The 56,515-nt window shown below is 66.3% G+C and carries 54 protein-coding genes (1 of these 54 cut by a window edge); 18 read left to right on the top strand and 36 right to left on the bottom strand.

Features of this window, described 5'->3' with window-relative positions; all coding sequences use genetic code 11:
- Positions 1-128 precede the first annotated feature (128 nt).
- Together trxB and IOC61_RS05315 are read right to left on the bottom strand one after the other, a co-directional pair.
- Positions 129-1,082 carry a thioredoxin-disulfide reductase gene (gene trxB / locus IOC61_RS05310; RefSeq protein ID WP_195687842.1) on the bottom strand — a complete coding sequence of 318 codons (954 nt, stop codon included), beginning with the start codon at positions 1,080-1,082 and terminating at the stop codon, positions 129-131.
- 107 nt (positions 1,083-1,189) lie between these two features.
- Positions 1,190-1,399 carry a CPXCG motif-containing cysteine-rich protein gene (locus IOC61_RS05315; RefSeq protein WP_132042877.1) on the bottom strand — a complete coding sequence of 70 codons (210 nt, stop codon included), beginning with the start codon at positions 1,397-1,399 and terminating at the stop codon, positions 1,190-1,192.
- Positions 1,400-1,614: 215 nt separating this feature from the next.
- Here IOC61_RS05315 and acnA point away from each other — a divergent pair, with 215 nt between their 5' ends.
- Entirely contained in the window at positions 1,615-4,386 is a 2,772-nt protein-coding gene (gene acnA / locus IOC61_RS05320; RefSeq protein WP_195687843.1) for an aconitate hydratase AcnA, read from the top strand.
- 264 nt (positions 4,387-4,650) lie between these two features.
- Here acnA and IOC61_RS05325 read toward each other — a convergent pair whose 3' ends face one another.
- The 10 genes from IOC61_RS05325 to radC form a co-directional block, all read right to left on the bottom strand.
- On the bottom strand, positions 4,651-6,330 hold the full coding sequence (locus IOC61_RS05325) for an NAD-dependent malic enzyme (protein ID WP_195687844.1): 1,680 nt from the start codon (positions 6,328-6,330) through the stop codon (positions 4,651-4,653).
- Positions 6,331-6,477: 147 nt separating this feature from the next.
- Positions 6,478-6,807, bottom strand: coding sequence for a hypothetical protein (locus tag IOC61_RS05330; protein ID WP_195687845.1), 330 nt, complete (start codon positions 6,805-6,807; stop codon positions 6,478-6,480).
- Between the two features lie 183 nt (positions 6,808-6,990).
- The gene (locus IOC61_RS05335) at positions 6,991-8,199 is read right to left on the bottom strand and encodes a YeeE/YedE family protein (protein ID WP_195687846.1); all 1,209 of its coding nucleotides are present in this window, start codon (positions 8,197-8,199) and stop codon (positions 6,991-6,993) included.
- A gap of 203 nt (positions 8,200-8,402) precedes the next feature.
- Positions 8,403-9,428 (bottom strand): tryptophan--tRNA ligase, encoded by a 1,026-nt coding sequence (gene trpS, locus IOC61_RS05340; RefSeq protein WP_195687847.1) that lies wholly within the window; start codon positions 9,426-9,428, stop codon positions 8,403-8,405.
- A 185-nt stretch (positions 9,429-9,613) separates the two neighbouring features.
- Positions 9,614-9,940 carry a putative signal transducing protein gene (locus IOC61_RS05345; protein ID WP_324254689.1) on the bottom strand — a complete coding sequence of 109 codons (327 nt, stop codon included), beginning with the start codon at positions 9,938-9,940 and terminating at the stop codon, positions 9,614-9,616.
- Entirely contained in the window at positions 9,933-11,126 is a 1,194-nt protein-coding gene (locus IOC61_RS05350; RefSeq protein WP_195687848.1) for a class I SAM-dependent rRNA methyltransferase, read from the bottom strand. The genes IOC61_RS05345 and IOC61_RS05350 overlap by 8 nt, the downstream gene beginning before the upstream one ends.
- Before the next feature lie 19 nt (positions 11,127-11,145).
- Complete coding sequence (gene mutM / locus IOC61_RS05355) at positions 11,146-11,976, bottom strand: bifunctional DNA-formamidopyrimidine glycosylase/DNA-(apurinic or apyrimidinic site) lyase (protein WP_195687849.1); 831 nt, start codon at positions 11,974-11,976, stop codon at positions 11,146-11,148.
- A 103-nt stretch (positions 11,977-12,079) separates the two neighbouring features.
- A complete protein-coding gene (gene rpmG / locus IOC61_RS05360) occupies positions 12,080-12,235 on the bottom strand; it encodes a 50S ribosomal protein L33 (protein WP_097790452.1) in 156 nt (51 codons plus the stop codon).
- 42 nt (positions 12,236-12,277) lie between these two features.
- A complete protein-coding gene (rpmB, locus tag IOC61_RS05365) occupies positions 12,278-12,514 on the bottom strand; it encodes a 50S ribosomal protein L28 (RefSeq protein ID WP_132042892.1) in 237 nt (78 codons plus the stop codon).
- A 461-nt stretch (positions 12,515-12,975) separates the two neighbouring features.
- Complete coding sequence (gene radC / locus IOC61_RS05370) at positions 12,976-13,650, bottom strand: RadC family protein (protein WP_195687850.1); 675 nt, start codon at positions 13,648-13,650, stop codon at positions 12,976-12,978.
- Positions 13,651-14,074: 424 nt separating this feature from the next.
- Between radC and coaBC the strand changes: the two genes are divergently transcribed.
- From coaBC to slmA, 5 genes are all read left to right on the top strand, one after another.
- Positions 14,075-15,328: a bifunctional phosphopantothenoylcysteine decarboxylase/phosphopantothenate--cysteine ligase CoaBC gene (gene coaBC, locus IOC61_RS05375; protein WP_195687851.1), complete on the top strand. Its 1,254-nt coding sequence runs from the start codon at positions 14,075-14,077 to the stop codon at positions 15,326-15,328.
- A gap of 73 nt (positions 15,329-15,401) precedes the next feature.
- A complete protein-coding gene (gene dut / locus IOC61_RS05380) occupies positions 15,402-15,899 on the top strand; it encodes a dUTP diphosphatase (protein ID WP_195687852.1) in 498 nt (165 codons plus the stop codon).
- A gap of 44 nt (positions 15,900-15,943) precedes the next feature.
- Positions 15,944-17,338 carry a phosphomannomutase/phosphoglucomutase gene (locus tag IOC61_RS05385; RefSeq protein ID WP_195687853.1) on the top strand — a complete coding sequence of 465 codons (1,395 nt, stop codon included), beginning with the start codon at positions 15,944-15,946 and terminating at the stop codon, positions 17,336-17,338.
- A gap of 20 nt (positions 17,339-17,358) precedes the next feature.
- Positions 17,359-18,258 (top strand): acetylglutamate kinase, encoded by a 900-nt coding sequence (argB, locus tag IOC61_RS05390; RefSeq protein WP_195687854.1) that lies wholly within the window; start codon positions 17,359-17,361, stop codon positions 18,256-18,258.
- 7 nt (positions 18,259-18,265) lie between these two features.
- Entirely contained in the window at positions 18,266-18,871 is a 606-nt protein-coding gene (gene slmA / locus IOC61_RS05395) for a nucleoid occlusion factor SlmA (protein WP_195687855.1), read from the top strand.
- A 101-nt stretch (positions 18,872-18,972) separates the two neighbouring features.
- On the opposite strand, the gene rpoH is transcribed toward slmA, so the two are convergent.
- From rpoH to ftsY, 4 genes are all read right to left on the bottom strand, one after another.
- Positions 18,973-19,839, bottom strand: coding sequence for an RNA polymerase sigma factor RpoH (rpoH, locus tag IOC61_RS05400; RefSeq protein ID WP_132042906.1), 867 nt, complete (start codon positions 19,837-19,839; stop codon positions 18,973-18,975).
- Between the two features lie 150 nt (positions 19,840-19,989).
- Positions 19,990-20,964, bottom strand: a complete 975-nt coding sequence (gene ftsX, locus IOC61_RS05405) for a permease-like cell division protein FtsX (protein WP_195687856.1) — start codon at positions 20,962-20,964, stop codon at positions 19,990-19,992.
- Complete coding sequence (gene ftsE / locus IOC61_RS05410) at positions 20,961-21,629, bottom strand: cell division ATP-binding protein FtsE (protein ID WP_132042909.1); 669 nt, start codon at positions 21,627-21,629, stop codon at positions 20,961-20,963. Before ftsE ends, ftsX begins: the two co-directional genes overlap by 4 nt.
- A complete protein-coding gene (ftsY, locus tag IOC61_RS05415) occupies positions 21,626-23,026 on the bottom strand; it encodes a signal recognition particle-docking protein FtsY (RefSeq protein ID WP_195687857.1) in 1,401 nt (466 codons plus the stop codon). The genes ftsE and ftsY overlap by 4 nt, the downstream gene beginning before the upstream one ends.
- An 89-nt stretch (positions 23,027-23,115) precedes the next feature.
- Here ftsY and rsmD point away from each other — a divergent pair, with 89 nt between their 5' ends.
- Both rsmD and IOC61_RS05425 read left to right on the top strand, forming a co-directional pair.
- A complete protein-coding gene (gene rsmD / locus IOC61_RS05420; RefSeq protein ID WP_195687858.1) occupies positions 23,116-23,772 on the top strand; it encodes a 16S rRNA (guanine(966)-N(2))-methyltransferase RsmD in 657 nt (218 codons plus the stop codon).
- Positions 23,773-23,869: 97 nt separating this feature from the next.
- Positions 23,870-24,064 (top strand): cell division protein ZapB, encoded by a 195-nt coding sequence (locus IOC61_RS05425; RefSeq protein WP_195687859.1) that lies wholly within the window; start codon positions 23,870-23,872, stop codon positions 24,062-24,064.
- 18 nt (positions 24,065-24,082) lie between these two features.
- On the opposite strand, the gene IOC61_RS05430 is transcribed toward IOC61_RS05425, so the two are convergent.
- From IOC61_RS05430 to prfB, 7 genes are all read right to left on the bottom strand, one after another.
- Positions 24,083-24,535, bottom strand: coding sequence for a GNAT family N-acetyltransferase (locus IOC61_RS05430; RefSeq protein WP_311429811.1), 453 nt, complete (start codon positions 24,533-24,535; stop codon positions 24,083-24,085).
- A 19-nt stretch (positions 24,536-24,554) separates the two neighbouring features.
- Entirely contained in the window at positions 24,555-25,376 is an 822-nt protein-coding gene (locus IOC61_RS05435) for a hypothetical protein (RefSeq protein ID WP_195687861.1), read from the bottom strand.
- Positions 25,373-25,681: a BolA family protein gene (locus IOC61_RS05440; RefSeq protein ID WP_161423927.1), complete on the bottom strand. Its 309-nt coding sequence runs from the start codon at positions 25,679-25,681 to the stop codon at positions 25,373-25,375. Before IOC61_RS05440 ends, IOC61_RS05435 begins: the two co-directional genes overlap by 4 nt.
- Positions 25,682-25,763: 82 nt before the next feature.
- On the bottom strand, positions 25,764-27,146 hold the full coding sequence (locus tag IOC61_RS05445) for an MFS transporter (protein WP_195687862.1): 1,383 nt from the start codon (positions 27,144-27,146) through the stop codon (positions 25,764-25,766).
- Positions 27,147-27,222: 76 nt separating this feature from the next.
- Complete coding sequence (locus IOC61_RS05450; RefSeq protein WP_132044510.1) at positions 27,223-27,609, bottom strand: hypothetical protein; 387 nt, start codon at positions 27,607-27,609, stop codon at positions 27,223-27,225.
- Between the two features lie 79 nt (positions 27,610-27,688).
- A complete protein-coding gene (gene lysS, locus IOC61_RS05455; protein WP_195687863.1) occupies positions 27,689-29,239 on the bottom strand; it encodes a lysine--tRNA ligase in 1,551 nt (516 codons plus the stop codon).
- A gap of 168 nt (positions 29,240-29,407) precedes the next feature.
- A protein-coding gene (prfB, locus tag IOC61_RS05460; protein ID WP_229332951.1) for a peptide chain release factor 2 occupies positions 29,408-30,503 on the bottom strand; the annotation gives its coding sequence in 2 pieces (ribosomal slippage) (positions 29,408-30,430 and positions 30,432-30,503; 1,095 coding nt in all).
- 243 nt (positions 30,504-30,746) lie between these two features.
- Between prfB and IOC61_RS05465 the strand changes: the two genes are divergently transcribed.
- The 4 genes from IOC61_RS05465 (at position 30,747) to IOC61_RS05480 (ending at position 35,978) form a co-directional block, all read left to right on the top strand.
- Positions 30,747-32,324 carry a peptide ABC transporter substrate-binding protein gene (locus IOC61_RS05465; protein WP_195687865.1) on the top strand — a complete coding sequence of 526 codons (1,578 nt, stop codon included), beginning with the start codon at positions 30,747-30,749 and terminating at the stop codon, positions 32,322-32,324.
- A gap of 220 nt (positions 32,325-32,544) precedes the next feature.
- Positions 32,545-33,471, top strand: coding sequence for an oligopeptide ABC transporter permease OppB (gene oppB / locus IOC61_RS05470; RefSeq protein WP_195687866.1), 927 nt, complete (start codon positions 32,545-32,547; stop codon positions 33,469-33,471).
- Positions 33,461-34,345, top strand: coding sequence for an ABC transporter permease subunit (locus IOC61_RS05475; RefSeq protein ID WP_195687867.1), 885 nt, complete (start codon positions 33,461-33,463; stop codon positions 34,343-34,345). The genes oppB and IOC61_RS05475 overlap by 11 nt, the downstream gene beginning before the upstream one ends.
- A gap of 19 nt (positions 34,346-34,364) precedes the next feature.
- Positions 34,365-35,978, top strand: coding sequence for an ABC transporter ATP-binding protein (locus IOC61_RS05480; protein ID WP_195687868.1), 1,614 nt, complete (start codon positions 34,365-34,367; stop codon positions 35,976-35,978).
- A gap of 67 nt (positions 35,979-36,045) precedes the next feature.
- Here IOC61_RS05480 and IOC61_RS05485 read toward each other — a convergent pair whose 3' ends face one another.
- Positions 36,046-37,398 carry an OmpP1/FadL family transporter gene (locus tag IOC61_RS05485; protein ID WP_195687869.1) on the bottom strand — a complete coding sequence of 451 codons (1,353 nt, stop codon included), beginning with the start codon at positions 37,396-37,398 and terminating at the stop codon, positions 36,046-36,048.
- A gap of 302 nt (positions 37,399-37,700) precedes the next feature.
- Here IOC61_RS05485 and IOC61_RS05490 point away from each other — a divergent pair, with 302 nt between their 5' ends.
- Positions 37,701-38,162: a MerR family transcriptional regulator gene (locus tag IOC61_RS05490; protein ID WP_195687870.1), complete on the top strand. Its 462-nt coding sequence runs from the start codon at positions 37,701-37,703 to the stop codon at positions 38,160-38,162.
- Positions 38,159-40,966 (top strand): heavy metal translocating P-type ATPase, encoded by a 2,808-nt coding sequence (locus IOC61_RS05495; RefSeq protein ID WP_324254690.1) that lies wholly within the window; start codon positions 38,159-38,161, stop codon positions 40,964-40,966. Before IOC61_RS05490 ends, IOC61_RS05495 begins: the two co-directional genes overlap by 4 nt.
- A gap of 92 nt (positions 40,967-41,058) precedes the next feature.
- On the opposite strand, the gene IOC61_RS05500 is transcribed toward IOC61_RS05495, so the two are convergent.
- The 10 genes from IOC61_RS05500 to ffh all read right to left on the bottom strand — a co-directional run bounded on the left by IOC61_RS05500 (position 41,059) and on the right by ffh (position 51,583).
- Positions 41,059-42,852: a single-stranded-DNA-specific exonuclease RecJ gene (locus IOC61_RS05500; RefSeq protein WP_409228554.1), complete on the bottom strand. Its 1,794-nt coding sequence runs from the start codon at positions 42,850-42,852 to the stop codon at positions 41,059-41,061.
- A gap of 209 nt (positions 42,853-43,061) precedes the next feature.
- Entirely contained in the window at positions 43,062-44,450 is a 1,389-nt protein-coding gene (gene thrC / locus IOC61_RS05505) for a threonine synthase (RefSeq protein ID WP_195687872.1), read from the bottom strand.
- A gap of 3 nt (positions 44,451-44,453) precedes the next feature.
- A complete protein-coding gene (locus tag IOC61_RS05510) occupies positions 44,454-45,770 on the bottom strand; it encodes a homoserine dehydrogenase (protein ID WP_195687873.1) in 1,317 nt (438 codons plus the stop codon).
- Between the two features lie 139 nt (positions 45,771-45,909).
- Positions 45,910-46,659 (bottom strand): DsbC family protein, encoded by a 750-nt coding sequence (locus tag IOC61_RS05515; RefSeq protein WP_229332948.1) that lies wholly within the window; start codon positions 46,657-46,659, stop codon positions 45,910-45,912.
- Between the two features lie 3 nt (positions 46,660-46,662).
- The gene (gene xerD / locus IOC61_RS05520) at positions 46,663-47,562 is read right to left on the bottom strand and encodes a site-specific tyrosine recombinase XerD (protein ID WP_195687874.1); all 900 of its coding nucleotides are present in this window, start codon (positions 47,560-47,562) and stop codon (positions 46,663-46,665) included.
- A gap of 116 nt (positions 47,563-47,678) precedes the next feature.
- Complete coding sequence (gene rplS / locus IOC61_RS05525) at positions 47,679-48,035, bottom strand: 50S ribosomal protein L19 (RefSeq protein ID WP_195687875.1); 357 nt, start codon at positions 48,033-48,035, stop codon at positions 47,679-47,681.
- 153 nt (positions 48,036-48,188) lie between these two features.
- Complete coding sequence (trmD, locus tag IOC61_RS05530) at positions 48,189-48,950, bottom strand: tRNA (guanosine(37)-N1)-methyltransferase TrmD (RefSeq protein WP_195687894.1); 762 nt, start codon at positions 48,948-48,950, stop codon at positions 48,189-48,191.
- 53 nt (positions 48,951-49,003) lie between these two features.
- On the bottom strand, positions 49,004-49,555 hold the full coding sequence (rimM, locus tag IOC61_RS05535; protein WP_195687876.1) for a ribosome maturation factor RimM: 552 nt from the start codon (positions 49,553-49,555) through the stop codon (positions 49,004-49,006).
- Positions 49,556-49,593: 38 nt separating this feature from the next.
- Entirely contained in the window at positions 49,594-49,842 is a 249-nt protein-coding gene (gene rpsP / locus IOC61_RS05540; protein ID WP_195687877.1) for a 30S ribosomal protein S16, read from the bottom strand.
- Positions 49,843-50,173: 331 nt separating this feature from the next.
- Positions 50,174-51,583 carry a signal recognition particle protein gene (gene ffh / locus IOC61_RS05545; RefSeq protein WP_195687878.1) on the bottom strand — a complete coding sequence of 470 codons (1,410 nt, stop codon included), beginning with the start codon at positions 51,581-51,583 and terminating at the stop codon, positions 50,174-50,176.
- A 187-nt stretch (positions 51,584-51,770) separates the two neighbouring features.
- Here ffh and IOC61_RS05550 point away from each other — a divergent pair, with 187 nt between their 5' ends.
- Together IOC61_RS05550 and IOC61_RS05555 are read left to right on the top strand one after the other, a co-directional pair.
- The gene (locus IOC61_RS05550) at positions 51,771-52,571 is read left to right on the top strand and encodes a cytochrome C assembly family protein (RefSeq protein WP_195687879.1); all 801 of its coding nucleotides are present in this window, start codon (positions 51,771-51,773) and stop codon (positions 52,569-52,571) included.
- A 79-nt stretch (positions 52,572-52,650) separates the two neighbouring features.
- The gene (locus IOC61_RS05555; protein ID WP_195687880.1) at positions 52,651-53,916 is read left to right on the top strand and encodes an HlyC/CorC family transporter; all 1,266 of its coding nucleotides are present in this window, start codon (positions 52,651-52,653) and stop codon (positions 53,914-53,916) included.
- A gap of 22 nt (positions 53,917-53,938) precedes the next feature.
- On the opposite strand, the gene IOC61_RS05560 is transcribed toward IOC61_RS05555, so the two are convergent.
- On the bottom strand, positions 53,939-54,601 hold the full coding sequence (locus tag IOC61_RS05560) for a 1-acyl-sn-glycerol-3-phosphate acyltransferase (protein ID WP_195687895.1): 663 nt from the start codon (positions 54,599-54,601) through the stop codon (positions 53,939-53,941).
- Between the two features lie 68 nt (positions 54,602-54,669).
- A complete protein-coding gene (locus tag IOC61_RS05565; RefSeq protein WP_195687881.1) occupies positions 54,670-55,275 on the bottom strand; it encodes a TetR/AcrR family transcriptional regulator in 606 nt (201 codons plus the stop codon).
- A 115-nt stretch (positions 55,276-55,390) separates the two neighbouring features.
- On the opposite strand from IOC61_RS05565, the gene IOC61_RS05570 reads away from it, so the two are divergent.
- Together IOC61_RS05570 and IOC61_RS05575 are read left to right on the top strand one after the other, a co-directional pair.
- Positions 55,391-56,065, top strand: a complete 675-nt coding sequence (locus tag IOC61_RS05570) for an SOS response-associated peptidase (protein WP_195687882.1) — start codon at positions 55,391-55,393, stop codon at positions 56,063-56,065.
- Positions 56,066-56,092: 27 nt separating this feature from the next.
- Positions 56,093-56,515, top strand: the 5' end (the start) of a protein-coding gene (locus IOC61_RS05575; RefSeq protein ID WP_195687883.1) for an insulinase family protein. 2,445 nt of this gene lie beyond the right edge of the window; only the first 423 of its 2,868 coding nucleotides appear in the window; the start codon lies at positions 56,093-56,095; the stop codon falls past the right edge of the window.

Raw genomic sequence — 56,515 nt, forward strand, 5'->3', positions numbered from 1 at the left:
GAAGCCGGAAGCCGGAAGCCGGAAGCCGGAAGCCGGAAGCCGGAAGCCGGAAAACAGCATGCCTCCACCAACACTGGGGTAAGCCTTTTCTTCCAGCTTCCTGGAGCGAAGCGACGCTCTTCCGGCTACTAACTTAATTCGTCGAGGTAGCGCTCGGCGTCGAGCGCCGCCATGCAGCCGCTGCCGGCGGAGGTGACCGCCTGGCGGTAGACATGGTCCATCACGTCGCCGGCGGCGAACACGCCCGGCACGCTGGTGGCGGTGGCGTTGCCCTCGAGGCCTGACTTGACCTTGATGTAACCACCATTCATCTCCAGCTGCCCCTCGAAGATGCCGGTATTGGGGCTGTGGCCGATGGCGATAAACACGCCCGGTGCCGCGAGCTCCTTGGTCTCGCCGGTCGTGGTGGAGGCCAGGCGCACACCGGTCACGCCGCTGTTGTCGCCCAGCACCTCCTCCAGGGTGTGGTTCCACTCCAGCACCACCTTGCCCTCCTCGGCCTTCTGGAACAGCTTGTCCTGAAGGATCTTCTCGGCACGCAGGCTGTCACGACGGTGCACCAGGGTAACCTTCGAGGCGATATTGGCCAGATACAGGGCCTCCTCCACGGCGGTATTGCCGCCACCGACCACGACCACCTCCTGGTTGCGGTAGAAGAAGCCATCGCAGGTAGCACAGGCCGACACGCCCTGGCCCATCAGCTTCTGCTCGGACTCCAGCCCCAGATAGCGGGCGCTGGCGCCGGTGGCGATGATCAGTGCGTCGCAGGTATAGGTGCCGTTGTCGCCCTTCAGGGCGAAGGGGCGCTCACGCAGCTCCACCTCGTGGATATGGTCGAACAGCACCTCGGTATCGAAGCGTTCGGCGTGGCGCTTCATGCGCTCCATCAGCTCGGGTCCCTGTACGCCGGCATCATCGCCGGGCCAGTTGTCCACATCGGTGGTGGTGGTCAGCTGCCCTCCCGCCTGCATGCCGGTGATCAGCAGCGGCTTGAGGTTGGCGCGGGCCGCATAGACGGCGGCGGTATACCCCGCCGGACCGGAACCGAGAATGATCAGGCGCTCATGACGCACATCGCTCATGGAAAGACCTCGTGCAGTAACGTTCGAAATAGAGTGGCGTCATTGTAACAGCCACGCCGCCTCCTAGGGTCGGTGTGCCCCGATCGAGGCAGCCCTGTCGCGCGTCGCTAGAGCACCTCGTCGTCGCGGCCCAGCACCACCGTCAGCACCTCGGGATCGCCGGGGTCGGCCTCGATGCGTACCTGGATAGGCGCACAGCAGACGTGGCAATCCTCCCAGGTGATCTGGCTGCCCTGGGAGGCATCCAGCAGCAGATCGAAGGGGGCATCGCAGTAGGGACAACGCACCCGCCGCGGGGTCAGTGCCTCTTCATGCATGGGGACTCCCCGGCCGTGCTCGGCCTGTCATGAAAGCATGGGTTAGCGCATGACTTTCCGGCGCTTGAGCAACGCTGACACAGATGAAATGAGATGGCGACACCCGGCGAACATTTCAAGCACCTCCGGGCAGCAGTTGAAAAGCCTGCCTATCATGACCATATACATTAAGGCGTACCAGGAAGGTTCGTTCACACTCCGACGGGAGGATTTCGATGAGCACCGACTCTTTTTCCGATACTCTGCAGAGCCTCGAGGCCGCAGGCCGGACCTACCACTACTACAGCCTGTCCAAGGCAGCCGAGGCGCTGGGAAGCATCGAGCGCCTGCCCAAGACCCTCAAGATCCTGTTCGAGAACCAGTTGCGCTTTGCCGATGACGAGAGCGTGTCCCGAGAGGACATGCAGGCACTGGTGGACTGGCAGCAGGAGGGACGCTCCGACCGCGAAATCGGCTACCGGCCGGCCCGTGTGTTGATGCAGGACTTCACCGGCGTGCCGGGGGTCGTAGACCTCGCCTCCATGCGTGCGGCCGTCGAGCGCCTGGGCGAGGATCCGGCACGGATCAACCCGCTCTCCCCGGTGGACCTGGTCATCGACCACTCGGTGATGGTGGACAAGTTCGGCAACCCCTCCGCGTTCAAGGACAACGTGGCCATCGAGATGGAGCGCAACCGCGAACGCTACGAATTCCTGCGCTGGGGTCAGGAGGCCTTCGACAGCTTCCGTGTGGTGCCACCGGGCACCGGCATCTGTCACCAGGTCAACCTCGAGTATCTGGGCAGAACGGTGTGGACCAGGGAACAGGACGGCAAGACCCTCGCCTACCCCGACACCCTGGTGGGTACCGACTCTCACACCACCATGATCAACGGCCTCGGCGTACTCGGCTGGGGCGTGGGGGGTATCGAGGCCGAAGCCGCCATGCTGGGTCAGCCGGTCTCGATGCTGATTCCCGAGGTGGTCGGTTTCAAGTTGACCGGCAAGCTGCGCGAGGGGATCACCGCCACCGACCTGGTGCTCACGGTGACCCAGATGCTGCGCAATCACGGCGTGGTGGGCAAGTTCGTGGAGTTCTACGGTGACGGCCTCAAGGACCTGCCACTGGCCGACCGCGCCACCATCGCCAACATGGCACCGGAGTATGGCGCCACCTGTGGCTTCTTCCCGGTAGACGACGAGACGCTGACCTATATGCGCCTCACCGGCCGCGACGATGCTCAGATCGCCCTGGTGGAGGCCTACAGCAAGGCCCAGGGTCTGTGGCGCGAGCCCGGCGAGGAGCCGGTGTTCAGCGACACCCTGGCGCTGGACATGACCGAGGTCGAAGCCAGCCTGGCCGGCCCCAAGCGCCCGCAGGATCGCGTGGCCCTCTCCGACATGAAGTCGACCTTCGAGGCGCTGCTCGAGGACGACACGGAGGCCAGAACCACCGAGCCGGGCGTCAAGCAGGCCGCATCCGTGGAGAAGGGCCGCCTGTTCTCCGAAGGCGGGCAGACCGCGGTGGGCGTGGAGCGCAGCTTCGAGCATGCCGACAGCCAGGACGTCGACCTCGACGGGGAGCAGTTCAAGCTCAACCCGGGCGATGTGGTGATCGCCGCCATCACCTCCTGTACCAACACCTCCAACCCCAGCGTGATGATGGCTGCCGGCCTGCTGGCCCGCAAGGCCCGCGAGCAGGGGCTAGCCACCAAACCCTGGGTGAAGACCTCGCTGGCGCCGGGCTCCAAGGTGGTCACCGACTACCTGGCCGCCGGTGGCGTGCAGGAGGACCTCGACGCCCTCGGCTTCAACCTGGTGGGCTATGGCTGCACCACCTGCATCGGCAACTCCGGTCCCCTGGCGGAGCCCATCGAGCAGGCCATCAATACGGCCGACCTCACCGTGGCCTCGGTCCTCTCCGGTAACCGCAACTTCGAGGGTCGCGTGCACCCGCTGGTCAAGACCAACTGGCTCGCTTCACCGCCCCTGGTCGTGGCCTATGCCCTGGCCGGCAACGTCCAGCTCGACCTGACCCGCGAGCCGCTGGGTACCGGCAAGGACGGTGAGCCGATCTATCTCAAGGATATCTGGCCCAGCCAGGCGGAAATCGCCGAAGCGGTGGAGCGGGTCAACACCGAGATGTTCCGCAAGCAGTATGCCGAGGTCTTCGACGGCGACGAGGTCTGGAAGGCCATCGAGGTGCCCCAGAGCAAGGTCTACCAGTGGTCGACGGACTCCACCTATATCCAGCACCCGCCCTTCTTCGACGGCATGCAGCGAGAACCCGATGTCGTGGAGGACGTCAAGGACGCCCGTATCCTGGCCATGCTGGGTGACTCGGTGACTACCGACCATATCTCGCCGGCCGGCGCCATCAAGCCAGACAGTCCCGCCGGTCGCTACTTGCAGGAGCACGGGGTCAAGCCGGTGGACTTCAACTCCTACGGTTCACGGCGCGGCAACCATGAAGTGATGATGCGTGGCACCTTCGCCAACGTCCGCATCCAGAACGAGATGCTCGACGGCGTGGTGGGCGGCGAGACACGCCATGTGCCCTCCGGCGAACAGATGGCGATCTATGACGCCGCCATGAAGTACCAGCAGGAGAACACTCCGCTGGTGGTGGTGGCTGGCAAGGAGTACGGCACCGGCTCCAGTCGTGACTGGGCCGCCAAGGGGACGCGCCTGCTTGGCGTCCGCGCGGTACTGGCCGAGTCCTACGAGCGTATCCACCGCTCCAACCTGATCGGCATGGGCGTGGTGCCGCTGCAGTTCCCCGAGGGCGAGAGTCGCCAGTCGCTGGGGCTCACCGGCGATGAGCAGATCTCCATCGCAGGGCTCTCCGAACTCACCCCGGGCAGCAGCGTCAAGGTGACCATCAAGAGCGACAAGGGCGAGAAGAACATCGAGGCGCTGTGCCGCATCGATACCGCCAACGAGCTGGAGTACTACCGCCATGGCGGCATCCTGCACTATGTGCTGCGCAAGATGATCGGTTCGGCCTGATAGCACTTAGGCGAGAGGCGTCGGGGACAGGCCATAGAGGGGGTCCTATGCCAGGGAGGGCATCGGTGGCGCCCAGGGACGGGTTCACAGCGCCCCCTCGACGGTCCGGCGCCCCGGGGCCTGTCGCCGAATTAGCCTTGAGCTTCCCCCAGTTGAAACAGACTTCAATAAGCCCCACCGGAATATCCGGCGGGGCTTATTGGTTTCGAGCGTCAGATGTCGAACAACCTCCTGGCTCAGAGCGCTTGATTCGGCGCTGCTGGCCTAGAAGGAGCGGCGACGATAGCGCCGATACTCCGGGCTCCAGCTGTTGCGCTCGATGGCCTCGCGCAGCTTGATGCCGTTGGTCTTCAGCGCCATGCCCTCGCCCTGGGCCTGACCGGCCACATCGAAGGCGATCGCCTTGGAGAGCTCGCGAATCGTGCTCAGCGGTGGCAGCAGCGCGCCCTTGCCCTCCTTGACGATAGGCGCCTCGCGCGCCAGCGCTCGAGAGGCGGCCATCAACATGTCGTCGGTCACTCGCCGAGCCTCGGCGGCGATCACCCCAAGGCCGATCCCCGGGAAGATATAGGCATTGTTGCACTGGGCGATGGGAATGGTGCGCCCCTCGTACTCCACCGGGGCGAAGGGACTGCCGGTCGCGACCAGCGCCGCCCCATCGGTCCAGCGAATCACATCCTCGGGCAAGGCTTCAGCCTGGGAGGTGGGGTTGGAGAGTGGCATGATGACCGGCGTCTCGCAGCTGGCGTGCATGGTACGCACCACCTCCTCGGTAAAGATGCCCGGCCGCCCGCATACCCCGATCAGCACCGTCGGCTTGACCTGTCGCACCGTCTCGACCAAGTCCTGGCCATTCCAGCCCTCGGTAAGGGCCGCACCGTGGGCCAGACGGCTCTGGAAATCGCGCAACCAGTCCTGGTCGTCGGTGACCAGCCCCTCCCGGTCGACCATGTAGATACGGTCGCGAGCCTCCCGTTCGGAGAGCCCCTCCGCCTGCATGGCCACCACCACCTGTTCGGCGATGCCGCAGCCGGCGGAGCCCGCTCCCACGAACACCACACGCTGCTGGGTGATCCCCTCACCACGGGCCTTGCAGGCCGCCATCAGGGTGCCTACCACCACCGCGGCGGTCCCCTGGACATCGTCGTTGAAGCAGCACAGCTCATCACGGTAGCGCGTCAGCAGCGGTACGGCATTGGCCTGGGCAAAGTCCTCGAACTGCAACAGCACCCCCGGCCAGCGCCGCTTCACCGCCACGATGAACGCTTCGATGAAGGCGTCATACTCCTCCTGGGAGATCCGCGGGTGGCGCCATCCCATGTACATCGGGTCATCGAGCAGCGCCTGATTGTTGGTCCCCACATCGAGCATGATCGGCAAGGTATAGGCGGGGCTGATGCCTCCACAGGCGGTATACAGCGACAGCTTGCCGATCGGAATCCCCATGCCCCCGATACCCTGATCCCCCAGGCCAAGAATGCGCTCACCATCGGTGACCACGATCACCTTGACCTTCTCCTTGGTGGCGGAGCGCAGGATGTCATCCATCCGGCCACGATCGGGATAGCTGATGAACAGCCCCCGGTGGTTGCGATAGATATTGGAGAACTCCTGACACGCCTTGCCCACCGTGGGCGTATAGATGATGGGCAGCATCTCCTCGAGGTGCTCCGAGACCAGTCGATAATAGAGGGTCTCGTTGTCATCCTGGATGGCGCGCAGGTAGATATGCTTGTCGAGATCGGTCTGGCACTGTTGGTACTGTCGGTAGGCCCGTTCCAGCTGCTCCTCGATGGTCTCCACACACTGCGGCAACAGGCCGATCAGGTTGAACTCGATGCGCTCTTCCTGACTGAAGGCGCTGCCCTTGTTGAGCAGCGGCATCTCCAGCAGCGGCGGACCGGCATAGGGAATATACAAGGGGCGCTTGGATTCGGTGGTCATCTCAGCTCTCGATCGGTTGACGGGAACAGGCCTGGGGCACCCTGTCGGCACCCCTCGAATACTCTACCATGCACGAAACGGCAGCGCCCCGGCCAAGACCGGGGCGCTCGATGCCGGATTGCTAATCCCCGGCGACCAGACTGAGCCTCAGTCGAGGTCGTCGAGGGTTACCACCAGGTCGCGACGCGATACATCGACATCCCAGAAGGTATAGGAGTCGCCGTCCGAGTCGACCAGCTTGATGTCGAAGTAGGGGCTCTTGTACCCGGTCAGCGTGACCCGACGCGAGGCGCCATCGAGCATGACCTCGTCTCCCAGCACATCCTCCTCCCAGGAGGTCGACTTCCCGGGGCTGACATAGAGGTAGTAGATGGTGTAGCCGGTGTCATTGGTGATATCGACATAGTAGTCCCGCGCCTGCGCGGTCACCGCGAACAGGATCAGGAAGAGAGCCAGTAGCCAGCGTTGAATCGACATCGTCGGTTCCTTTCATTGGAGTGGCGCGCTAGCCACGGGAGTCATTATTGTTAATTTAGAATAATCACACTCATGACAGAGTGCCAACTCCATTCGGGCCACCACACGTGATGAGAGAGGCCCACCATGACGCAACCACCGCCCCCTCCCATGGAACCCACCCCGAAAGTGCCTGCGGTGCCGTCAGCTTCCCTTGACCGACGCGATGGATGAGGCCGATGCCTTGAAGAAGAACGGCCGCAGCTTCACCCCGAACATGTTGCCGGCGAAGGCCGCCACCAGCCACACCCAGCCGTGCAGGCTGCCGGAGGCGATACCGCTGAAGTAGGCGCCGATATTGCAGCCGAAGGCCAGACGAGCACCATAGCCGAGCATGATGCCACCGATCACGGCAGCCAGCACCGAGCGCAGGGGAATGCGAAAGCTGGGGGCGAAACGGCCGGCCAGCGAGGCGGCGATCAAGGCACCGAGCGTCAGGCCGATGTTCATGACGCTGGTGATATCACGCCAGATCGTGGCCTCCAGGGCGGCGGCATTCCACGAGGACTGCCAGTAGCCCCACTGGCTGACATCTCCCCCCAGTGCCGTGAAGCCCTTGGCGCCCCACAGGGCGAAGGCGGAGGTGATGCCCCAGGGGCGGCCGGCCAGGGCCAGGGTGGCGAAGTTCAGCAGCGCCAGGGCCACGGCCCCCGCCAGCAGTGGCCAGGGACCGAGAAGCCAGCGTCGATTGCCGACATCGATCTTCGCTGCCCGCTCAAGCTGTCCGTGCCGGCGCTTCTCCATCACCACCGTAAAGGCGGCGATGGCCGCAAACAGCCCCAGGCTGATCGCCATTCCCCCCCCGGTGCCCGCGGTCTTGACCAGCGACACCGGCTGGAGTGCCGGCAGACTCTGCCACCAGTCGAAGTGGGCGGTACCGATCAGCGAGCCGATAATGAAGAACACTAGGGTGATCATCATGCGCGCATTGCCGCCCCCGGCGGTAAACAGGGTGCCGGAGGCACAGCCACCCCCCAGCTGCATGCCCACACCAAAGAGAAAGGCCCCGAACACCACCGATACGCCGATGGGTGCCACGAAGCCATAGACCGGCTGACCCAACAGGCTGCCGGCCCCCAGTGCCGGGAAGAACAGCAACACCGCGATGGCCAGCATCACCATCTGCGCGCGCAGGCCACGGCCTCGCCGCTCGGTGATAAAGACCCGCCAGGCGGCGGTAAAGCCGAAGGCCGCATGGTAGAGCACCATGCCCAGCAGGCCGCCAACCACCATCACCCCCCCAAGGCGCGCGCCGAAGACGGTGCCCACGACCAGGGCCCCCAGCAGCAGGGCCCCGGCCGCCACGGCGGGAAGGGAGAGTCGCGTAGGTCGGGTCAAGGCGAATTCACTCATGGCAGGTTCACTCGGAGGCAGAGGAGCATCACGGGGAGATGGACATCACGGGACAGGGTGCCCGCAAATCCGTCAGGATAACGGGCCCCTTAAATCGCGTAAAAGTATTTAAAAGAAAATATTGATACCAAAAAGTAATTAAAGGCTCGAACGAATGACGGGCGCCATCAGGCGCCCGTCCTATCACCGCAGCCGAGGCCGCGTCAGACGAAGCGACCCAGTCCTGCCGCCTGCCGCAGGCGGTCCATCAGAGGCGCCGCTTCGGCCCGAGCGCGCTCGGCCCCCTTCAGCAGCACCTGCTCGATATGCCCCGGATCCTCCAGCAACGCCTGGTAGCGCTCGCGAGGCTCGCGCAGATGGTCGTTGAGGTATTCGAAGACACGGTTCTTGGCCTCGCCCCAGCCGATGCCACCGGCATACTCCTCGCGCATGGCCGCCGTCTCCTCGGCCGTGGCGAACGCAGAGTAGATCTGGAACAGGGTGCAGGTATCCGGATCCTTGGGCTCGCCGGGCTCCAGCGAGTTGGTCTTGATCTTGCGCACCAGCTTCTGCAGCTTCTTCTCGGAAACGAACAGCGGAATGGTGTTGTTGTAGCTCTTGGACATCTTGCGTCCGTCCAGACCACCCAGCACCTCGACCTTCTGGTCCACCACCGCCTCGGGCAGGGTGAAGTACTGCCCCTTGTAGAGATGGTTGAAGCGACCCGCCATATCACGGGCCATCTCGATATGCTGGATCTGATCACGCCCCACCGGCACCCGGTTGGCGTTGAACATCAGGATATCGGCGGCCATCAGCACCGGATACCCGAACAGGCCCATGGTGATGCCCTTGTCGGGGTCCTGGTTGCCGGCCGCCTCGTTCTCGGCTACCGCCGCCTTGTAGGCATGGGCACGATTCATCAGCCCCTTGGCACAGACACAGGTGAGCATCCAGGTCAGCTCGGGGATCTCGGGAATGTCCGACTGCCGGTAGAAGATGGCGTTATCGGTGTCCAGACCGAGCGCCATCCAGGTGGCGGCGATCTCCAGGCGCGACTCCTGCACCCGACGCGGATCCTGACACTTGATCAATGCATGCAGGTCGGCCAGGAAGTAGTAGGACTGGACACCCGGGTCCTGGCTCGCCTCGATGGCGGGCTTGATGGCACCGACATAGTTACCCAGATGGGGGGTGCCGGTGGTGGTAATGCCGGTAAGGACGCGGATCTTCTCGGAAGCTGCACTCATGGAAAGCGGACTCTGCGGTTCGTAAATGGTCGCTATGGTAACGCGCAGGCCCCCACAAGGCGACCAGGGTCAGACGCCGCCCCTATTCCCTACCCCCTATCCCCGATGACCGATAGCCGGGAGCACGCGGCAGCGTGTGGCAAAGGGTTCGACCAGGCTCTGGGCCCGCCCTCGCACCCTCGCCCTCAGGGGCGCCCTGCTCCACACTTCCAGCAGGCCTCGAAGACCCCCTCCAGGGTCTCGCCGCAGCCCGGGCAGTGCCAGGCCGCGGCATCGCTCCTGCCCGCCAGGGCATCGCCTATCAGGGCGTCGGCACGTTCGCGATTATGCGACTTCACCCACACCTCGGGCTCGCACTCCCCGAGCGGCAGCTCACCGGCGCCGCCACCCAGGGTCATATTGCGCAACTCCGCGGGGATGTCCGCCGCTTCGAGCAGGTTATACACATGGCTGACCAGCAGCGCATTGCTGTGGACAAAGACACGCACCGACTCACCCACCCTGTCAATCACGGAAGACCCGCGCCCCCAGCGCCTTCAGGTAGCTGGTCTCGGGAATCGCCGGATGCACCGGATGATCCGGTCCCTGATGGCCCTGGAAGAGAATCTGGCCATGACGATCCTGATGACGCACCGCTCCACGCACCACGTCGACCAGCCGCTCCGGGGCCAGGTGCATGGAGCACGATGCCGAGAGCAGCAGGCCATCGCGGCCCAGCAGGCGCATCGCCTCACGATTGAGCTTGCCGTAGGCGCGCTCGCCGTTGGGGATATCCTTGCGCTTCTTGATGAAGGCGGGCGGGTCGAGGATCACCACATCGAACTGCTCGCCCTCCGCCTTGAGAGCCGCCAGAACGTCGAAGGCATCCCCCTCTCCCACCGACACCTGCTCGTGCAGGCCATTGAGCGCGGCATTGTCGGCCACCCGCTCCAGCGCCGGGGCCGAGGCATCCACGCAGAGCACCTCCCGGGCACCATGAGCCGCGGCCTGTACGCCCCAGCCGCCAACATAGCTGAACAGGTCCAGCACCCGCTTGCCGGCCACGAACTGATTGAGCCAGGCGCGGTTGACGCGGTGGTCATAGAACCAGCCGGTCTTCTGGCCATCCAGCACCGGTGCCGAGAAGCGCACGCCATTCTCCTCCAGCAGCACGGGGTCACCCACGTCGCCCTTGACCACCTCCACGGAGCGCTCGAGGCCCTCCTGACGGCGTCCCGAGGTGTCGTTGCGCAGCACCACGTTCACGGGTGAGAGCACCTTGTCCAGGGCATCGAGGAGCTCGGGCAGCACCGCCTGCATGCCGGCGGTATTGAGCTGCACCACCAGCGTATCGCCGAAGCGGTCGATCACCAGTCCAGGTAGCAGATCGCCCTCGCCGTGCACGAGGCGGTAGTAGGGGGCGGCAAACAGCTGCTGGCGAAGCGACAGGGCCTGGTTGAGGCGGTGTACCAGCAGCGAGCGGTCGAGACTCTGCTGTGGATCCCGGGAGACCAGACGCGCGCAGATCAGCGAGTTGGGGTTGACGTAGGCCACGCCCATGGCCTTGCCATTGGCCGCCTCCACCACCACCTGCTGCCCCGGCTCCAGGCCCTTGAGCGGTGTCGCCGCGGTATCGATCTCGTTGGAGTAGAGCCACAGGTGGCCGGCCTTCAGGCGGCGGTCGGCGTTCTTCTTCAGGCGAAGTGAGGACAGGGTCATGGTGGGTCTCTCCGGGAAGTCAGGTCTGGCAACGGGGGCAGTAGACACTGGCCCGCTGCCCGAGGATGATAAGGCGCAGCTCGGTGCCACAGCGCCGGCAGGGCTCGCCATGGCGGCCGTAGACATTGAGCCGCTGCTTGAAGTAGCCGGGCTCGCCGGTGCCTCCGACGAAGTCTCGCAGGGTCGTGCCCCCCTGGGTAATGGCGGCGGCCAGCACCTCCTTGGCCGCGGCGGCCAGGCGCGCATAGCGCTCGGCCGAAATCCGCCCGGCGGCGCGACGTGGGTCGATGCCGGCCATGAACAGCGCCTCGGAAGCGTAGATATTACCGACCCCCACCACCACGGCGTTGTCCATCAGGAAGGGCTTGACCGCGACACGCCGCCCTCGCGAGAGGCGGTAGAGCCGCTCACCGTCGAAGGCCTCCGAAAGTGGCTCCGGTCCCAGCCGCCTCAGGCGCGAATCCGCTTCAACGCTGCCGGCCAGCCAATCGACGAAGCCGAAGCGCCGCGGGTCGTGATAGCGCAGGATGGCACCATCATCGAGCACCAGGTCGAGGTGGTCATGCTTTCTGGGCAGCTCGCCGAGACGCACGATGCGCAGACTGCCCGACATGCCCAGATGCCATAGCAGGGTCGCCCCGGCAGAGTCTCCTCCGGCGAGGGGGAACAGCAGGTACTTGGCACGACGGGCCAGCGAGCCGATGCGAGCGCCTACCAGTCGCTCGGCCAGGTCGGCCGGTACCGGCACTCGCAGACGGGACTGGCGCACGACCACTTCACCGATCTCACGCCCCTCGACATGCGGGGCGATGCCACGGCGGGTAGTCTCGACTTCGGGGAGTTCTGGCATCGGCGACAGGCTCTACGGCTTCCTCAGAAACGCCTGAACCCGGCTGAGGGATCAGCCGGGTTCAGATCGACAGGCTTGAACACCTGCGGAAGAGGATCAAGACTTACTTGATCTTGGCTTCCTTGTACATCACGTGCTTGCGAACAACCGGATCGTACTTCTTCATCTCCAGCTTGTCCGGAGTATTCCGCTTGTTCTTGTCGGTGGTGTAGAAGTGGCCGGTACCGGCGCTGGACACCATTCTGATCTTGTCACGCATGACTACTTGCTCCCCTTGTATGGATCGCTAGAAGCGAATCGCTTAGACGGCTTCGCCGCGCTTGCGGATATCGCCCAGAACCGCGTCGATACCCTTCTTGTCGATGATACGCATGCCCTTGGAAGAGACGCGCAGCTTGACGAAACGGTTCTCGGACTCCACCCAGAAACGGTGGGAGTGCAGGTTCGGCAGGAACCGGCGGCGGGTCTTGCGCTGGGAGTGTGAAACGTTGTTACCAGTCACCGGGCGCTTGCCGGTAACCTGACATACTTTGGACATGGGAGCCTCCAACCACTGGCCAGGTGTCAATCACCTGTTGTGTTCAAAACCTGTCGGGCAAACCGGGAGATCCCGTGACATTTGACCCAAGGGAATTCAAAGGCTGCACTTTATACCAGAGACCGCCTCACCGGACAAGCCCGGAGCGCAAGGACAGATCTGTCCCGCGACGGCGAGTACGACGCGAAAGGCGACTGACGGTGGGCAGGTGCTTGGCAGGCAGCCCCCGTACTCTTCGCTCAAGTCTCTCGGGGCCATGCGCAGCCGAGGCGACATTATAGAGCAAGTCGCGCCCCGCGTCATGTCCCACTGACGCAAAGCGAGAGGCGCCGGGGACAGCCCGGAGAGGGGGTCCGAGGACCAGGGACGGCCGAGGTAGCCTACACGGAGGTATTCACAGCGCCCCTTCGAAGGTCTGTCGCCGGATCAGCCGCGAGCGAGTCTGCCAAATACGCGCAAGGCTACAACCACCCTCGCTCGGCGAAGGAGACGACCTCGCCATCCCCGACCACGAAGTGGTCCAGCACGCGGATCTCGAACAGTCCGAGCGCCTCGCGCAGACGGTCGGTGATGCGCCGGTCGGCATCGGAGGGTTCGGCCACCCCCGATGGGTGGTTATGCGCGAGGATAAGCGCCCCGGCGCCCAGCTCCAGGGCGCGCCGCGCCACCTCACGAGGATAGACGGAGGCGCTGTCCAGGGTGCCGCGGAACAGCGATTCGTAGCGGATCACGCGGTGCTGGGTATCGAGGAATAGCGCGGCAAACTCTTCATGCCCCAGGTGGCGCAGCTGGCTGGAGAGGTAGGCGCGCACCAGGGTCGGCGAGGTGAGCGCCTCGCCTCGAGCCAGCTGGCTTGCCAGGTGCCGCCGCGACAGCTCGAGGGTGGCCTGAAGCTGGACATACTTGGCATCCCCCATGCCCCGCGCCACACAGAAGCGCTCGCGCTCGGCCTCCAGCAGCTGGCGCAGGCCGCCGAACTCCAGCAGCAGGTCGCGGGCCAGGTCCACCGCCGAACGGCCCTGCACGCCGACCCGCAGAAAGATCGCCAACAGCTCGGCATCCGAGAGCACCTCGGCACCCAGCGCCAGCAGCTTCTCCCTGGGGCGTTCCCCCTCCGGCCAGTCCTTGATCGACATCGCTCGCCCCTCCCCCCTCAACCTGGCCCTCAGTGTAGTCACTCTTCCCTGCCGGACCGGCTCGGCTTGTCATATCGGCTCCAGAACTATCGCAGCTGACAGCACCGCTCAAGGCTGTTCCGGCGACAGGTCCCGGAGCGCCGGACCGTCGAGAGGGCGCTACGAGTACCTCCTTGTAGGCTACCTCGGCCCTGCGGCGCTCTCGCGTCCCGCTCCGCTTGCAGGTCCGGTGCTGGCCACCCATGGCCAGCCCGTTCGGAGCAGTGCTCCTAACCCCTGGTCCTCGGACCCCCTCTCCGACCTATCCCCGGCGCCTTTCACTACCCTCTGTCGTTACCGCGATAGCCCTGAGATCGGCTCGGCTACGCAAGGTGGGACGCCAGTGGTAAGGTAGGCGGCTGAGATACTCGCCGGGAACCTGTCCATGTCATCGCCATCCGGAACCGGACTCACAGGCCGCCGCATTCTGCTCGGCATCAGTGCCGGTATCGCCGCCTACAAGAGCGCCCTGCTCGCTCGTCTGCTCAAGCAGGCGGGCTGCGAGGTGCGCGTCGTCATGACCGAGGGGGCCCAGGCCTTTATCACGCCGCTGACCCTGCAGGCCCTGACCGGTGAGCCCGTACGCACCTCGCTGCTGGACCCCGAGGCCGAGGCCGGCATGGGGCATATCGAGCTGGCGAAGTGGGCCGACACCATTCTGATCGCTCCGGCCACCGCCGACCTGATGGCACGCCTGGCCGCGGGCATGGCCGACGACCTGCTCACCACCCTGTGCCTGGCCAGTGATGCCGAGAAGGTCATGGCGCCCGCCATGAACCAGGCCATGTGGCGCCAGCCCGCGACCCGGCGCAATGCCGCCCGTCTCGACGAGGATGGCTGGCGCCTGCTGGGGCCGGACAGCGGCGATCAGGCCTGCGGCGATACCGGCCCCGGCCGCATGCTGGAGCCCGAGACGATCCTCGGGTCACTGCTCTCATCGCAGGCCGCCGATCACGCGCCGGCCTCCGGCCTGACCGTCACCATTACCGCCGGCCCGACCCGGGAGCCCCTGGACCCGGTGCGCTACCTCTCCAACCACAGCTCCGGCAAGATGGGCTACGCCCTGGCCACGGCTGCCGCGGCCCTGGGCGCCCGGGTCAAGCTGATCAGCGGCCCGGTGACCCTGCCCTGTCCGGCCGGGGTGGAGAGAATCGCGGTGGAGACGGCGCTCGAGATGCATGAGGCGACGGCGCGACTCGCCCCGCAGAGCGATATCTTTATCGGCTGCGCCGCGGTCGCCGACTACCGCGCCGAAGCGGCCGCCGAGCACAAGATCAAGAAGGTCGAGGGCGAGGATGCCCTGACCCTACGCCTGGTCAAGAACCCCGACATCATCGCCTCGGTGGCCACACTGCCGGTGCCACAGCGTCCGCTGGTGGTCGGCTTCGCCGCCGAGACCCGGGACGTCGCGAGCTATGCCCGCGACAAACTGGCTCGCAAGGGGCTCGACATGATCGTCGCCAACGATGTCTCTCGCGAGGGGCTCGGCTTCGGCAGCGATCACAACGCCGCCCTGCTGCTCTGGCGCGGCGCCGCGGGGGAGGAGCGGGAGAATCTCGCTCCCCAGCCGAAGCGCGAGATGGCCCAGGCGATCATGCGTCGTGCCCTGGCCTGCCTGGCCGAGCGAGCCGACGACTGAGCACACGGCGGCGGCCTGCCCCCGGCTGAGCCACCAACCGATCCACGACCCCGAACCGTATCAGGAACATCCGATGTCCCAACCCGATGCCAAGCCCCGCCTGGCCGTCAAGCTGCTCGACGAACGCCTGCGCGACTACCTGCCCCACTACGCCACCCGGGGCTCTGCCGGCATGGACCTGCGCGCCCTGCTCGACGACCCCCTGACCCTGAGCCCGGGCCAGTGCGAGCTGGTACGCACGGGGCTGGCCATTCATATCGCCGACCCGGCCCTCGCCGGCCTGGTCCTGCCCCGCTCGGGGCTGGGCCACAAGCACGGCATCGTGCTCGGCAATCTGGTGGGGCTGATCGATTCGGACTACCAGGGCGAGCTGATGATCTCGGTCTGGAACCGGGGTCAGGCCGACTTCACCCTGGAGCCCTTCGAGCGCCTGGCCCAGTACGTGCTGGTGCCGGTGGTACAGGCCGAGCTCGAGCTGGTAGACGACTTCGCTACCGGCCAGAGCAGCAGCCCCCAGGACAGTAATGGCCAGCGTGGCACCGGCGGCTTCGGCAGCTCCGGCCGCCACTGACCCAGCCAGCGCCTCCAGTCACCGCTCACAGGAACGCACGCTTCATGACCCAACACAGCCAGACCGTACCCGCCTCCATCTTCCGTGCCTACGATATTCGCGGCATCGTCGACGACACCCTCACCGAGCCCGCCGTCGAGCTGATCGGCCGCGCCATCGGCAGCGAGGCCGCCGCCCGCGGCGAATCCAGCGTGGTGGTTGCCCGCGACGGCCGGCTCTCCGGCGAGCGCCTCAAGGCCGCCCTGGTGCGGGGCCTGACCGCTACCGGCCGCGACGTCATCGACATCGGCATGGTGCCCACCCCGGTCCTCTACTTCGCCACCCACGTGCTGGACGGCGCCACCTCCGGGGTGATGGTCACCGGCAGCCATAACCCGCCCGACTACAACGGCTTCAAGATCGTGCTGGGCGGCGAGACCCTCTCGGGCGAGGCGATCACCGCCCTGCACGAGCGTATCGCCACGCACGACCTGAGCGAGGGCCAGGGCAGCCTGCGTGAGGTGGACGTGCGTGACGCCTATCTGGCACGCATCCTGGCCGACGTGCGCCTGACCCGTCCGCTCAAGGCGGTGGTCGACTGCGGCAATGGCGTAGCCGGCGAGCTCGGCCCGCAGCTGGTGGAGAGACTCGGCGTCGAGACCCTGCCGCTGTTCGCCGAGATCGATGGCACCTTCCCCAACCATCACCCGGACCCGGGCAAGCCCGAGAATCTTCGCGATCTGGTTCAGGCGGTGCAGGAGAGCGGCGCCGACATCGGCCTGGCCTTCGACGGCGATGGCGACCGCCTGGGGGTGATCACGCCCTCCGGCCGACTGATCTATCCGGACCATCTGATGATGGCCTTCGCCGAGGACATGCTCGAACGCAACCCCGGCGGCAAGGTGATCTACGACGTCAAGTGCACGGGCAACCTGGCCCGGGTGGTCGATGAGGCCGGTGGCGAGCCCGAGATGTGGCGCACCGGCCATTCACTGATCAAGGCACGCATGAAGGAGACGGGCGCCCTGCTCGCCGGCGAGATGAGCGGACACATCTTCTTCAAGGAGCGCTGGTACGGCTTCGATGATGGCCTCTACGCCGCCGCCCGCCTGCTGGAGATCCTCGCTCGCCAGGAACAGGACGCGGACGCCTTCTTCGACCGCTACCCTCAGGACAAGGGCACCCCGGAGATCAATATCACCGTCACCGACGAGACCAAGTTCGATCTGGTGGCACGCCTGGCCCGGGAGGGCGACTTCGGCGAGGAGGGCGTGAAGACCACCCTGGACGGCATCCGTGTCGACTACCCCGACGGCTGGGGACTGTGCCGCGCCTCCAACACCACCCCGGTGCTGGTGCTGCGCTTCGAGGGCAAGAGTGACTCGGCGCTCGAGCGCATCAAGGCGCGCTTCGCCGACGCCCTGGCCCAGGTGGCCCCCGAGCTGGATCTGGCGCTCTAAGCATGAACAAGGAACACGCAATGACCGAACAGACCCGTGACCCGCGCCTGGTGGTGGAGGTCCTCTCCGAGGCACTCCCCTACATCCAGCGCTTCTCCGGCAAGACCGTGGTCGTCAAGTACGGCGGCAACGCCATGACCGAGGACACCCTGATCGACTCCTTCGCCCGCGATATCGTGCTGATGAAGGAGGTGGGCATCAATCCGGTGGTGGTCCACGGCGGCGGCCCGCAGATCGGCGAACTGCTCGGCAAGCTCAATATCGAGTCACGCTTCGTCAATGGCATGCGGGTCACCGACGCCGAGACCATGGATGTGGTGGAGATGGTGCTCGGCGGACTGGTCAACAAGGGCATCGTCAACCTGATCAACCAGTGCGGCGGCAAGGCGATCGGCCTGACCGGCAAGGATGGTGCCCAGATCCGTGCCCGCCAGCTCAAGGTGGAGCATCAGTCCCCCGAGATGACCGCCCCCGAGATCATCGATATCGGTCATGTAGGCGAGGTGGAGCATATCTCTACCGACCTGATCGACATGCTCGCCAACCGCGACTTCATCCCGGTCATCGCCCCCATCGGCGTGGACGAGGCGGGCCACAGCTACAACATCAACGCCGACCTGGTGGCGGGCAAGGTCGCCGAGGCACTCGGCGCCGAGAAACTGATGCTGCTGACCAATGTGGCCGGCCTGATGAACAGCGCCGGCGAGGTACTGACCGGCCTGACCACCACTCAGGTGGATGAACTGATCAGTGACGGCACCATCCATGGCGGCATGCTGCCGAAGATTCGCTGCGCCCTGGAGGCGGTGAAGGGCGGCGTGAAGAGCGCCCATATCATCGACGGCCGGGTCCCCCACGCCACCCTGCTGGAGATCTTCACCAACGCCGGGGTCGGCACCCTGATCACCGACGAAGGCTGATCACACCATGAACCAGGCACCCCCCAGTCGTCGCGATCAGATTCTCCAGGCGCTGGCCATGATGCTGGAGGAGGACAGTGGCAAGCGCATCACCGTGTCTGCCCTGGCGAAGCAGGTCGGCGTCACCGAGGCCGCCCTCTATCGCCACTTCCCCAGCAAGGCCCGCATGTTCGAGAGCCTCATCGAGTTTATCGAGGAGACCCTGTTTGCCCGCATCGGGCGTATCCTGGAAGAGGAGCACGAGGCGCTGCCCCGCTGCGCCGCCCTGCTTGCCCTGCTGCTGGGGTTCGCCGAGAAGAACCCCGGCCTCTCGCGACTGCTCGACGGCGGGGTGCTCACCGGCGAGACCGCCCGCCTGCGAGTCCGTATCCATCAGCTCTTCGAACGGCTCGAGACCCAGCTCAAGCAGATCCTGCGCGAGGCCGAACTGCGCGAGGGGCGTCGCACCACTCTGCCCGCCTCCGCCGCCGCCAACCTGCTGCTGGCCACCGCCGAGGGGCGCATCAGTCAGTACGTGAGAAGTGACTTCAAGCGCCGCCCCACCGAGCACTGGAAGGAGCAGTGGATGCTGCTCTCCAACCAGCTGCTCAGGGAAAGCCCGCAGCCGGCGTAAGCTCAGCCCCCGCCAGAAACGCCAGAGCCCCCGTCGGATACACTCCGGCGGGGGCTCTGTGCGGGACTCGGCGGCAACCTCAGGCGTGTCGCCATGGGGCGTCAGGCCACCAGGGCATCACCGATCTGCTGCTTGATCTTCTTCATGGCATTCTTCTCGAGCTGACGGATACGCTCGGCGGAGACGCCATAGATATCGGCCAGGTCATGCAGGGTGGCCTTGGGCTCGGTGAGCCAGCGACGCCGCAGGATGTCGCGCGAACGCTCGTCCAGCCCCTCCATCGCCTGCTGCAGGCGACGGGTGGAATCCCCCTCCCAGTCGCTCGCCTCGAGCTGAACGGCCGGGTCGGCGGAGGCGTCATCGAGATAGTGCACCGGCGCCTGCCAGCTGCTCTCGTCGTCCTCGCCGGGCGCCGCATCGAAACCGGCATCATGGGAGGCCAGCCGACCCTCCATCTCGCGCACCACCTCGGGCTTGACGTCGAGATCCTTGGCAATTGCCTCGACCTCATCGCTGTTGAGCCAGGCCAGGCGCTTCTTGGCGCTGCGCAGGTTGAAGAACAGCTTGCGCTGGGCCTTGGTGGTGGCGATCTTCACGATACGCCAGTTGCGCAATACGAACTCGTGAATCTCCGCCTTGATCCAGTGCACGGCGAAGGAGACCAGCCGCACCCCCTGATTGGGGTCGAAGCGCTTGACCGCCTTCATCAGGCCGACATTGCCCTCCTGAATCAGGTCCGCCTGAGGCAGGCCATAGCCGGAATAGCTGCGGGCGATGTGCACGACGAAGCGCAGGTGCGACAGCACCAGGCGGCGCGCCGCCTCCAGATCGCCCTCGTCATGCAGCTGGAAGGCCAGCTCCCTCTCTTCATCGGGGGTCAGCATCGGAATGCCGGTTACCGCCCGGATATATCCGTTGAGGTCGTGCCCCGGGGAGAGTTGGCCCACCGGAAGAAGACTGTTGCTCATGTGCAGGATGTCTCCTCAATCAGCCCATTCGTGCGTGTCTACGCATTGTACGTTATGCATGCGGCACCTAAGACACCAGAAACAGTGTAAGGTTCCGCGAAATTTCAAGCCCCGTCTACCCGACGGGTCGATCAACACGGCACCCAGGCATCAGCGCGGCTTCACCTCGGCGAGGTGGCGGCTGACCGCCATCCAGGCACCCAACCAGCCCAGTAGCATACTACACCCCACCAGGGAAGCGGAACCGCCCACCCCCAGCCTCGGCAGGCTGAAACTGGCGCCGTAGCTGGCCGCCAGGGCCGAGACCGGTGTCGCCAGCCACTCCCCTCCCAGGGTCAGCAGCCCCCAGGCCAGCAGGCCACCCCCCAGGCCATACCAGGCCCCGCTGTAGAGGAAAGGGCGGCGCACGAAGCCATGGGTGGCGCCGATCAGGGTGACCACCTCGATCTCCTTGCGACGGCTCTCCACCGCCAGGCGGATGGTATTGCCTACCACCAGCAGCACACCGCCCCCGAACAGCACCGCCAGTGCCAACGTCACGCGCTGGCCGAGCTCGGCCAGGCTGCGCAGCCGTTCGATCCAGGCCAGGTCCAGGCGTACCTCCTCCACCCCGGGGATCGCCGCCAGCGACTCGGCCAGCGCGCGGACGGTCTCCGGTGCCGGGGCCTCGGGTGTGACGACCACGCTGGCCGGCAGAGGATTGTCATCGAGGCGTTCCAGGGCATCCTCCAGCCCCAGCGCCTGCTGAAACTCCGCCATGCCCTCGGCCGCGGTGATCAACCGGGTGCGGGCCACGCCGGGCTGAGCGCCCAGGGCCTCGTCGATGCGTGCCGCCTCTCCATCGCCGCCCCCCGGCGCGAGGTAGGCGGTGAGGGTCGCGCTCTCGGTCAGTTCGGCATCGAGCAGTCGCGCGCTGTCCAGGGTCAGCCACAGCCCCGCGGGCAGGACCATGGCGATAGCGATGGCCAGCATGGTCACCAGGCTGGCGACGGGCGTTCGCAGCAGCCGCCAGGCACTGTCCAGACACATCGCCCGATGGTGGCGCAACCAGCCGCGGAGGCGGCTCGAGGAGCGTGTGTGGTGGGTGCGGGCACCCCGTGGAGAGGGCGCGGGGCGACGACTCATGCGGCCTCCCGGTCGCCCACCAGGCGACCCTCGCGCAGGCGCAGGGTGCGATGCTGCAACCGCGCGATCAGCGCCAGGTCGTGGCTGGCGATCATCACCGTGGTGCCGATGCGATTGAAGTCCTCGAACAGCGCCATGATGTCGGCAGAGAGCTGGGGGTCGAGGTTGCCGGTCGGCTCGTCGGCGAGCAGCAGCGCCGGCTTGTTGACCACCGCCCGGGCGATGCCCACACGCTGCTGCTCACCACCGGAGAGCTCGATCGGCAGTGCCTTCTCACGGTGCAGCAGCCCGACCTTGTCCAGTGCGGCGCGCACCCGGCGCGCCGATTCGCGGGGCTCGACCCCCTGGATCGTCAGGGGGAGCGCCACGTTATGGAAGATCGAGCGGTCATGGAGCAGCTGGTGGTCCTGAAAGACCACGCCGATCTGGCGGCGATAGAACGGCACCTGGCTGGGGTGGAGCCGGTCGATATCGTGGCCGGCGACCAGAATGCGCCCCCGGGTGGGGCGCTCCAGGCGCATGATCAGGCGCAACAGGGAGCTCTTGCCGGCCCCCGAGTGGCCGGTCAGGAACAGCATTTCGCCGCGATGCACGCGGAAGTCGAGGTTGGCGAGGGCCTCGAAGCGCCCACCGTAGCGCTTGCCGACGTGCTCGAAGACGATCATCCCTGGGCGTCGTTCCTCTCGCGGTCGAACAGCGCATCGACGAACTCGCCGGCCACGAAGGGGCGCAGGTCGTCCAGCGACTCGCCGACACCGATAAAGCGAATCGGGGTGCCCAGCTGCTTGGCCAGGGCGAAGATGATGCCCCCCTTGGCGGTGCCATCCAGCTTGGTCAGCGTCACCCCGGTGATCGGCACGGCCTCGTTGAAGGTGCTGGCCTGGGAGAGAGCGTTCTGCCCGGTACCGGCATCGAGCACCAGCATCACCTCATGGGGTGCGCTGGCATCGAGCTTGCCCATCACCCGGTGGACCTTCTTGAGCTCCTCCATCAGGTGCGCCTTGTTGTGCAGACGCCCGGCGGTATCGGCGATCAGCACATCGACGCCGCGCGCCTTGGCGGCCGCCACCGCATCATACACCACCGAGGCGCTGTCGGCACCGGTATGCTGGGCGATCACCGGCACCCGGTTGCGCTCGCCCCACACCTTGAGCTGTTCCACCGCGGCGGCACGGAAGGTATCGCCGGCGGCCAGCATCACGCTGCGCCCCTCGCGCTGGAAGCGCTGGGTCAGCTTGCCGATGGTGGTGGTCTTGCCCACCCCGTTGACCCCGACCACCAGAATCACGAAGGGGCCCTCCCCCTTGGGTGGCAGTTCCAGGGGCGTGCTCACCGACTCGAGCATGAGGGCCAGCTCCTCCTGGAGGGCGCGATAGAGCGCCTCGCTATCCTGGAGCTCCTTGCGCGAGACGCGCTCGGTCAGGCGGTCGATGATCGCGGTGGTGGCCTCGATCCCCACATCCGCCATCAGCAGCTGGGTCTCGAGATCCTCCATCAGATCATCATCGATCTGCTTCTTGCCCAGAAATAGATCGGCCAGACCGTCGGTCAGGTTGGCACGGGTCTTGCCGAGCCCCGAACGAATGCGCGCGAACCAGCCCTTCTTCTCGCCGGCGGCAGGCTTCTCCTGCAACACGGCGGGTTCTGGTGCTGGTTCGGGCTCGGGTTCGGGCTCGGGCTCGGGCTCGGGCTCGGGCTCGGGCTCGGGCTCGGGCTCGGGCTCGGGCTCGGGCTCGGGCTCGGGCTCGGGTGCAGGCTGCTGCCTGATGGGGTCAGGGGCAATGCTCGCCGAGGCGGCGGCCGTGTCCTCGCTCGACGCCTCTGCCACCTCGGCAGGCGACGATTCGACGGGGTGCGACTCGGGCCGTGCCTGCGTCTCGGCGACGCGCTCTCCTTCATTGGGGCGCTCTTCGTCGACGGGGCGCTCACCCTGATCGGAGCTCTCCCCCTGGCCGGAGCCCTCCTCCTCATCGGAGGGCGGAGCGACCTCGTCCTGGAGCTCCTGCTCCTCCCGGATCGCTTCTTGCTCCTGCTTCTTCTTGCGCTTGAAAAAACCGAACATGGACAGCATCAGCCTCGCGGATGAACGAATCGTCACATCCTACCACTGCCCACCATGACTGTGGACAAGCCGCCGGTTACAATCCCGTCATGACTCGACGCTCCCCACGCTCCCGCCGCTCAGGCAAGCCCACGACCGCCGGCCGCCGAAGTGCCGACCGACGCCCTGCGGGCCGCCTGCGCATCATCGGCGGCGACTACCGCCGCCGGCTGCTGCCGGTACTCGACAGCCCCGGCCTGCGTCCCACGCCAGACCGGGTGCGCGAGACGCTGTTCAACTGGCTTGCCGCCACCCTGCCCGGCGCCCGGGTGCTCGACCTCTTCGCCGGCACCGGCTCCCTCGGCCTGGAAGCGCTGTCGCGCGGCGCCCGCGAGACCATCTTCGTGGAGCGCGACGCCCGGGTGGCCGACCAGCTGGGCAGGAACCTCGACACCCTGGGGGCCGCATCGCGGGGGCGCGTCATCAACGCCGATGTCGCCCGCTTCCTGAGCGATGCGCCCTCTCCGGCCACTCTGGTCTTTCTCGACCCCCCCTTCCGCCAGGGGCTGGCCGAGCCGTGCTGTGCCGCGCTGGAATCGGGCTGGCTGACCGACGAGGCCTTCATCTACCTGGAAACCGAAGCCGGGCTCGACCCGCAGGTGCCTCCCAGCTGGCGGCTGCACCGCGAGGTTCACGCCGGCGACAGCCATGGTCGACTCTATCGACGCGACGCGACCGCCCTGTCGCCGGCCGACGACGCTTGCTGAGCCAGGGGCTCGGCGTTACGCTGCGGGACTGGAACGCCCGCTGCGGGCGCCGGCTCGGCCACCAGGACCACCCGGAACGACACCTCAGGAGAACAGGATGAGCATCGAACTCTTCAACCGGCTCGAACAGAAGGTCACCAGCGCCGTGGAGGCCCTGGAACTGCTGAAGATGGAAGCCGAAGAGCTGCGCGAGGAAAACAGCCGCCTGAAGCAGGAGCGCGAGGAGTGGGAGAGCCGTCTGTCCGCCGTGCTCGGCAAGCTGGACGAGCTGGATACCAGCAGCCAGAGCTGAGCCACCACCGCGCCGGTCTCACGCCAGCGCCAGTGACATCAGCAACGCATCTTCCCTGACCGCCCCGGCCTGCCGGGGCGGATAGTATCCGCGGCGAACGCCATCCTCCGCGAAGCCAGCCGCGCGATAGAGCGCGATGGCCGAGGCATTGCCAGCCCGTACCTCCAGCAACAGGCGCTCGCTGCCCCAGGCTCGGGCCTGCTCGACCACCTCCGCCAGGAGCCGACGCGCCACTCCGCGCCCTCGCCAGCGAGCATCCACCAGAATCGCCTGCAGATCGGCCTCGAAGGGCTGCCGCTCCAGCGCGGCATACCCCACCACGACATCATCGACCACCTGGCCAACCACCCATATCGTCGATGAGCGCAGGGTCGCCGCCAGCTGGCTCGCCGAGCCGGCGGTAGCCCACCCATGGGCGGCTTCCAGGGCCGTCAGCGATTCCAGCGCGGCCTCGTCCAGGGACGTCAGCACCGGCCGGTCGCCAGACACCTCACTGCCCACTCGGTGCTCCCCCCTGCGTCTCGCGCCATGCCTCGCCCAGGGCCAGCAACCGGGGCAGCAGGGCGCGCTTGGCGTCGGCGCCATTGGCGAGCCCGGCCAGCGAAGGCCCCTGCCAGGCGGGCAGCCCGAACAGCGGACAGCGCTCTCCCTCGAGCGACAGCACTCGCTCCAGCACCTCGTCCCGGCCGAACACCAGTAACCGCTCAGGCACCCAGCCGCGCCGGCTGGCCCCGGCGACAAAGGCCTTCAGGCCCTCCCGGGCCTCCACCAGGGGCTCCTGTACCGGAAGTCCCTCCTGCAGTGGCCAGCGAAAATCCTGAAACACCGGGGGCGGCGACTCGATACCTGCGGCCCGCAGGATATTGGCGAGCAACATCAGCTGAGGACGCCCCGGTGCCTGGTCGCCCGGCAGCACCAGCAACCAGCGCCCCTCCAGGCAGGCCACCTGAAAGGCGAAGCGCAGGGCTTCCCGGGGCGCCTCCTCGGCCAGCGCGCTCGACGCCTCGGTCTCGGCACTGACCTCCTCGGGAGGCGCCATATCGCCCAGCAGGGCCGCCCGCGCCTTGCCAGGACGCGGCACTCGCTCGCTGCGCTCCTGGGCCGGGCTCTCGGCCGGCGGGGCCGCCGGTTGCTCCCGCGCCTCATCCAGCAGCGCCTGCAGGCGCTGACCATGCCCGACCTCGGGGGGCTGCTCGGGCAGCTCCCACTCACAGGCCGGCGTGGGGTGCGCATTGGGCAGCGCATAGCGCGCCACCCAGGCGGTCAGACCCATCGCCTCCAGATACTGGAGGCGCTGTGGCTCGCTGGTCACCGGCCGCCGCCCCGGCAGTCCGGCGAGTCGGGGCGCGCCTGGCCGCTGGCCTGCCACTCCTGGGGCGTATAGAGGTGCAGAGCCAGGGCATGCACCGGCCCGGCCAGCTCATCGGCCAGCAGGGCGTAGAGCTGCTGATGGCGCTTGACCGGCATCAGACCCTCGAAGCGCTCGCTGACCAGCGTCACCTTGAAGTGGGTTTCGGAGTTGGGCGGCACGGCGTGCCGATGGCTCTCGTTCTCCACCTGCAGAAAGGCGGGCTCGAGGGCCTGGAGCTTCTCTTCGATGCTTGACTGGATGCTCATGGCGGCTTCCCAAAATGGTGAAGTGAAACGCCCATTGTACTCGCTATAGGCAAGGCTAACGATGCACCGCGACCCAGCGGCTCTATCCTCGCCGGGCGGCTGCGGCAAGCGGGATCCGCAGCAGGCTGAACAGCAGGGCGGCCAGGGTCGTCAGGGCACCGAGCCACAGCGTGGCCTGCACCGCCACGCCGGCGGCCAGGAAGGCGCCGACCAGGGCCACCCCCAGCGACTGCCCCACGGTACGCGACGTGCTCATGGCCCCGGACGCATTGGCGCTGCGCGACAGCGGCACGCTGCCGATCAGCTCGCGGTTGTTGGGCGGCTGAAAGAGCCCGAAGCCCATACCGCACAGCGCCATGGGCCACAGCACCTCGACCACCCCGGCCTCGGCATCGAGCCAGGCCAGGGCAGACAGGCCGCCCATCAGCAGCAGCAGGCCCAGCGACGCCAGCAGGGAGGGGTTCACCCGGTCGGCCAGCCGGCCCGCCAGCGGCCCCACCAGCATGATCGCCAGCGGCCAGGGGGTGAAGAGCCAGGCGGTCTCGAGGGGAGAGAACCCCATCTGCTGCTGGAACAGGAAGGAGAGCGCCACGAAGGCGAGCCCCTGCCCGATAAAGGCACTCCCCTGAGCGGCCAGCGCCAGGCTGAAGCGCCGCTCGGCAAAGATCGCCAGCGGCAGCAACGGGTGAGTGGCGCGTCGCTGGCGACGCACGAACAGCAGTGCCGCCACCAGACTGGTGCCCAGCCAGGCCGCCAGGGCCCAGGCCGCCATGCCATGGCCGAGGCCATCCATGGCGACGAAGAGGCCGCCGAGCATGGTGATCGAGAGCAGCGCCCCCTGCCAGTCGAAGCCACCGGGGCGCGCCGCTTCACGCGGCAGTGCCCTCCAGGCCAGCACCACCGCTACCGCACCCAGCGGCAGGTGCAGCGCAAACAGCCATGGCCAGTCGGCCACCGAGAGCAGGGCCCCACCGATCGCCGGGCCGGCAGCATAGCCCCCCGCCACGACCATGGCCGAGAGCCCCAGGGCGCTCCCCAGCAGCCGCGTCGGAAAGACCTGGCGATAGATCGAGGGGCCGATGGAGAGCGTCGCCGCCGCGCCCAGCCCCTGAAGGGCACGAAAGACCAGCAGGCTCTCGAGGGTGGTCGAGAGGGCGCTGCCCAGCGCCGCCAGGGTGAATACCGCCACCCCCGCCACATAGAGCCGGCGCCGGCTCAGCAGCTCGCTCAGGGCGGCGAAGACCAGCAGGAAGGCGGCCGAGCTGACCTGGAAGAGGTTGGTGACCCATACCACCCGCGACGCCGACACCTCGAGGCCGGTGGCGATGGAGGGCAGCGCGATATTGACCATGGTGGTATCCACCACCGCCATCAGGGTACCGAGGATCAGCGCCAGCACCGCCAGGCGTCGCTCGGGCCCCGGCAGGCCATCATCACCGGGGCGCGTCTCGAAGAGTCGGCTCATTCCATGTTCCGCATCAGGGTCCGTTAACGAAGAAACCGGCCGAAGCCGGTTTCTCTCGCGAATCTCCGATCAGGCGTCAGTCCTGGTCGGTCTCCAGCAGCAGGCTATCGTCGATCTCGGAGATCTCCAGCGCCGCCTCATCATCCAGGTCGATGGCGAGGTAGCTGTGCTCGAGCTGCAGGAAGCGCTGAAACAGCGGCCAGTCGAGGACCTCGGGCCACTGCCGCTGATCCTCTTCCCAGGCGCGAAGCTCGGTCTCGAGGATCTCGAGGTAGCGCTCACGCACGAAGCCCTGCAGGGCCTCCGGGGTATCCATCTCCGGGATCAGGTAGATGGTGCTCTCGTGCTCGACGTCGGCCAGCGTCAGATCCTCGTTGCCGAGGGTGGGCTCGAGCCCGTTGATCCAATCCACGAAGTGCTGGGTCGGGCGGACGCTCAGGGCAGAGCGGTTGAGCAGTTTCATGGCGGTCTCCTCGACGTCGAAACGCTGACCATTATGGGCGCTACCCGCGGCGTTTACCAATGCTTCCCGAACCGCTCCTCTACTCGACTTCCGGCCTCATGGCAGGGAACAGCAGCACATCGCGGATCGAGGCGCTATCGGTCAGCAGCATCACCAGCCGGTCGATGCCGATGCCCTCGCCGGCGGTGGGCGGCAGACCATATTCGAGAGCCCGCACATAATCGGCGTCGAAGTACATCGCCTCGTCGTCCCCGGCCTCCTTCTCGGCCACCTGCTCGCGGAAACGCTCGGCCTGATCCTCGGCGTCGTTGAGCTCGGAGAAGCCGTTGGCGATCTCGCGCCCCCCGACGAAGAACTCGAAGCGCTCGGTGACGAAGGGGTTGGCATCCTTGCGCCGCGCCAGGGGACTCACCTCGGTGGGATATTCGGTGATAAAGGTGGGCTGCTGCAGACGATGCTCCACGGTCTTCTCGAAGATCTCGATCTGGATCTTGCCCAGCCCCCAGCCATCCTTGACGTCGATATCCAGGCGTTCGGCGATCTGGCGCGCCGCGGTCTCGTCGGCCAGCGAATCGGCATGGATATCGGGGTTGAACTCGAGAATCGCGTCGAACACGCTCAGGCGACGCAGCGGCTGGCCGAAATCGTACTCGAAGGTTTCCAGCACCTCGCCATCGCGATTGCGCACGGTGTTGACCACGGTGGTGCTGCCCAGCACCTCCTGGGTCAGGGTACGCAACATCTCCTCGGTCAGATCCATCAGGTCATGGTAATCCGCATAGGCCTGATAGAACTCGATCATGGTGAACTCGGGGTTGTGGCGCGTGGAGAGCCCCTCGTTACGGAAGTTGCGGTTGATCTCGAAGACCTTCTCGAAGCCCCCCACCACCAGGCGCTTGAGGTAGAGCTCCGGCGCGATGCGCAGGTACATGTCCTGGTCCAGCGCATTGTGGTGGGTCACGAAGGGGCGTGCCGTGGCACCACCGGGGATCGCCTGCAGCATGGGGGTCTCCACCTCCATGAAGCCGCGCGCCTCGAAGAAGCGACGCATGGCACTGATGACCCCGGCACGGGTCTCGAACACCTGGCGCGAGTCGGGGTTCATGATCAGGTCCACATAGCGCTGACGGTAACGCGCCTCCATATCGGTGAGGCCGTGGAACTTGTCGGGCAGCGGCCGCAGGCTCTTGGTGAGCAGCACCGCCTCCTCCATCATCACATAGAGGTCACCCTTGCCCGACTTGTGCACCGGGCCACGCCCGGCGACGATATCGCCGATGTCCCAGCCCTTGATCTCCTCGAGCAGCTCGGCCGGCAGCCCCTTCTTGTCGACGTAGAGCTGAATCTGGCCGCTGACATCCTGGATAACGATAAAGGGACCACGCTTGCGCATGATACGGCCCGCCACGCTGGCCTGGTGGCCCAGCGCCTCGAGTTCGGCCTTGTCCTTGTCACCCAGTGCCGCCTCGAGTTCGGCGGCCTGGCTGTCGCGACGAAAATGGTTGGGGAAGGCGCTCTCGCCCTGGGCGGCGGCCCGCTCGCGGCGTGCCGCCAGCTTGGCGCGGCGCTCGGCGATCAGGCGGTTCTCTTCGTTCTGCGGGCTTTCCGCTGAGGGACTCTCGTTGGCCATATCGCTACCTGTTGGAAATCTCGAAAATCTCGAATACGAAAGCTGAGACGCATCTAGAGCCGTGCAAGCGACGCCGATACAAGCCGCCCCTCTGCGGAGAGCGGCATCGACTCGGGTCGATGGACATCTCGAGCAGAGGGGCGGGGGCGCGTCGGCGAGCGCAGCAGGCTATAGACCCTGTTTGAGGCTGGCGACGATAAACTGATCCAGATCGCCGTCCAGCACCTTGTCGCAGTTGCTGGTCTGTACACCGGTACGCAGGTCCTTGATGCGCTGATCATCCAGCACGTAGGAGCGGATCTGGCTGCCCCAGCCGATATCGGACTTGGAGTCCTCGGCCTCCTGCTTGGCAGCGTTGCGCTTCTCCATCTCATGCTCCCACAGCCTCGCCTTGAGCTGTTTCATGGCGAAGTCGCGGTTGGCATGCTGGCTACGCTGGCTCTGACAGGCCACCACGATACCGGTGGGCTCATGGGTGATGCGCACCGCCGAGTCGGTGGTGTTGACGTGCTGACCGCCGGCGCCGCTGGAGCGGTAGGTGTCGACGCGCAGGTCCGAGGGATTGATATCGACCTCGAAGCTGTCATCGATCTCCGGGGAGAGGAACACCGACGCGAACGAGGTATGGCGGCGACCGCCGGAGTCGAAGGGACTCTTGCGGACCAGGCGGTGCACGCCGGTCTCGGTGCGCAGCCAGCCGAAGGCATGATCACCCTGAATATGCAGGGTAGCCGACTTGATGCCCGCCACATCGCCGGCGGAGAGCTCGGTGATATCGGCCTTGAAGCCATGATGCTCGGCCCAGCGCAGATACATGCGCAGCAGGATGTTCGCCCAGTCCTGGGCCTCGGTCCCGCCGGAACCGGCCTGGATATCGAGATAGGCGTTGTTCTCGTCCATCTCGCCGGAGAACATCCGCCGGAACTCGAGCTTCTCGAGGCTGGCATGGAAGCCCTGGAGCTCCTTCTCCACCTCGGCGACGGTGGCCTCGTCATCCTCCATCTCGGCCAGCTCCAGCAGGTCGCGACTATCGCCCAGCCCCTGGTCCAGCTCGTCGATGGTGGCCACGATGGTCTCGAGGGAAGCGCGCTCCTTGCCCAGCTTCTGGGCATAGTCCGGATCGTTCCAGACATTGGGGTCTTCCAGCTCGCGGGTAACTTCCTCTAGCCGATCCTTCTTTTCGGCATAGTCAAAGATACCCCCTCAGGACGTCTGTCCGCTCAGACAGGTCCTTGATGAGGTAGTGAATCGGGTTGGTTTCCAGCATGGGGCGTCTCGCCTGAATCTGCAGTGGAAAGATGGCCGCCGCGGCGGCGCGGAAAAGGGGACTATTGTAGCGAACCCCGACCACAGCGACCATCCTACCCGGCCCTCGGGGCTGGACAGTATCGAATTCATGGATGAAGCCATGCGGAATTTCAAATAGACCGCGTCAGCGGGCTTGGATAGGGTCAAGTCATGGCCAAATGGCCGGAACTCCACACAACCACAAGCAACGGAGTGCACCATGATCACGCCCCGCCTTGCCGCCGGCTCGCTGCTGCTGGCCGCCACCTGCCTCGCCCTGCCCGTCAGTGCCGATACCCTGCGCCTCGCCATCATGGGCGAGCCCGCCTCCCTGGACCCCCACAAGGTCAGCGGCACCTGGGAGAACGACGTGGTCGGCGATCTCTTCGAGGGGCTGGTCACCGAGGCCGCCGACGGCTCGCGCATCCCCGGCGTCGCCGAGTCCTGGGAAGTCACCGAGGACGGCACGACCTACACCTTCAGCCTGCGCGAGGACGCCGCCTGGTCGGACGGCACCCCGGTGACCGCCGACGACTTCGTCTTCGCCTTCCGGCGCATCCTCGACCCGGCCACCGCCGCCAGCTACGCCTACCTGCTCTACCCGGTGAAGAACGCCGAGGCGGTCTTCAACGGCGACGCCGAGCCGGGCGCGCTGGGCATCGAGGCCCTGGATGCCCACACCCTCGAGATCACCCTGGAGCGCTCGACCCCCTACTTCCTCGACCAGCTGGCCCACTACACCGCCTACCCGGTGCCCCGGCACGTGGTGGAAGCGCACGGCGACGACTGGCCCAGCCCCGAGCACATGGTCTCCAACGGCGCCTTCGCCCTGCAGGAGTGGCGGTCCCAGACCCGCATCGAGGCCACCCGCAATCCGCACTTCCACGACGCCGAGAATGTCGCCCTGGACGAGGTGATCTACTTCCCCATCGAGGAGCGCAATACCGCCCTGAACCGCTTCCGCGCCGGCGAGATCGACATCGCCCGGGAGTTCCCCACCCAGCAGTACACCTGGCTTCAGGAGAACCTGCCGGAGGCGGTGCAGGTGGCCCCCTACCTGGGCATCTACTATTACGCCTTCAACACCCGGGACGACCGCGCCACCGCCGACCCCCGCGTGCGCGAGGCGCTGAGCCTGGCGGTGCGCCGCGAGGTGATCACCGACCAGATCCTGGGCACCGGTGAAGAGCCCGCCTACGGCTTCGTGCCGCCGAACGTGGCCCACTACGAGGGAGCCGAGCTCGACTTCGCCGACCTGAGCCAGGAGGAGCGCCTCACCCGCGCCCGCACGCTGATGGAAGAGGCCGGTTACGGCCCGGACAACCCTCTCGAACTGTTGCTGCGCTACAACACCAGCGAGGATCACCGCAAGGTCGCCATCGCCCTGGCCGCCATGTGGAAGCCGCTGGGCGTGGAGGTGGAGCTCTACAACGCCGAGGTGGCCGTCCACTATGCCGACATCCGCCAGGGCGACTTCGACGTGGCAAGGGCCGGCTGGATCGGCGACTACAACGACGCCCAGAACTTCCTGAGCCTGCTCGAGGGTGGCGTCGCCAACAACTATGGCGCCTACCAGAACGACGCGTTCGACGCCCTGATGGACCAGGCCGCCGAGACCCAGGACACCGATGCCCGCGCCGAGCTGATGGCCGAGGCCGAGACCCTGGCACTGGCCGACAACGCCACACTGCCGCTCTACTACTACGTCTCGCGCAACCTGGTGAGCCCGGCGCTGAGCGGCTGGCAGACCAATATCGAGGACATCCACCGCTCGCGCTGGATCGACTTCGAGGATTAAGCGCTCACTCCAAGATGTGGGCAGGATGAGCGCCGGGGACAAGGCGGAACGAGGGTCTTTTGACCATGGACGTCAAAAGTAGCGCCCAGGGAGGGGTTTACAGCGCCCTCGTGCAGGCTTGTCGCCGGAAAGCTCATCTCTTCGACCGAATGGCGAAAGCGCCTTCCCCTAATGTTGCGACCTTTCCCGGGGCCCGAGCCCCGGGAAGCGAGGCCCCATCATGCTCCGCTATACCCTGACGCGCCTGCTGCAGGCAATTCCGACGCTCTGGATCGTCATCACCCTGTCGTTCTTCCTGATGCACCTGGCCCCGGGCGGCCCCTTCGACGGCGAGCGCCAGCTGCCGCCGGAGATCGAGGCCAACCTGCTGGCCACCTATCACCTGGACGAGCCGGTGTGGCGGCAGTACCTGATCTACATGGGCAACCTGCTGCAGGGCGATCTCGGTCCCTCCTTCAAGTACAAGGACTTCACCGTCACCGAACTGGTCGCCCAGGGCTTTCCGGTAAGCCTGGAGCTCGGCCTCTGGGCCATCGGCCTGGCACTGCTGATCGGCCTGCCGCTGGGGGTGATCGCCGCGCTCCGGCGCAACTCCACAATCGACTACCTGGTGATGGGCACGGCGCTTGCCGGCGTGGCGGTGCCCAACTTCGTGATCGCCCCGCTGCTGGCGCTGGTGTTCGGCGTGTTCCTCGGCTGGCTGCCGGTGGGCGGCTGGAACGACGGCGCCTGGTCCAACCTGGTGCTGCCGGTGGTGGCGCTGTCGATCCAGCAGATCGCCTACATCGCGCGGATGATGCGCGCCAGCATGATCGAGATCCTCGGCAGCCACTTCATCCGCACCGCCCGCGCCAAGGGGCTGACGGAGACCGAGGTGATCTGGCGCCACGCCCTGCGCCCGGCAATGCTGCCGGTGGTCTCCTACCTGGGCCCCGCCATCGCCGGCATCATCACCGGCTCGGTGGTGATCGAGCAGATCTTCGGCATTCCGGGCATCGGCCGCTACTTCGTGCAGGCCGCCCTCAACCGCGACTACACCCTGGTGATGGGCACGGTGGTGTTCTATGGCGCGCTAATCGTGCTGCTCAACCTGCTCGTCGACCTGCTCTACTCGGCCCTGGACCCGCAGATTCGCTATGACGACTGATACCACCCTCTCGACCCCCGATATCGCCGGCGACAGCCTGGCCCGCGAGGCCTGGCGCCGGCTCAAGCAGAACCGCGCCGCCACCGCCAGCCTGGCGCTGCTGGCCCTGGTCACCCTGGCCTGCATCGCCGGCCCCTGGCTGACCCCCTGGACACTGGACGAGGTGGACTGGAACGCCTTTCTCGCCGCCCCGAGCCTCGAAGGCGGCCACTACGCCGGCACCGACGCCAACGGCCGCGACCTGCTGACCCGGGTGCTCCACGGCGGCCGCGTGTCGCTCTCCGTGGCGCTGGTGGCCACCTTCGTCTCGCTGGTGATCGGCGTGCTCTACGGCGCCGTCGCCGGCTACCTGGGCGGGCGCGTCGACACCCTGATGATGCGCTTCGTCGACATCATGTATTCGCTGCCCTTCATGTTCCTCGTGATCCTGTTGATGGTGGTGTTCGGCCGCAACATCCTGCTGATCTACGCCGCCATCGGCGCCGTGGAGTGGCTCGACATGTCGCGCATCGTGCGCGGCCAGGTGCTGGCGCTGAAGCGCCGCGAGTTCGTCGAGGCCGCCCAGGCACTGGGGGTACGCCGCCATACCATCGTCACCCGCCACCTGATTCCCAATGCCCTGGGCCCGGTGGTCGTCTACGTCACCCTGACCGTGCCCAAGGTGATCCTGCTGGAGAGTTTCCTCTCCTTCCTGGGGCTCGGCGTGCAGGAACCGCTGACCAGCTGGGGCGTACTGATCAGCGAGGGCAAGGACATGATGGAGACGGCCCCCTGGATGCTGCTGGTGCCCTCCGCCTTCCTGGCGACGACCCTTCTGTGTCTCAACTTCCTGGGCGACGGGCTACGCGATGCCCTAGACCCGAAAACACGATAACGACCCGCGAGGAGGCCTCATGTCACAGCCACTGCTCGAGATCGATCGCCTGCGGGTCGAGTTCGACCTGCCGGACGGCAGCGTCGCCGCCGTCAAGGATCTGAGTTTCACCGTTCACGAGGGCGAGACCCTGGCGCTGGTCGGCGAGTCCGGCTCCGGCAAGTCGGTCTCCTCCACCGCCACCCTGGGGCTGCTGCCGACGCTCGCCCGCCCCACCGGGGCCATCCGCTGGCACGGCGGGGCGGGCAGCGAGGACCTGCTGAAAGTGGCGCCGAAGCGCCTTCGCCAGATCCGCGGCAACGAGATATCGATGATCTTCCAGGAGCCCATGACCTCGCTGAACCCGCTGCATCGAGTGGGCCGCCAGATCATCGAGGTGCTCGCCAAGCACACCACGCTGCGCGGCCGTGCCGCCCGGGCCCGTGCCCTCGAGCTCCTCGAGCAGGTGGGCCTCCCCGAGCCCGAGCGGCGGCTGGCGAGCTACCCCCACGAGCTCTCCGGCGGCCAGCGCCAGCGGGTGATGATCGCCATGGCGCTGGCCTGCGAGCCGAAGCTGTTGATCGCCGACGAGCCGACCACGGCGCTGGACGTCACCGTCCAGGCGCAGATCCTCACCCTGCTCAAGGAGCTGCAGCGCCGCTACGGCATGGCGATCCTGTTTATCACCCACGATCTCGGCATCGTGCGCCACTTCGCCGACCGGGTCTGTGTGATGCGTCGCGGCGAGCGGGTGGAGAGCGGCGAGACCGCCGCCCTGTTCAAGGCCCCTCGCCACGCCTATACGCGCATGCTGATCGACGCCGAGCCCCACGGGCGCAAGGCGCCGGTACCGGCCGACTCCCCCATGCTGCTCGAGGCCCACGATCTGCGGGTGCGCTTCCCGCTCAGGAAGCGACTCTTCGGACACGATGACTACTTCGAGGCGGTGCGCGGCATCGATCTCGCCATCCGCCGGGGGCAGACGGTGGGCATCGTCGGCGAGTCCGGCTCCGGCAAGTCGACCCTGGGTCGCGCCCTGCTACGCCTGCTCGAGAGTCGGGGCGAGATCCGCTTCGGCGACACCGCCCTGGAGGGCCTCGACAGTAGTGGCATGCGCCCGCTGCGCTCACGCATGCAGGTGGTCTTCCAGGATCCCTTCGGCTCGCTGTCGCCGCGCATGACGGTAGGCGAGATCGTCGGCGAGGGCCTGCGGGTACACGCCCCGGAGCTCGGCCGGCGCGAGCGAGACGCGCGGGTGCGGGAGGCGCTCGACGATGTCGCCCTCGACCCGGCGATGCGCCACCGCTATCCCCACGAGTTCTCGGGCGGCCAGCGCCAGCGCATCGCCATCGCCCGCGCGCTGGTGCTCAAGCCCGAGTTCCTGCTGCTCGACGAGCCCACCTCGGCCCTGGACCGATCGGTGCAGGCCACGGTGATCGCGCTGCTGCGCGATCTGCAGGCGAAACACGGCCTCACCTACCTGTTTATCAGCCACGACCTGGCGGTGGTGCGGGCCCTGGCCGACAGCGTACTGGTGATGAAAGACGGTACGGTGGTCGAGCAGGGCGACACCGAGGCACTGTTCCAGGCGCCCCGCGAGCCCTACACCCGGGAGCTGATGCGGGCGGCCTTCCTGGAGGAGGCGGCCGCCTGAGCCCACCCCAGACGTCAAGACCCCGGCCAGGGCCGGGGTCTCTGTCATGCGCCTGGCGGATTATCGCTTAGAAGCGGTAGGTCAGCTGAGCGCCGAAGCCATGGGCCTCGTTCTTGTAGTCGGCGGCGTACGTGGCACCTCCAACCGGCACACCACCGGTTGCTGGACTTGCCAGGTGGTCAGCACGGGTCTGCTCAATACGAGTGGTGTGCTCGGTAAGGTAGGAATAGGCGAAGTCGATGGTCAGCGCCTCAGTCGGTGTCCAGCCGGCTCCCAGCGAGAAGATGCGGCGATCATCCGAGGGAATCCGCACGCTGCGGTGCTCATCATTGCTCGGGGTCTCATCCAGCGACAGGCCGGCCCGCAGCACCCACTGGGGATTCAGCTGGTACTCGCCCCCCACCGCGAAGGCCCAGGCATTGCTGTAGTTCTGGGTCTCATTGGTAATCTCTGGAATGGTATCACCGGTAACACGAATCTCCTGGAACTTGCTCCAGCGCGACCAGGAGGCACCGAACATCAGCTTGAGCCTGTCGGTCATCTGCTGGGTCACGGAGAAGTTGACGGTCTCAGGCGTGGTGAGATCGAGATAGGCGTTGTCGGACCTGACAACATTACCCATCGGGTCAGTGGCCTTGAAGTCACCCTCAAGCTCATATTCGACCTCAGAGCGGTAGGTCAGCCCCAGGGTGGTCTCCGGCACCGGCTGGTACATCACGCCGATATTGTATCCCCAGGCCTCGTCGTCGCCGTCGACACGTGCATCGACATCGCCCGCTGGGTCATAGCTTTGAACACTGGGGATCTGACGGCGCAGCTCGCCTTCCACCTGGTTGTAGGTGATGCCGGCGCCGATCGACCACTGCTCATTGAAGCGATAGGAGACCGTCGGTTGCGCGCTGACCACCGTGACCTCGGTGTAGTTGCCAAAGTAGCGACCCTGGAAGTCATCCTCGTAGTCGGTCTTGGAGCCGAAGGGCGCGTAGACCCCGAAGCCGAAAGCCAGCCTGTCATTGACCGGATGGGCATAGAAGGCGAAGGGAATCGCCTTGTTGCCGACCATATCGCCCTCGTTACCGCCCGGTATGGGCCCTGCCGGCACCTGAGTGCCATTCGGCATGCCACCCATGGCAACGCCAGAATCGACGTTGCGTGTGGCGGTGACATTGCTGATATCGTTATTGACGACCAGATAGGTGGCACCGGCAGAGAGCTGGGCACGATCCAGAAATGACATCCCCGCCGGGTTGCCGAAGACGATGGTGGCATCCTGAACGTTGGAGCTACGCCCGGCATGGCCATAGCCCTGGCCGCTGACGCTCTGTTCGTTAAGCTGGAAGCCACCGGCCTGGGCCTGGCTGGTGAAGGCGGCGGCCGTCACGGCGGCGGCGAGGGTCAGGCGATTGAACTTGTTCTTCATGAGATCCATCCCTTGCGGTGCTGTTGTTACGTTGGCGCTGGCATTGCCTCTCCCCGGAGGCGGGCGCGTGCCCTCCCCTTTTCGCGTATGCCAACGCTCGTTTCAACCCCAAACGACCGTTTTAATGCCGAATCCGCTAATACTTTGGTCGCACAGCTGTTTGATATTGTGAACTTTCAGTGGGTTACACAACACCTCGCGACATATGCCGCAACGACGCGTGCCCTGTACTACGACGGCTTGACCCTTGTGTTACCCAAAGGTTTTACACTGCAAGTATGCCACTCTCGAGAGATACCGTCATGAAGGTCAGTGAACTGGCGAAGGGGGCCGGCGTTACCGCCGAGACCGTGCGCCACTATGTGCGCGAGGGGCTTCTGCACCCCGAGCGCCACCCCGACAACGGCTACCAGCTATTCACCCAGGTCGACCTGGAGCGGCTGCGCTTTATTCAGCGCGCCCGCACCCTGGGCTTCGGTGTGGCCGAGATACGCGAGATCCTCGATCACGCCGATCACGGCGACTCGCCCTGCCCCATGGTGCGCGACCTGCTGGCCAGTCGCCTGCCACAGATCCATGCGCGCATCGCCGAGCTGCAGGCGCTGGCCGAGCGCATGGAGCAGGCGCTGGAGACCTGGGCCGGCATGCCCGATGGCACCCCGGACGGCCACAGCCTGTGCCGGCTGATCGAGAGCTTTCCCGAACCGCTGCGGGGCGATGCAAAGCGTCGCGCCGACGAGCACGCCCCAAAGGAGGAGCCATGAACGCTACCCTCGAACGCCAGATCCCCGGCATGAGCTGCCAGGGCTGCGTCAAGCGCATGCGCGAGGCGATTCAAGCCGAGGACCCGAGTGCCGAGGTGGTCGGTGAGCCGGATGAGCAGCGCCTCTCGGTCACCACCCGCCTCGACGATGAGCAGCTCGACCACGCCCTTCAAGCGGCCGGCTACCCTCCGGCGGACCGTCCACTGCAGCACGAGCGCCAGGTGCCCGGCATGAGCTGTCAGGGCTGCGTCAAACGCATGCGTGAGGCGATCCAGGCCGAGGACCCGGACGCCGAGGTGGTCGGTGAGCCGGCGGAGAAGCGCCTTGACGTGGTAACCCGACTGGATGGCCAGACACTGGACCGCGTGTTGAGCGAGGCCGGCTATCCGACGGGCGAGGCGGCAGCGGAGAGTGACGCGGCACCCTCTGCCGAACAGGGTGAGGCACCTGTCGACGAGGCAGCGGCCAAGCCAGAGGCGGCCGATAGTGAGCGCACCGCCACCCAGCGGTTGGCGATCAGCGGCATGACCTGCGCCAGCTGCGTCAAGAGCGTGCAGCAGGCGCTGGAAAAGACGCCGGGCGTGGCCACGGCGTCGGTCAACTTCGGCACCCACACCGCCCAGGTTCACGGCAGCGCCGACGAAGACGCGCTGATCGCCGCGATAGAGGACGTCGGCTACGGCGCCGAGCCCATCGTCGACATGCGCGAGGCCGAGGCCAGCCGCGCCGACAAGGAGCAGCGCCTGTATAGAAAGCGCCTGCACGGCAGCTTCTGGTCGCTGGCGCTGGCGGTGCCGCTGATGGCCAGCATGTTCTTCTATCACCCCGAGGCCGTTGGCGCCGGTCGCCTCTACTGGGGCGTGATCGGCCTGCTGACGCTTTTGATCATGGCCTTTCCCGGCCGGCACTTCTTCATCAACGCCTGGAAAAACGCCCGCCATCACCAGGCCAACATGGACACCCTGGTGGCCATAGGCACCGGCACCGCCTGGCTCTACTCCATGGCGGTGGTGTTTCTCGGCGGCTGGCTGCCCGAGGCCGCCCGGGGCATCTATTTCGAGGCCTCGGCCATGGTCATCGGCCTGATCCTGCTGGGCAACGCCGTGGAGCTCAAGGCCCGGGGCCGCACCAGCGATGCGCTCAAGCGCCTGCTCGACCTGCAGAGCAAGACCGCCCGGGTCATTCGCGACGGTGAGGAGCGCGAGGTCGATATCGACGACGTGCGCCAGGGCGACCATATCCGCGTGCGCCCCGGCGAGCGCCTGCCGGTGGATGGCGAGGTGACCGAGGGCCAGAGCCATATCGACGAGTCGATGCTCACCGGCGAGCCGCTGCCGGTGGCCAAGGGCCAGGGCGACGAGGTCAGCGCCGGCACCGTCAACGGTCGCGGCGGCCTGGTCTATCGCGCCACCCGGGTGGGCAGCGATACCCGCCTGGGGCAGATCACCGAGCAGGTGGCCAGCGCCCAGAACTCGCGCCCGCCGATTGGCGATCTGGTCGACAAGGTCTCCAGCGTCTTCGTGCCCGCGGTGATGATCTTCGCCGTGCTCACCGCGCTTGCCTGGTTCAACTTCGGCGCCGAGCCGCGGGTCATTCATATGCTGGTCACCGCCACCACGGTGCTGATCATCGCCTGCCCCTGCGCGATGGGGCTGGCGACGCCGATCTCCACCATGATCGGGGTGGGCAAGGCCGCCGAGCACGGCGTGCTGGTGAGAAACGGCGAGGCGCTGCAGACGGCCAGCAAGCTATCCACCCTGGTGGTGGACAAGACCGGCACCCTCACCGAGGGCAAGCCGCGGGTCACCGAGGCAGAGATTCTCTCCGGCGATGAGCAGGAGGTATTGGGGCTAGTGGCGGCGCTGGAGCGCGGCTCCGAACACCCGCTGGCGACCGCCATGCTTGCCTACGCGGAAGAGCGCGATGCGGCCGACAGCCAGGTCAGCGACTTTGACAGCATCACCGGCCGCGGTGTCACGGCCCGGTCCGTGACAACAACCGGCGACGGCGGGGGCGAGGGAAAAACCCTGCTGCTGGGCAACGCCAAGCTGATGGAAGAAAACGACGTGAACCTGGCGACGGGACGCGACTTCGCCAGCCGGCTCGAGGACGACGCCCGTACCGTGGTGTATCTGGCCGTGGCCGGCGAGCTGGCCGCCATCTTCGGCGTCAGCGACCCGCTGCGCCACGACACCGTGGCGGCGGTGAAGCGCCTGCATGACGACGGTCTGACCATCGTCATGCTGACCGGCGATAACGAGCACACCGCCCGGGCCATTGCCCGCGCCGTGGGCATCGATGAGTTCCGCGCCGGCCTGCTGCCCGAGGACAAGCACGCCGAGATCGAGCGCCTGCAGGGTGAAGGCGAGGTGGTCGGCATGGTCGGCGACGGCATCAACGACGCCCCGGCGCTGGCCCGGGCCAACGTGGGCTTCGCCATCGGCCAGGGCACCGATGTGGCCATCGAGAGCGCCGGCATCACGTTGATTCGCGGCTCGCTGCACGGCATCGCCGATGCCATCGAGATCAGCCGGGCCACGCTCACCAACATCAAGCAGAACCTGGCCGGCGCCTTCGGCTACAACATCGTCTGCATCCCGATTGCCGCCGGCGTGCTGTATCCGTTCACCGGCATGCTGCTGTCGCCGATGATCGCCGGGGCCGCCATGTCGCTGTCGTCGATCACCGTGGTCAGCAACGCCAACCGGCTGCGCCTGTTCACGGCCAGCGGCGCCGACAAGAACGCTTCCGCCGCCGAGGCTTCGCAGCCACAGGTATCAGAACAGCAGGAGGCACGCTCATGAGCACGCTCGTTACGCTGATCGTCAATCTGGCCGGGCTGGGACTGATCGGCCTGATCGTGTGGTGGTTCTGGGGCAAGGGCTGAACCGCTGTCTCAGGCCTGCTCGGCGTGCTCGACCATCAGCTGCAGGTTATCGCGGCCTCGCCAGCGATTGCGGTTGAGCTTGTAGGCACAGCGCAGCCGGTCACCGACCCCGAAGGCCGGCACCTCGCCGGGCGTCAGCGCCCGGAACCAGATCGCCCGATGGGTCACCGCCCCCAGCGATAGCTCCAGCATCAGGTGAGTGCCGTCGGCGCCCACCGGGCGGAGGCGCTCGACGACAAACTCGCCCTGAAACAGCGGCGGATCGAACTCGCGGCCGAAGGGCCCTACCGCCTGCAGCTCCTCGAGGGTCGCGAGGCTCAGCTGCTCGGGGGCCAGGTCACCATCGGTCAGGATCCTGGGATAGAGCTCGGCCTCGCCCAGCTGTTCGGCCACCGCCGTTAGAAAGGCGGCCTTGAAGGCATCGAGCCGCTCGGCGGGCACCCCGACGCCGGCCGCCCCACGATGCCCTCCGAAACGCGGCAACGCCTCGGGGGCCAGCTCGAAGGTGCGCTGCAGGGCATCGCGCAGATGCAGTCCCTCGATGGAGCGTCCCGAACCGGTCAGCATGCCGGGGGCGGCCGCCGGCGTGAGCACCAGCGCCGGGCGCCCGTAGGCCTGCACCAGCCGGGAGGCGACGATGCCCTGCACCCCCGCATGCCCATCCTCCAGAAAGACCACGACGGCCGGCTCGTCGGCGCTCAGCGCCGGCATCGCCAGCGCTCGCGCCTCCTCGTCCATGTCAGCCTCGATCGCCTTGCGCGACTGGTTGTCCTGATCCAGCGTCTCCAGATGCCGCGCCGCCGAGACATCGTCCGCCGCCAGCATGAAGTGCAAGGCGGCATAGGGGTCATCGAGGCGCGAGCGAGCGTTGATCCGCGGCCCCATCTGGAAGCCCAGGGTCTCGGCGTCGAAGGGCACGCTATCGGCGCCCAGCCGTTGCGCCATGGCGCGCCAGCAAGCCGCCTCCATGCGGTTGATCAGCGCCAGACCGTGGGTCACCACCGCGCGGTTGGCGGGGCTGCCGCCCAGGGAGACACAGTCCGCCACGGTGCCCAGCGCCACATAGGAGAGCCAGGGCGAGAGCTTGGGCGTCGCCTGGGCCAGCACACCCCACTCGATCAACACGCTGCGGGTCAGCGACATGACCAGCCAGGCCACCATGCAGCCGGCGATGGTTGGGTCGGGGTAGTCGCAGTCGTCGCGAGTCGGGTTGACCACGGCATGCGCCGAGGGTGGCGGCCCCTCCACCGGCAGCGCGTGGTGGTCGCTGACCACCACCTCGATGCCCTGGGCCGCCAGGCGTGCGATACGCGGCTCGTCGCTGCTGCCACAGTCGGCGGTAATCACCAGGCTGGGCCGCGGCTTGAGGGCCAGGGTTCGCTCCACCAGGGGCAGACTGATGCCGTAGCCGTCATGGATACGATGACCGATCAGGCTGTGCAGCTTCGCCTCCGGCACGCCGAACAGCTCGTGCAGGGTGCGCCGGATCACCACATGGGAGGTGATGCCGTCGACATCGTAGTCGGTCAGGATGCCGATATGCTCGCCGTCGACCACCGCCTGAGCGATGCGCTCGGCGGCACGCCGGCCATCGGCCAGCTTCTCGGGGTGGGCCAGGTGTCGCAGGCTGGGCGAGACCAGCGGATCAAGCTCCCCCCGATAGCCCGGCAGACGCCCGGCCAGCACCCGAGCCTGAAGCTCGCTGAGCCCTTCGCGCTGGGCGCGGGCGTAGAGCGCGGCATCCCGAGGCCGCGGCAGTATGCGCGGCCTCAGGCGCTCGTTCAGATCGTTGGGGTCGCGTATGGCGTTCAAGCCAAGCACCTCTGGTTCAAGTCTGTGACTGTAGGCCGCTGACCCAGCGAGGGGCGCCGGGGATAGGCCGAAGAGGGGGTCCTATGCCAGGGATGGCATCGGTAGCGCCCAGGGAGGGGTTCACAGCGCCCCCTCGCAGGCCTGTCGCCGGATCAGCCCCGAGCGGCATACAGGCTCGAGGCTGATAGCCACTGGTGACCTCAGCGGCGATTCTCGGCGACGAATTTCTGCACCGCAGAAAGCTCCGCCGGCAGCACGCTGAAGCGCTCCTCACGCTCCAGCAGGTCGTCCATATGCGGCGGCAGCGGCACCCCCGGGAAACCGGCCTTGACCACCGCCTCGGCGAACTTGGCCGGGTGGGCGGTGGCCAAGGTGATAATCGGTACGCTCTCGTCACCCCGTTCGCGCTCGGCGGCGCGGTAGCCGGTGGCGGTGTGCGGGTCGAGGATCTCCTGGGTGCGATGGTGCGCCTCGCGGATCACCTCCAGGATGGTGCTGTCATCGACGCTGTGGCTGGCGAAGCGCTCACGCAGGCGCGATAGCGGCGCCTCGGCCAGGGCCGTGGGCTCGGCCTGGAAGCGCTCGAGCAGGGCATCCACGGCCTTGCCGTCGCGATCATACGCCTCGAACAGCAGGCGCTCGAAGTTCGAGGAGACCACGATATCCATGGAGGGCGCGAGCGTGGCCACCAGTTCCTTCTTCGAGAAGTCGTTGGCGGCCAGGGTGCGGTGCAGGATGTCGTTGGCGTTGGTGGCGATCACGAAACGCTCGACCGGCAGGCCCATGCGATAGGCCATGTAGCCGGCGAAGACGTTGCCGAAGTTGGCCGATGGCACACAGAAGCTCACCTTGCGCCGGGGCGCCCCCAGGGCCACGGCGGAGGCCACGTAGTAGACGATCTGGGCCATGATGCGCGCCCAGTTGATGGAGTTTACCGCCACCAGCCGGGTTCCGTTCAGGAAGTTCTGGTCGGCGAAGCTCGCCTTGACCATCGCCTGGGCGTCGTCGAAGTTGCCCTCGATGGCGACGTTGAAGACGTTGTCCGCCAGCACCGTGGTCATCTGACGACGCTGCACCTCCGACACCCGGTTGTACGGATGGAGAATAAAGATATCGAGGTTGTCGCAGTGGCGGCAGCCCTCGATGGCCGCCGAGCCGGTATCGCCGGAGGTCGCCCCCATGATCACCGCCCGCTCGCCACGCTTCTTGAGGAAGTGGTCGAGGATGCGACCCAGCAGCTGCAGGGCGACATCCTTGAAGGCCAGGGTCGGGCCGTGGAACAGCTCGAGCAGAAAGTGGTTGGCGTCGAGCTGATTGAGCGGCACCACGGCATCATGGCTGAAGGTGGCATACGCCTCCTTCACGATCCCGCGGAATGTCTCGTCATCGATCTCGCCATTGACGAAGGGCTTCATCACCCGGAAGGCGATCTCGGCATAGGAGAGACCGGCCATGGCCGCCAGCTCATCCTGGGAGAGCTCGGGCACATGCTCTGGCACGTAGAGGCCACCATCGTTGGCCATGCCGGTAAGCACGACCTCCTCGAAGGAGAGTGCGGGCGCCTGCCCGCGGGTACTGATATAGCGCATGGGTTATTCCTGCTCGTCCAGGGATTCGACACGAATCCGGGTCACCGGTCCGGCGACATCGGACATGGACTCGATCTGGCGAATCGCCTCGTTCATGCTCTTCTCGGGGGTGCGGTGAGTCAGCAGAATGATCGGCACCAGTTCACCCTCGGTGGCCTCCTTCTGGATCAGCGCCTCGATGGAGATGCCCTGCTCGGAGAGAATGGTCGCCACCCGCGCCAGTACGCCGGGGCGATCCACCGCCAGCAGCCGCAGGTAGTAGGCGGTGGTGATCTCCTCCATGGGCATGATCGGCAGCTGACTGACGTCCTCGCTGATGCCACTGAAGGCCAGGTAGGGCACCCGGTAGTGATGGTCGGTGGCGATATCACGGGCCACGTCGAGCAGGTCGGCCACCACCGCGGAGGCGGTGGGCTCGGCCCCGGCACCGGCGCCGTAGTAGAGGGTCGGCCCCACGGCATCGCCCATCACGGCGATGGCATTCTTGACGCCATGCACGTTGGCCAGCAGGCGCTCCTTGGGGATCAGCGTGGGGTGCACACGCAGCTCCAGGCCCTGCTCGGTCCGCTTGGAGATCCCCAGGTGCTTGATCACGTAGCCCAGGTTGTCGGCCTGCTCCACATCCTCGGCGGTGACCCGGGAGATGCCCTCGGTATAGGCCTTCTCGAACTGCAGCGGCACCCCATAGGCGATGGAGGCGAGGATGGTCAGCTTGTGGGCGGCATCGATGCCCTCGACATCGAAGGTCGGATCGGCTTCCGCATAGCCGAGCGCCTGGGCCTCGGCGAGAACATCATCGAAGGCCCGCCCATCATCGCGCATATGGGTCAGGATATAGTTGCCGGTACCGTTGATGATCCCCGCCACCCACTCGATGCGATTGGCGCCAAGCCCCTCGCGCAGCGACTTGATCACCGGGATGCCGCCGGCCACCGCGGCCTCGAAGGCCACGATCACGCCCTTCTCGTGTGCGGCCGCGAAGATCTCGTTGCCATGCACCGCGATCAGCGCCTTGTTGGCGGTCACCACATGCTTGCCATTCTCGATGGCGGCAAGCACCAGCTCACGCGCCACGTCGTAGCCACCGATCAGCTCCACCACCACGTCGACGTTGGGGTTGCTGGCCACCTCGAAGATATCGGCGGTCGTGTCGATGCCGGTGAGATCACACTCGGGGTTGGGGGTGCGATAGGCGACCTGCTCGATGGCAATCGGTCGCCCGGCCCGCCGGGTAATATCGTCGGCGTTGCGTGTCAGCACGTTGAAGGTTCCGCCACCGACGGTCCCCAGCCCACAGATTCCTACTCTCACCGGTTTCAATGTATTACTCCTGCTCGTGTGTCCGAGTTCGTTATATAGCGTGTCGTGTCCAGATGGCTCGGCGGCCCGCCACCAGGGCGGGCCAGGGCGCTCGGCCACCAGCGCCTGGCCTGCAGGCGTGCGGACAGAGCGGGATGCCCTACTCGTCGAGACCCAGCATGGCGGCCAGACGCTCGGCGGGCACATAGCCCGGTACCAGGCGACCGTCGGGCAGCACAATGGCCGGCGTCCCCTGAACGCCAAGCTCGAGTCCCAGATGATACTGTGACTCGACCGGATTGTCGCAGTCCGCGGGGGTCGAAAGCGAATCCCCCCGCTTGGCGGCACTCATCGCCTCGGCGGAATTGTCGGCACACCACACCTGCTGCATGGTACGCGCGCCCTGGCCGCTCATGCCGCTACGCGGGAAGGCCAGGTAGTGCACCTCGATACCCAGCTTGTTGAGCCGCGGCACCTCTTCGTGAAGCTGCTGGCAGTAGGGGCAGGTGGTATCGGTGAATACCATCACCCTGGCGCGGCTCTGGGCTCCGCGGAAGATCACCCGCTCGGATTCCGGTACCTGGCTCAGACGCTCGGCACGCTCGGCGTTGCGACTCTCCTCGCTCAGGTTGACCAGCCCCTGCTCGCCATTGCGGTAGAGGTCGCCCACCAGAAAGTGTTCACCTTCGGCGTCGCTGTAGAAGCGCTCGCCGGTCTCCAGGCGCACCTCGAAGAGCCCCTCCATCGGCGCCTCGCGGACGCTACGCACCGGCATCGCCTGGCCGCTGACCGACAGCCGTTCGGCAAGTCGCTCGGCCTCACCCTGCTGGGCCTGGGCTGGCGCCGAGAGCAGCATGGCCATGGGCGCGGCGGACAGCCCGATAAGAAGGAGCCGGGAAAGGGTCGTCATGATTCATCCTCGTGGGTGGTGATCGGCATGCAGGCGCTCCAGGCGCGCCTGGGCCACATGGGTATAGATCTGGGTAGTGGAAAGGTCACTGTGACCGAGCAGCAACTGTACGACACGCAGATTGGCACCATGATTCAACAAGTGAGTGGCGAATGCATGGCGCAGGGTATGGGGCGACAGCGAACGCTCGATGCCGGCCACCCTGGCATGATGCTTGATCCGGTACCAGAAGGCCTGCCGGGTCAGCGGGCGGTCATCACGCCCCGGGAAGAGCGCCGGCCGCATGACATCATGCATCAAGGCACCACGCGCGGTGCGCAGGTAGCGCGTGACCCAGTGGACGGCCTCCTCTCCCAGAGGCACCAGGCGGTCCTTGTCCCCCTTACCGCGCACCCTGACCACTCCCTGGCGCAGATTCACGGCATCGGTGGTCAGTCCCACTAGCTCCGAGACGCGCAGCCCCGTGCCATAGAGCACTTCCAGCATGGTGCGGTCTCGAAGCCCCAGATCCGTCATCACATCCGGTGCCGCGATCAACCGCTCCACCTCGGCCTCCTCAAGGGTCTCGGGCAGACTGGGTTGCACCCGGGGCAGCCTGACCTCGGCCAGCGGGTCATGCTCGATGCGCCCCGCCTCCAGCGCCCAACGATAGAAGCGACGCAGGCTGGAGAGCAGGCGCGCATTGCTGCGCAGCCGATAGCCGGCCGCACGCCGCGCATCGAGCCAGGCCGGCAGGCTCCCGGCGCCTGGCGAGAGCAACCCCTCGCCAAGCTCGGCAAGGTGCGCCGCCCAGGCGGTCAGGTCGCGGCGGTAGGCAGCCAGCGTATGCTCGCTGCCCCCCTGCTCCAGCCACAGGGCATCGAGAAAGGTATCGATAACGGCTGTCTCGTCGGCCTCACTCATGAGACTCTCCGGCTGGGCATGCCATATAAAAGGAAACCCCGCCCCGCGAGAGCGGTGACGGGGTTTTCGATCGAGCCGGGGCAGCGCCCCGACCCGAGGGCTCGGAGGCCTTGGCCTCAGGCCAGCTTTTCCTTGATGCGTGCAGACTTGCCGCTGCGCTCACGGAGGTAGTAGAGCTTGGCCTTGCGCACGTCACCGCGACGCTTGACGCTGATGGAGTCGACCAGCGGGCTGTAGGTCTGGAAGGTACGCTCGACACCCACACCGTGGGAGATCTTGCGCACGGTGAAGGCGGAGTTCAGGCCGCGGTTACGCTTGCCGATCACCACGCCTTCGAAGGCCTGGAGACGCTCACGGCTGCCTTCCTTGACCTTGACCTGGACGATAACGGTGTCGCCGGGGGCAAAGGTCGGGATCTCCTTGCTCATCTGCTCGGCTTCGAGCGCCTGGATCACCTTGTTCTTGCTGCTCATGACAATGACTCCTTGATAACGTTGACTCATCGATCGCCTGGGTTGCCGATGAGTCGTGATCCCGGCGCTCGAATGCTCTCGAGAGCGCGGGAGATAATGGGTGACGCGGGGCTGTGAGCTCGATCGCTCAGCGCTCCCGCACCTCCGCCTGCCCTATCTGGCGGGCAGTGCGTGCTCCTCGAGGAACTCCTGCAACAGCCTGCGCTGCTCCTTGTTCAACTCCCTACCCTCGAGCAGGTCGGGGCGTCGCTGCCAGGTACGCCCAAGAGACTGCTTCAGCCGCCAGCGCCGAATGGCACCGTGATTGCCGCTGAGCAGGACCTCCGGCACCTGACGCCCGTCGATCACCTCGGGGCGAGTGTAGTGCGGGCAGTCCAGCAGTCCTTCGTTGAAGGAGTCCTCGACCGCGGAATCCTGATGACCCAGCACTCCGGGCACCAGCCTTGCCGCGGCATCGATCAGCACCATGGCCGGCAGCTCGCCGCCGCTCAACACATAATCACCGATCGACCACTCTTCATCGATGTCGCTCTCCACCACGCGCTCATCGATGCCTTCATAACGCCCCGCCACCACGACCAGTGGCGGCCCGGCCGCCAGCTCCCGAGCCCCGGCCTGATCGAGCCGTCGCCCCTGGGGCGACAGGTAGACCACCCTGGGACGCTGCCCGGTGACCTGCTCGGCCCTGGCTCTGGCCGCATGAATCGCCGCACGCAGGGTATCGACCTTCATCAGCATCCCTGGCCCGCCACCATAGGGGCGGTCATCCACGGTGCGATGTCTGTCGGTGGCGAAGTCGCGAGGATTCCAGACCTCCAGCGCAACATGCCCCTTCTCGACTGCTCGACCGGTAACGCCATAGCGGGTGATCGCCTCGAACATCTCCGGAAACAGCGAGACGACCCCGACCCACATATCGGCCACCCGTTCGGATAGCGAAGAGTCAGCCGTCATCACACCGGATTCCTTCAAAATTCGGGATCCCAGTCGACGTGCATCACGCCATCTTCGAGATCCACCTCGAGGATCACCTCGTCGGGCAGGAACGGCAGCAGCCGCTCACGGGCATCGATGGCATCCGTCTCGAGACTTCCCTTAACGACCATGACGTCATTGGCGCCGGTCTCGAAGAGATGGTCGATACGGCCCAGCACGCTGCCATCACGGGTCACGACCCGCAGGCCTTCCAGCTCGTGCCAGTAGAAATCGTCGCCGCTGAGCTCGGGCAGTTCTGCCTTGGGCAGCACGATCTCTGCGCCGGCCAGCGCTTCGGCGGCCTCGCGGGAGTCGCAGCCTTCGAGCCGGGCCACCAGACCCTTGCCGTGGCGACGCCCCTGCACCAGTCGACAACGCTTCAGCGTCTCGCCCTGACGCACCACCCACTCGGGGTAGTCGAGGATGCCCTCCATGGGGCTGGTGTACGAATACACCTTGAGCCAGCCCTTCACGCCATAGGGGCTGGTCAACTTTCCCAGCACCACATGATCGTCGGCGGGCTGAGCCTCTGCAGATTCGCTCATCGACGACCTCGGAACCGAGACAATCATCGCATCAGACCTCAGGCCTGCTTGCGAGCTTCCTTGACCAGCTCGGCAACACGGCCGGAGAGCTGGGCACCCTGGCTCTGCCAGTGGGTGATACGGTCGAGATCGACACGCAGACGCTCTTCCTGACCACGGGCAACCGGGTTGAAGAAGCCGAGACGCTCGATGAAACGGCCGTCACGGGCGTTGCGGGAATCGGTAACGGTCAGGTGGTAGAAGGGACGCTTCTTGGCGCCACCACGAGCCAGACGAATGGTAACCATGGCCTATTAAGTCCTTCGGTTGATTGGGATTCGGTCACGACGATGACCGCGACACTCGCGGTCCTGTCAGTCAAGACGCAGCATTCTACGGAAAACAGTCCCGCTTGGGAACCTTTTTCGGGCTTATCGCAGATGGCAGTCCCGCTCAAGGCTGTTCCGGCGACAGGCCGTTGAGGGGGCGCTACGAGTACTTCCTTGTGGGCTACCTCGGCCATCCCTGGCCAGCCCGTTCGGAGCAGTACTCCTCACCCCTGGTCCTCGGACCCCCTCTCCGGGTTGTCCCCTGCGCCTTTCGCTATCACCCTGTCGGTAACTGCGTAAGCCTCGGGGCTTATCGCCAGGGCTTGCCACCGGGGCCGCCCATTCCCCCCATGCCACCCATGCCGCCGGGGCCACCGCCGCCCATCATGCCGGACATGCCGCGCATCATGTTCTGCATGCCGCCCTTCTTGCCCGCCTTCTTCATCATCTTCTGCATCTGCTTGTGCTGCTTGAGCAGACGATTCAGATCGGGCACCTGCAGGCCGGCACCGGCGGCGATGCGCCGCTTGCGCGAGCCGTTGATGATCTCGGGCTTACGACGCTCCTGGGGCGTCATGGAGTTGATCAGCGCCTCGAGCTTGCCCATCTCCTTCTCGGGGCCGGGCCCCTGGGCCATCTCGGCCATCTGGCCCATACCGGGCAGCTTGCCCAGCAGGCCGCCCATGCCGCCCATCTTCTTGAGCTGCTGGAGCTGGTCGCGGAAGTCCTCGAGATCGAAGCCCTGGCCCTTCTTGACCTTCTTGGCCAGTTTCTCGGCCTTGCCCTTGTCGACGCTGCGCTCGGCCTCCTCGATCAACGACAACACGTCGCCCATACCGAGGATGCGCGACGCCACGCGATCCGGGTGGAAGGGCTCGAGGGCGTCAACCTTCTCGCCAACGCCCATGAACTTGATCGGCTTGCCGGTGATATGACGCACCGAGAGCGCCGCACCGCCACGGGCATCGCCGTCGGCCTTGGTCAGGATCACCCCGGTCAGCGGCAGCGCCTCATGGAAGGCCTTGGCGGTATTGGCGGCGTCCTGGCCGGTCATGGCGTCGACGACGAACAGCGTCTCCTGAGGCGAGACCGCCTTATGCAGCGCCTGGATCTCGGCCATCATCGCCTCGTCGATGGCCAGGCGACCGGCGGTATCCACCAGCACCACATCGTGGAACTGGATCTTGGCATGCTTGATCGCCGCCTCGGCGATAGCGACGGGCTGCTGGTCGGAGCGCGACGGGAAGAAGTCGACCTCGACCTCCTTCGCCAGGGTCTCGAGCTGGTCGATGGCCGCCGGACGGTAAACGTCGGCAGAGACCACCAGCACCTTCCTCTTCTCGCGCTCGCGCAGATAGCGCGCCAGCTTGGCCACCGAGGTGGTCTTGCCCGCCCCCTGCAGGCCGGCCATCAGCACTACCGCCGGCGAGCCCTTGAGGGTCAGCCCCTCGTTGGCCTCGCCCATGGTCGCCTCCAGCTCCTGCTGGACGATCTTGACGAACTGTTGACCGGGCGAGAGGCTCTTGGAGACTTCCTGGCCCACGGCGCGTTCGCGCACGCGGTCGATAAAGTCCTTGACCACCGGCAGGGCGACATCCGCCTCGAGCAGCGCACGGCGCACCTCGCGCAGGGTGTCCTTGACATTGTCCTCGGTCAGGCGAGCCTGACCCTTGATCGACTTGAGCGTCTGCGACAGGCGCTCGCTGAGATTCTGAAACATTGGCCTCTCCACATGTGCGATGGCCTGAAGGTTGGGGGCGATTATACGCGCTGTGGCCGCGAGTCTCCATGCACCCCGTCCTGACCCAGGCTCCAAGGCCTGTGCGCCAGCCGGGTGATTGGGTATAGTAACCGCACAGATGCCACCCTTATGCTGACCACTTCCACAGGCGCACGGATCGCAACCCATGCAGGCGCTCGCCCTGGCCGTAATGGCCTCTCTCTTCTATCTCGCCGCCGCCTCCTGGCAGGGACTTACCCTGGTTCGCCGGGTAGCGCCACAGCCGATGCTGGTACGCGGCCTGTCGCTGCTTGGCCTGCTCTGCCACCTGCCACTGGTCGTCAGCCTGTTCGGTCATGAGGCTCAGGTACTGCCGGGGCTCTACACCAGCATGGTCCTGATCAGCGCCATGGCGGTGGCGGTACTGCTGGGTGTCAGCCTGTTCAAGCCGGTACTGGGTGCCGCCGTCGGCGTCCTGCCGCTGGCGGGCTTCGCGCTGTTGCTGGCTGTCACGGTACCGGCATCCCCCCCGGCCGAGGCACTCTCTCCCGGCATCGCCCTCCACGCCATCAGCTCCCTGCTGGGATTCGCGGTGCTGGCCATCGCCGCCGTGCAGGCCATTCTGCTGGGTCTGCAGAACCGCGCCCTGCGCCACCACCATATCCGCGGGATCGTTCAGGCCCTGCCCCCGCTCACCTCCATGGAGCGGCTGCTGTTCGAGCTGATCTGGGCCGGCATGGCACTGCTGACCCTGGCGATCCTCAGCGGCTTCGTGTTTCTCGACAACATGTTTGCCCAGCACCTGGCCCACAAGACGATCCTCTCGCTGGCCGCCTGGGTAATCTTCGCCATCCTGCTGTTCAGCCACCACCGCCTGGGCTGGCGCGGCATGCGTGCCGTGCGCTGGACCCTTGGCGGCTGCGCCGTCCTGCTGGCAGCCTACTTCGGTAGCCTCTTCGTGCTGGAAGTGCTGCTCAACCGCGGCTGAGCGGCCCTCCTGACACCTTGACACCGCGCGCCCACCTCCCGTCAAATCGAGCCTGACCCGCGACCGAGGACTCTTCGACTTGAGCGACGACTTCCCATTGGGATTGCTGTTCGGCCTGCTGTTCCTGCTTGTCTGCTTGTCTGCCTTCTTCTCGAGCTCAGAGACCGGCATGATGTCGATCAACCGCTACCGCCTCAGCCACCGGGTCAGCAGCGGGGAGGCACGGGCCCAGCGTGTCGCCAGACTACTGGCTCGCCCCGACCGGCTGATCGGCGTCATCCTGATCGGCAACAACTTCGTCAACAACCTGGCGGCCTCCATCGCCACCATCATCGCCATCCATTTTCTCGGCGACGTCACCGGCCCGGCCGTCGCCACCGCCGCGCTGACCATCACCATCCTGATCTTCGCCGAGGTCACGCCCAAGACCTATGCGGCGGTGAAACCGGACCGCATCGCCTTCCCCGCCTCGCTGGTGCTCGAGCCACTGCTCAAGCTGCTCTACCCGCTGGTCTGGCTGGTCAACGTGATCTCCAATGGTCTGCTGCGGCTGATCGGGGTGCGCAGCATCGATGGGGATGGCGACAACCTGACCCGCGACGAGCTGCGCACCGTGGTTCACGAGGCGGGCACCCTCATTCCTCATCGCCACCAGGCGATGCTGCTCTCCATTCTCGATCTCGAGAACGTCACCGTGAACGACATCATGGTGCCGCGCCACGAGGTGATCGGCATCAACCTGGACGATGACCTCGATGATATCCTCACCCAGATCCGCACCAGCCAGCACACCCGGCTGCCGGTCTACAAGGGCGACATCAACAACATCATCGGTCTGCTGCACCTGCGCAATGCGGCACGCTTCCTCTCCCGGGGCGAAGTGACCAAGGCCGCCATCGTCCAGGAGGCTCGGGAGCCCTACTTCATCCCCGAGTCCAATCCGCTGCACACCCAGCTGCTCCACTTTCAGCAGCAGAAGCGGCGTATCGGCATCGTGGTGGACGAGTATGGGGACGTGGAGGGCCTGGTGACCCTGGAGGATATTCTCGAGGAGATCGTCGGCGAGTTCACCACCGGTGTGGCAGGCATGCAGGAGGATATCCGGCACCAGGAGGACGGTAGCGTGGTGATAGAGGGCACCGCCAATATCCGCGACATCAACAAGTCGCTGGGCTGGCAGCTGCCTACCGACGGCCCTAAGACGCTCAATGGCCTGATCCTCGAACACCTGGAGGGGTTTCCGGAGGGCCCCACCTCGCTACAGGTGGGCGACGTGCGCATGGAGATCCAGGCGGTGCGTGACAACCTGATCACCGCGGCACGCTGCTGGCTGGCCCCGCGGTAAGCGCGACGCCAGGCACATGCCCCTAGCGACTCTGGATCTGGTGTTCGACCGCCGGCTGGATCGAGGCATCCCCCACGCACTTGAGCTCCCGAACCCGTGCCTCCAGCTGGCAACGAGTCGCCGCCCCGGGTGAGAGCGGCTCGCCGAGCTGCAGCACCACTCGGGCGCGGAAACGCCGCGGTCGCTGACTCAGCGCACGGCCGTGGCAGTGAGAGGTCCATGAGCCCCAGAGCCCGGAGAGACTCGCCGGGATCACCGGCACCGGGTCACGGGCGAGGATCAGCTCCAGGCCGCGGCGAAACTCCTGCACCTCGCCATTCGCTGTCAGACGCCCCTCCGGAAACAGCATCACTACCTCGCCATCGCACAGCGCTCGACTCACCTCCTCCATCGCCCGGCGTAGACCACCTGGATCGCGGCGCTCCGACTCAACGGGAATCGCCCCCACCAGCCGAAACAGCCAGTTGAGCCAGGGTGAGTCATAGATCGGCTTGTCCATCAGGAAGCGCAGCGGTCGCGGGCTCGCGCCACCTAGCACCAGGGCATCCATGAAACTGACGTGGTTGCACACCACCAGGGCCGCCCCACGCTCGGGAAGGTGCTCGAGCCCCGTCAGGCGCAGCCGATAGATCAGGCGAACCAGCAGATAGACCAGCAGGCGCACCGCCGGGCGCGGCGCCTGCATGACCCACCAGACGATACACAGCGCCACACAGGCGATCAGGAACCAGCTAAACGCCGTCACGTCGACACCTACCTGGCCCTCAGGCCGGCGAGGATGGTGTCGAGCAGCTGGTCGAGCAGCTCCCCCACTTCCAGCTGCTGGCCCTGCCAGTAGCCCAGCCGCTCGTTCAGGCCCAGCTGTACCAGGCCATGCACGCTGCCCCAGAGGGTGCGCCCCAGCCGGCGCGCCTCGAGATCATCCAGGGCCGGCTGGTACTCCTTGAGGGTGGCTTCGACACGCAGGAAGAGTGCCTCGATCATCTCGTTCTGGCGCTGATCCAGCTCTCCCTCCTGGGCCAGCGGGAAGTCGAACAGCAGCTGCCAGCGATACGCTTCGCGCTGGGCAAACTGCCAGTAGGCACGCGCCAGGGCGCGCAGCCGCTCCTCCGGTGCTGACTGGCCGGCCAGCGGCTCGACCACCTCGCGCAGATGCCCAAGGGTCTCGATATTGACGTGCTGCAGGAGGTTATGAAAGCTGCCATAGAGCTTGAGCAGGGTACTGGGCGCGCACCCCACCTCACGGGCCAGCGCACGCAGCGAGAGGCCGTGTACCGAGTTGTTCTGCAACCAGGCATCACAGGCCGCCATTACCTGGGCATGAAGCGCCTCGGGGGCATGTTGTCTGGGACGAGCCATCGAGTTCCTCGCGTGCCGAAGCAGGCAGTTGCGTGAAGGACCCCAAGGATAGCGCACATCGAACACTGTTTTCGATAGTCATGTTACCCTGACATTACATAGACCCGGAGATCCCATGGCCGGCCGACTGCATATCGCCCCGATCGACATCAGCCAGCTCGTGCCCGACCTGGTGATGGAGACGCCCCTCTTGACCGGTGCCAACCTGGCCCCCCGGCGCATGCTCTCGGGCATTCGCCTGGAAGCGGGACGGCCGCGCCTGGGTCAACTGTTCTGGGGGCTGACGCCCCCCTGGCTGGAGGTGCTGGACCACGCGCCCCACTGCGCCCGCGCCGAATCCCTGGCGTCGCGCCGCATGTTCCGCGAGGCCTTCCACGCCAGGCGCTGCCTGATCCCGGCCACCGGCATCTACGTATGGAAGCCCCAGCCACGCTTCAAGCAGCCCTTCCTGGTCACACGAGTGGACCGCGGCCCGCTGCTGCTGGCCGCGCTCTGGTGTCGCTTCCACACCAGCCTGGCCGAACACACCGACTCCATGGCACTGATCACCGTGCCGACCAACGGCCTGCTGGCACCGCTCAGCGATCGCCTCCCGGCGGCAATACCGCCTGCCGAGGCACGGCGCTGGCTCGATCCGCAGACACCGAGTGAGGCGGCCCAGGCCATGCTGGCGCCGGCGCCCAGGGAACTGTTGGGCGCTTTTCCGGTATCAAGACGTGTGAACAATCCGGCGAACCAGGACCCGGCCTGCGCCCACCCGGTCGGCCCCATGCTGCGCCACGAGGCCTGAGCCGACATCCCTGCACAAGGAGTGAGAATGTTGCCTATCCTGTCCGTCGCCCGCTGCGGGCGACTGTTGCCACCGCTGCTTGTCCTGCTGGGCCTGGCCTCACAGGGCCTCGCCTCCCAGGCCCTGGCCACCCAGACGGCAACCACCCCCACCGCGGCCGTCGAGGAAAGCACCACACCCAGGGTCAGCCCTCACGACGAGCGCGACTATCGCGTGCTGAAGCTGGAAAATGGCTTCACCGCCCTGCTGGTCAGCGACCCCGATGCCGACAAGGCCGCGGCCTCCCTCAATGTCTCGGTCGGCAGTGCCCAGGATCCGGCAGACCTGTCGGGGCTCGCCCACTTCCTCGAGCACATGCTGTTTCTGGGCACCGAGCCCTACCCCGAGGCGGACGCCTATCAGGGCTATCTCACCCGCCATGGCGGCAGCCACAACGCCTTTACCGCGCCA

The sequence above is a fragment of the Halomonas sp. KAO genome (assembly GCF_015595025.1).
Classification (GTDB): Bacteria; Pseudomonadota; Gammaproteobacteria; order Pseudomonadales; family Halomonadaceae; genus Halomonas.

Coding starts and splice junctions, on each gene's coding strand:
- ftsY (WP_195687857.1), bottom strand. CDS start 23,026: ATGTTCGGTTTTTTCAAGCGCAAGAAGAAGCAGGAGCAAGAAGCGATC.
- rsmD (WP_195687858.1), top strand. CDS start 23,116: ATGACTCGACGCTCCCCACGCTCCCGCCGCTCAGGCAAGCCCACGACC.
- thrC (WP_195687872.1), bottom strand. CDS start 44,450: ATGCGCTATATCAGTACCCGCGGGCAGGCGCCCGCACTCTCCTTCGAG.
- slmA (WP_195687855.1), top strand. CDS start 18,266: ATGAACCAGGCACCCCCCAGTCGTCGCGATCAGATTCTCCAGGCGCTG.
- dut (WP_195687852.1), top strand. CDS start 15,402: ATGTCCCAACCCGATGCCAAGCCCCGCCTGGCCGTCAAGCTGCTCGAC.
- oppB (WP_195687866.1), top strand. CDS start 32,545: ATGCTCCGCTATACCCTGACGCGCCTGCTGCAGGCAATTCCGACGCTC.
- IOC61_RS05335 (WP_195687846.1), bottom strand. CDS start 8,199: ATGAGTGAATTCGCCTTGACCCGACCTACGCGACTCTCCCTTCCCGCC.
- IOC61_RS05385 (WP_195687853.1), top strand. CDS start 15,944: ATGACCCAACACAGCCAGACCGTACCCGCCTCCATCTTCCGTGCCTAC.
- IOC61_RS05465 (WP_195687865.1), top strand. CDS start 30,747: ATGATCACGCCCCGCCTTGCCGCCGGCTCGCTGCTGCTGGCCGCCACC.
- trmD (WP_195687894.1), bottom strand. CDS start 48,950: ATGTGGGTCGGGGTCGTCTCGCTGTTTCCGGAGATGTTCGAGGCGATC.
- ftsE (WP_132042909.1), bottom strand. CDS start 21,629: ATGATCGTCTTCGAGCACGTCGGCAAGCGCTACGGTGGGCGCTTCGAG.
- IOC61_RS05325 (WP_195687844.1), bottom strand. CDS start 6,330: ATGACCACCGAATCCAAGCGCCCCTTGTATATTCCCTATGCCGGTCCG.
- IOC61_RS05315 (WP_132042877.1), bottom strand. CDS start 1,399: ATGCATGAAGAGGCACTGACCCCGCGGCGGGTGCGTTGTCCCTACTGC.
- IOC61_RS05440 (WP_161423927.1), bottom strand. CDS start 25,681: ATGAGCATCCAGTCAAGCATCGAAGAGAAGCTCCAGGCCCTCGAGCCC.
- IOC61_RS05485 (WP_195687869.1), bottom strand. CDS start 37,398: ATGAAGAACAAGTTCAATCGCCTGACCCTCGCCGCCGCCGTGACGGCC.
- radC (WP_195687850.1), bottom strand. CDS start 13,650: ATGTCGATCAAGGACTGGCCGGAGGGGGAACGCCCCAGGGAGAAGCTG.
- acnA (WP_195687843.1), top strand. CDS start 1,615: ATGAGCACCGACTCTTTTTCCGATACTCTGCAGAGCCTCGAGGCCGCA.
- IOC61_RS05475 (WP_195687867.1), top strand. CDS start 33,461: ATGACGACTGATACCACCCTCTCGACCCCCGATATCGCCGGCGACAGC.
- coaBC (WP_195687851.1), top strand. CDS start 14,075: ATGTCATCGCCATCCGGAACCGGACTCACAGGCCGCCGCATTCTGCTC.
- IOC61_RS05445 (WP_195687862.1), bottom strand. CDS start 27,146: ATGAGCCGACTCTTCGAGACGCGCCCCGGTGATGATGGCCTGCCGGGG.
- IOC61_RS05550 (WP_195687879.1), top strand. CDS start 51,771: ATGCAGGCGCTCGCCCTGGCCGTAATGGCCTCTCTCTTCTATCTCGCC.
- IOC61_RS05350 (WP_195687848.1), bottom strand. CDS start 11,126: ATGACCCTGTCCTCACTTCGCCTGAAGAAGAACGCCGACCGCCGCCTG.
- IOC61_RS05570 (WP_195687882.1), top strand. CDS start 55,391: ATGGCCGGCCGACTGCATATCGCCCCGATCGACATCAGCCAGCTCGTG.
- IOC61_RS05480 (WP_195687868.1), top strand. CDS start 34,365: ATGTCACAGCCACTGCTCGAGATCGATCGCCTGCGGGTCGAGTTCGAC.
- trpS (WP_195687847.1), bottom strand. CDS start 9,428: ATGAGTGCAGCTTCCGAGAAGATCCGCGTCCTTACCGGCATTACCACC.
- rpoH (WP_132042906.1), bottom strand. CDS start 19,839: ATGAGCAACAGTCTTCTTCCGGTGGGCCAACTCTCCCCGGGGCACGAC.
- IOC61_RS05330 (WP_195687845.1), bottom strand. CDS start 6,807: ATGTCGATTCAACGCTGGCTACTGGCTCTCTTCCTGATCCTGTTCGCG.
- rpmB (WP_132042892.1), bottom strand. CDS start 12,514: ATGTCCAAAGTATGTCAGGTTACCGGCAAGCGCCCGGTGACTGGTAAC.
- IOC61_RS05560 (WP_195687895.1), bottom strand. CDS start 54,601: ATGCAGGCGCCGCGCCCGGCGGTGCGCCTGCTGGTCTATCTGCTGGTT.
- rplS (WP_195687875.1), bottom strand. CDS start 48,035: ATGAGCAGCAAGAACAAGGTGATCCAGGCGCTCGAAGCCGAGCAGATG.
- IOC61_RS05490 (WP_195687870.1), top strand. CDS start 37,701: ATGAAGGTCAGTGAACTGGCGAAGGGGGCCGGCGTTACCGCCGAGACC.
- IOC61_RS05425 (WP_195687859.1), top strand. CDS start 23,870: ATGAGCATCGAACTCTTCAACCGGCTCGAACAGAAGGTCACCAGCGCC.
- IOC61_RS05565 (WP_195687881.1), bottom strand. CDS start 55,275: ATGGCTCGTCCCAGACAACATGCCCCCGAGGCGCTTCATGCCCAGGTA.
- rimM (WP_195687876.1), bottom strand. CDS start 49,555: ATGAGCGAATCTGCAGAGGCTCAGCCCGCCGACGATCATGTGGTGCTG.
- xerD (WP_195687874.1), bottom strand. CDS start 47,562: ATGAGTGAGGCCGACGAGACAGCCGTTATCGATACCTTTCTCGATGCC.
- mutM (WP_195687849.1), bottom strand. CDS start 11,976: ATGCCAGAACTCCCCGAAGTCGAGACTACCCGCCGTGGCATCGCCCCG.
- lysS (WP_195687863.1), bottom strand. CDS start 29,239: ATGGCCAACGAGAGTCCCTCAGCGGAAAGCCCGCAGAACGAAGAGAAC.
- ffh (WP_195687878.1), bottom strand. CDS start 51,583: ATGTTTCAGAATCTCAGCGAGCGCCTGTCGCAGACGCTCAAGTCGATC.
- IOC61_RS05515 (WP_229332948.1), bottom strand. CDS start 46,659: ATGACGACCCTTTCCCGGCTCCTTCTTATCGGGCTGTCCGCCGCGCCC.
- IOC61_RS05495 (WP_324254690.1), top strand. CDS start 38,159: ATGAACGCTACCCTCGAACGCCAGATCCCCGGCATGAGCTGCCAGGGC.
- IOC61_RS05450 (WP_132044510.1), bottom strand. CDS start 27,609: ATGAAACTGCTCAACCGCTCTGCCCTGAGCGTCCGCCCGACCCAGCAC.
- argB (WP_195687854.1), top strand. CDS start 17,359: ATGACCGAACAGACCCGTGACCCGCGCCTGGTGGTGGAGGTCCTCTCC.
- rpsP (WP_195687877.1), bottom strand. CDS start 49,842: ATGGTTACCATTCGTCTGGCTCGTGGTGGCGCCAAGAAGCGTCCCTTC.
- ftsX (WP_195687856.1), bottom strand. CDS start 20,964: ATGAGTCGTCGCCCCGCGCCCTCTCCACGGGGTGCCCGCACCCACCAC.
- trxB (WP_195687842.1), bottom strand. CDS start 1,082: ATGAGCGATGTGCGTCATGAGCGCCTGATCATTCTCGGTTCCGGTCCG.
- rpmG (WP_097790452.1), bottom strand. CDS start 12,235: ATGCGTGACAAGATCAGAATGGTGTCCAGCGCCGGTACCGGCCACTTC.